Here is a 56909-nt window from a genome sequence, read left to right as displayed (position 1 = left end):
CGTACGCCACGAGCAGCCGCCGCGCGCGGTCGGTGAGCAGCAGGGCGTAGACGATCGCGAGCGTCACCCCGCGCACCGCACTGACCAGCCCGAGGACCAGCGCCTCGGGGCTCACCGCTCGTCCTCGGGCACCGGGCCGAGCCGCAGGGCGACGATCCGCGTCCCGACGAACGTGACGGTCAGCAGCCCCGGGACACCGTCCAGCGTGACCCGCCAGACGACGTCCTCGCCCACCAGCTCCTTGCGCGTGACGTCCCGGACGACGGTGTCGGCGAGGAACGCCGGGAGGTCCGCCGGCGGCCGGACCGGGGCCTCGATCTCGATCGCCGCCCCGCCGAGCAGGGAGCGCAGGGCCGTCGTGTCCCCGCGGGTCCAGGCCTGCTCGAACGCGAGGGCGGCCAGGAAGACGTCGGCCTGGTTGCGGCCCCGGCGACGCAGGTCGCGCAGGAAGGAGACGTCGCGGTTGACCTTGGACGCCGCACCGAGGACGGCGGACGCGGGCGGCCGGGCCAGCTCGAGCACGCGGACCGCGACCTGCCGGTAGCCGGCGGCGGGACCGAGGGCGCCGCTCGCGAGGAGCTGGTCGATCTTCTCGATCGACGCCAGCTCCTGGTAGAGCGAGAGGTTGCCGGCGAGCTCGTTGCGGCGGTCGGCGATGTCGAGGGTGGTGCGGGGCTCGTCGTCGCGCCGCGTCGGGTTGATCTGCACGACCCACAGCTCGTCGGGGTCGTCGTCGAGCAGCGGGGCCACCGGCGGGTTCTGCGAGAACAGCCCGTCCCAGTAGGCGCCGCCGTCGACGTGGACGGCGCGGAACAGCGTGGGGATCGCCGCCGAGGCGAGCACGGTGTCCGGGGTGATCGTGTCGCGGCGGCTGTCGAAGGCCCGGAACGCGCCGCTGCGCACGTCGACCGCCCCGAGCACGAGCCGGGGGTGCCGGGCGTCGAGGTCCGGGGTGTCGAGCGCCAGCGCGTCGAAGTCGGCGTGCCGACGCAGCAGCCGGCGGAACTCCGCGCGGCCGTCGAACGCCGGCGGGACGAGGTAGGGGTTCAGCGGCGGCGCGAGCCCGAGGCTCTGCACGAGACCCGCCCCGACCAGCAGCGCGTTGCCCACGCGCTCGAACAGCCCCGTCGCGGCGTTGTCCTCCCAGAAGGCGTCCAGCACGGCCGGGATCCGGTCGGGGCGCGCCTCCCGCAGCACCGACCAGGTCAGCAGCGCGTTGATCGCCCCGCCGGAGGTCCCGCTGACGGCCACGACGTCGTGCTCGTCGAACGCGCCGCGGTCGACGAGCCGGGCCATGACCCCCGCGGTGAACGCCGTGTGGCTGCCCCCGCCCTGGAAGGCCAGCGCGATCCTCATCCGGCCACGCTAGCGGTGCCCGATCTCGTCGAGAGTGGTTGTCGGGGGTCGGGGGCACCATGGTGTCGTGGACGTCCTGGACCGCTTCTCCCCCGCCACCCGTGACTGGTTCACGGGCGCCTTCGAGGGCGCAACCCCGGCGCAGACCGGGGCGTGGGAGGCGGTCGCCGAGGGGCAGCACGCGCTGGTCGTCGCGCCGACGGGGTCGGGCAAGACGCTCGCCGCCTTCCTCTGGGCGCTCGACCGGTTGGCCACGACGCCGCCGCCCGACGAGCCGACGCGCCGCTGCCGCGTCCTCTACGTCTCGCCGATGAAGGCGCTGACCATCGACGTCCAGCGCAACCTGCGCTCCCCGCTCGCCGGGCTGGGCCAGGCGGCGCAGCGGCTCGGGCTCCCCCGCCCCGACGTCACGGTCGGCTCGCGCACCGGCGACACCCCCGCCGACGAGCGGCGCGCGTTCAACCGCACCCCGCCCGACATCCTCGTCACCACGCCGGAGTCGCTGTTCCTCTTGCTCACCTCCGCGGCGCGCGAGTCGCTGCGCGGCATCGACACGGTGATCGTCGACGAGGTGCACGCCGTGCTCGCCTCCAAGCGCGGGGCGCACCTCGCGCTCAGCCTCGAGCGCCTCGACGACCTGCTCGACGCCCCCGCCCAGCGCATCGGGCTCTCGGCCACCGTCCGCCCGATCGACGAGGTCGCCGCGTTCCTCGGCGGCGGGCGTCCGGTGCGGGTGGTCGCGCCGGAATCGACGAAGACGGTGCAGGTCCGGGTCGAGGTGCCGGTCGAGGACATGGCGGCGCTCGACAGCGGGGGCGACAACAGCTCGGGGCCGGGCGTCGAGGAGGAGGTCGAGGGGTCGGCGGCCGGCGCCGCGCAGCGGGCCTCGATCTGGCCCGCGGTGCAGGAGCGCATCCTCGACCTCGTCGGCGAGCACCGCTCCACCATCGTCTTCGCCAACTCCCGGCGGCTGGCCGAGCGGCTCACCGCGCGGATCAACGAGCTGGCCACCGAGCGGGCGCAGGCCGCCGAGGCCGACCGGCCGCCCGTGGAGCTCGACGGGCCCACCGACGACGAGGCCGACGAGCTCGCGCCCGTCGTCGGGCCGTTCCCGGCCGAGGCCGTGGGCCAGTCCGGGACGGCCGAGCCCGCCGAGGTGATCGTCGCCCGCGCCCACCACGGCTCGATGAGCCGCACCCAGCGCACGCAGGTCGAGGAAGCCCTGAAGTCGGGGCACCTGCCGTGTGTCGTCGCGACGTCGAGCCTGGAGCTGGGCATCGACATGGGCGCGGTCGACCTCGTGGTGCAGGTCGAGGCGCCGCCATCGGTGGCCAGCGGGCTGCAGCGGGTCGGGCGCGCGGGGCACCAGGTCGGCGCGGTGTCCACCGGAGTCGTGATGCCGAAGTACCGGGGCGACCTCGTCTCCTGCGCCGTGGTCGCCGAGCGCATGGCCGGCGGGGCCATCGAGGCGATGCACTTCCCGCGCAATCCCCTCGACGTCCTCGCCCAGCACGTGGTGTCGATGACGGCGATGGAGCCGTGGTCGGTCGACGACCTCACCGCGCTCGTCCGCCGGGCGGCGCCGTTCGCCGGCCTGCCCGATTCGGCGATGCAGGCCGTGCTCGACATGCTGGCCGGGCGCTACCCGAGCGACGACTTCGGCGAGCTGCGTCCGCGCATCACCTGGGACCGCGTCACCGACCAGCTCTCCGGCCGCCCGGGCGCGCAGCGGCTCGCGGTCACCAGCGGCGGCACCATCCCGGACCGCGGGCTCTACACGGTGGTGACGCCCGGGTCCGGCGAGGGCGGGACGGGCGGGTCGCGCGTCGGCGAGCTCGACGAGGAGATGGTCTACGAGTCCCGCGTCGGCGACACCTTCCTGCTCGGCTCCACGAGCTGGCGGGTCCTCGACATCACCCGCGACCGCGTGGTGGCCGAGCCGGCGCCCGGCGTGCCCGCCCGCATGCCGTTCTGGAAGGGCGACGCCCTCGGCCGCCCGCTCGAGCTGGGCCGGGCGCTCGGCGCGTTCGTGCGCGAGCTCTCCGCGGCCGACGACGACGCGGCGCGGGAGCGCGCGCAGGCCGCCGGGCTCGACACCTGGGCGACCGACAACCTGCTGGCGTACCTGCGCGAGCAGAAGGAGTCCACGCGCCACGTCCCGAGCGACCGCACGATCGTCGTCGAACGCTTCCGCGACGAGCTGGGCGACTGGCGGCTGGTCATCCACTCGCCGTTCGGCGCCCAGGTCAACGGGCCGTGGGCACTCGCGATCGCGGCGCGGTTCCGGGAGACCCGCGGGCTCGAGGTGAGCGCCGCGTCCGCCGACGACGGCATCGTCCTGCGCCTGCCCGACGCCCTCGACGACGCCGGCGAGGAGATCCTCCCGACCGCCGAGGACGTCCTGCTCGACCCGGACGAGGTCGAGCAGGTGGTCACCGCGGAGGTCAGCAACTCCGCGCTGTTCGCCTCCCGCTTCCGCGAGTGCGCGGCCCGCTCGCTGCTCCTGCCGCGCCGCGACCCGACGCGGCGCACACCGCTGTGGCAGCAGCGCCAGCGCGCCGCCCAGCTGCTCTCGGTGGCGAGCCGCTTCGAGCAGTTCCCGGTCGTGCTCGAGACGCTGCGCGAGTGCCTCCAGGACGTCTACGACGTGCCTGGCCTCGTCGAGCTCATGCGCGACGTCCGCTCCCGCGGCGTGCAGGTGGTCGACGTCGCCACGACGAGCGCGTCGCCGTTCGCGCGCACGCTGATGTTCGGTTACGTCGGGATGTTCCTCTACGAGCTCGACGCGCCGCTGGCCGAGCGCCGGGCGGCGGCGCTGTCGCTCGACTCCGCGCTGCTCGCCGAGCTGCTGGGCTCGGAGGCGATCCGCGAGCTGCTCGACGGCGAGGTGCTCGCCGAGATCGAGGGCCAGCTGCAGCGCACCGACCCGGAACGCCGGGTGCGGGACGTCGAGGGCGCCGCCGACCTCCTGCGCTTCGTCGGCGACCTCACCACCGCCGAGGCCGCCGCCCGCGGGGTCGCCGAGGAGTGGCTGACCGAGCTCGAGGCCGCGCGGCGGGCGATCCGCGTGCGCGTCGCCGGCGAGCAGCGCTGGATCGCCATCGAGGACGCCGGCCGCTTCCGTGACGCCCTCGGCGCGGGTCTGCCGGTCGGGGTGCCCGAGGCGTTCACCGAGCCGGTCACCGATCCGCTGGGCGACCTCATCGCCCGCTTCGCCCGCACGCGCGGGCCGTTCCCGGTGGCCGCGCCGGCCCACCGCTTCGGCCTGGGCGTCGCCGTGGTCGGCGGCGTCGTCGACCGTCTGGTGTCCTCGGGGCGCCTGGTGCGCGGCGAGCTGCGCCCGGACGGCGCCCCGCCCCTGCCGGGCGTGCCCGCCGACCTCGTCGGCACCGGCCCCGACGTCTGCGACGCCGAGGTCCTGCGCCGGCTCCGCCGGGGCTCGCTGGCGCGGCTGCGCGCCGACGTCGAGCCCGTCGAGCCGGCGGCGCTCGGGCGGTTCCTGCCCGCGTGGCAGGGGGTCGGGCGCCGCATCCGGCGGGCGCCCGGACCCGACGACGTGCTGGGCGTGGTCGAGCAGCTCGCCGGCGCCCCGATCCCGGCGAGCGCGCTCGAGAGCCTGGTGCTCCCGGCACGCCTGCCCGGCTACTCCCCCGCGCTGCTCGACGAGCTGACCAGCGCCGGCGAGGTCACCTGGACCGGTTGTGGCACGCTCGCCGGCGGCGACGGCTGGCTGGCCGTCGCGCCGACCGACCTCGCCGACCTCCTGCTGCCCGACACCGAGCCGGACCTCGTCGACACCCCGCTGCACCGCGCGCTGGCACACACGCTCGACGCCGGCGGGGCGCTGTTCTTCCGCCAGGTCTCCGAGCGGGCCCAGGCCGTGCTGCGTGAGGGCGGCGCGGCGGAGACGGAGCTGCCCGACGACGCCACGCTCGTCGCCGCGCTCTGGGACCTGGTGTGGGCGGGGCTCGCCACCAACGACACGCTCGCGCCGGTCCGGGCGCTCGTGTCCGGGGGCGGGTCACGGGGCTCCGGCTCGCGCGGCTCGTCGGGCGGTGCCCATCGCCAGCGCCGCACGCCGTCGCGGGGTCGCTACGCCCGGCTCGGCCGCGCGCCGATGCCGTCGCGCACCGGGCCGCCGACCGCCGCCGGGCGCTGGTCGGGGGTGCCGGCGCGCGAGGAGGACCCCACCCGCCGCGCCCAGGCCCGCACCGAGGCGTTCCTCGAGCGGCACGGCGTGCTCACCCGCGGCGCGCTGGACACCGAGCGCGCCACCGGGGGCTTCGCCGGCATCTACCCCGTGCTGCGCGCGATGGAGGAGTCGGGGCGTGCCCGGCGGGGCTACGTCATCGAAGGTCTCGGGGCCGCGCAGTTCGCGGTGCCCGGGGCCATCGACCGGCTGCGGGCGGAGTCGCGGGACGAGGACGCCGGCGGCGAGCCCTCGGCCCTCGTGCTCGCGGCCACCGATCCCGCCCAGCCGTGGGGCGCGGCGCTGGAGTGGCCCGCCACCGTGGGCGACAGCGGTCACCGGCCGGGCCGGAAGGCCGGCGCGCTGGTGGTGCTCGCCGACGGCGTGCCCGCGATCTACGTCGAGCGGGGCGGCAAGTCGTTGCTGAGCTTCACCACGGCCCGCGAGCCGCTCGCCGCCGCGGCCTCCGCGCTCACCACGGCCGTGCGCGAGGGCTGGCTGGGCAGCATCGCGGTGGAGAAGGCGGACGGCTCGGGCGCCCTCGACGGCGTGCTGGCCGAGGTGCTCACCGAGGCCGGGTTCCGGCACAGCCCGAAGGGCCTGCGGCTACGGGCCTGACAGGGCCGGCTCACCCGGCGTCGGTCCCGCCCTCGTCCGGCCGGTGCCCCGCACCGTCCCATGGCCGGAGCGCACAGCCCGGGCTGCCGGGGTCGCAGCCGAGGCGCGGGAGCCGGGCCGCAACCCCGCCGGCCCCGCGCTCCACGGCCCGCGCGATCTCGGTGAGGAGGCCGTCCCGGTCGGCGTCCGGCGACGCCGCCAGCCAGCGCTGCCGGACGGTGACCTCCTCCTCCGGCTCCCAGGGCCGCCCGCTCCGGGGCGGGCGCGGTGGCTGGACGGGGTGGCGGTACGGGAACGGCACGACGGTGGGGTCGTGGTACCCGTCGGGGTCGCCGTCGCCGAGGTCCCCGGGCTGCAGTCGCTCGTCGGGGTCCCAGAGTCCGTAGCGCCGGTGGTCGTCGACGTGACGGTCGTACCGCCACGGCTCGGATGCGCCCCGGGGCTCGTGGACGTCGGCCCACGCGGCGCGCAGGGCGGCGACGAGGGCCCGGGCCGGGACCTCCACGGTCACCGGGTCATCGGTGTCGCCGTCGAGGCCGGGCGCGGGCCGGATTTCGAGGTGGGCGGTCTCGCCGAACACCTCCACGATCACCGCGTGGGTGTCGGCGGGGATGTGCAGTGCACGGATCGTCATCAGCGCAGGCTCCGACGCCGGGCGCGAGGCCAGGTGTCGTTCGGCCGACGTTGTGGACGGCCGCGTCCGACCGTCGACCGAACGGCCGGCGACGCTGCCCCGGCCGGACGCGTACGACGTCCACCCGGACACCGGTCCCTCCACAGGGGACCTCCCCGCGCGCGCTCGCGCCGCCCACGGCAGGCTGGAGACGCACCGTTCCGGCCCGATGGACGAGAGCGAAGGACACAGGGAGAGCGATGGCGCTGGCGTGCCCGACGTGTGAGGAAGCCGCCGCCGAGTACCTCGGCATGGCCGACGACGGCCGCAACATGATGCGCTGTACCAGCTGCGGGCACGAGTGGGTGCTCGGCGCCAAGCCGGTCTCGCCGCGGGCGGTCAGCCAGACCACGCGTGCGCGCAGCACCAGCTCGTCGGCGGCGGGCAAGAGCAGGACGAAGAGCACGACGAGCCGTCCCCCGACGCGCTCCTCGGACTCCGTGACGCGCTCGGCCGGCCGCACCGCCGGCACACGCGGACCGGTCCGCGAGCGGGAGCGCCGCCCGCTCGAGGACGTCGACACCGCCCAGGCCCGGTTCACCGCCACCGCGGCCGACGTCCCGGCCGAGCGCTGGCGGGTCATCGAGGCCCTGCGGAGGGAGTTCCTCACCGACTTCCCGCACCCCGACGAGGAAGCGGGCCGCTACCGCGACGTCTACCGGCAGGCGTTCGAGGCCGACGCGCTCCCCTACACCACCCCGCTCGCGCTGAAGGACTTCGCCAACAGCAAGGTCGTCGCCCGGCCCGGCAACATGAGCCGGTTCAACGACGAGTGGCGGGCGCTGGGCAACCAGCGCGCCGCCGAGGCGTTCCGCGGCGTGGTCTCCCACCTCCTGCGCGGCGACGACCCCGCGGCGCCGGAGGACCGGCTCACCGAGCTCATCGTCTCCGACGACGCGCCCGCGATGCCGGGCTTCCGCGAGGCGATGCTGACGCGTGTCCTGTGCATCGCGGAGCCGGAGCGGTTCCTGCCGATCCTGCTCTACACGAGCTCCGCGGGCGGGAAGCGCGAGATCGCGCGCCAGGTGTTCGGCATCGAGCTGCCGGCCCCGGAGACGACGTCGCAGACGATCGGCCGGCTCGCCTACTGGAGCAACGACCTGCTCGTGGAGCTGATCGGCGACCGGTTCGTCGACCTCGACCACGCCCGCCAGTTCCTGTGGTGGGTCAAGGACCATCCTGATCTGGGGTAGCGCGCGCGAGGCGTGAGCGGCGCCGGCCGTACGCCAGGTACACGACGAGGCCGACGAGGAACCACGCGGCGAAGCGCAGCCACGTCACCGGGTCGAGGAACGTGATCAGCCACAGCGAGAAGATCACCCCGATGATCGGGACGACCGGCATCCCCGGGCACCGGAACGAGCGCGGCAGGTCGGGGCGGCGGTAGCGCAGCACGACCACGGCGATGCACACGACGACGAAGGCCAGCAGGATGCCGATGTTGGTCAGCTCGGCGGCCTCCCCGATCGGCAGGAAGCCCGCGATGAGCGCGGCGGCGACGCCGAGGACCCAGGTGATGCGGTTCGGCACCTGGTGCTTCTCGCTGGTGCGCCCGAACCACTCCGGGAGCAGCCCGTCGCGGCTCATGGCGTAGCCGACGCGGGTGGCGCCCATGAGGAAGGTGAACAGCACGGTGAGGATGCCGAGGATCGCCCCGACGGCGACCACGAGCCCGACCAGCGGGAGGCCGATGTCGGCGAACGCGCTGGAGAACGCGGCCTCGCTGTCGATCCGCGTGTAGTCGACCATCCCGGTCAGCACCAGGCAGGCGAGGACGTAGAGCACCATCGAGATCGCCAGCGACCAGAGGATCGCCTTCGGCATGTGCCTCTGGGAGTCCTGCGACTCCTCGGCCGCGGTGCTCATCGCGTCGTAGCCGAAGACCGCGAAGAACACCGTCGCGGCGCCGGTGAAGATCCCGGCGATCCCGAACGGCGCGAACGGGCTGTAGTTGCCGGCGTCGATGTGGAACGCGCCGACCACGACGACCAGCAGCACCACGGCGACCTTGAGGTACACCAGCGCCGTCTCGGTGCGCGCCGCGTTGCGCATGCCGCGGTTGAGGATCCACGCGATGAGCAGGCACAGGAGCATCGCGAACAGGTCGACCTTGTGCGTGCCGGGCGGCACCCCGTCCGACTCGGTGCCCGGCGCGCCGAGCATCCACTCCGGCAGCGAGACGCCGAGGAACCCCAGCAGGTCGTTGAAGTAGCCCGAGATGCCGATCGCGACGACGGCGACGATCGCCGTGTACTCGAGCAGCAGGTCCCAGCCGATCAGCCAGCCCACGAGCTCGCCCAGCACGACGTAGCCGTAGGTGTACGCCGAACCGGCCCGCGGGATGAGGCCGGCGAACTCGGCGTAGGAGAAGGCCGCGGCGGCGCTCGCGACCCCGGCCACGAGGAACGAGATCAGCACCGCGGGCCCGGCGGTCTCGTTGGCGACCTGCCCGGCCAGCGAGAAGATGCCGGCGCCGATGATCCCGCCGACGCCGATCGCGGTGAGCTGGCGCAGGCTCAGCGTCCGCGCGAGACCGCTGCCCGCGTCGGGGGCCTCCTCGATCTGCTCGACGGGCTTGCGCCGGAGCAGGGCGGCCGCGAACCCGGGGCGGGACGGCGTGGACGTCATCGCCCCATCCTGCGGTGCCGGAGCGTCGCGGACCAGACACAGATTTCACACCTGGCCCGCCCGGTCCCCGGAGAAGCGAACGCGCCGTTCGCTGCTTCTAGCGCAGCGAACGGCACGTTCGTTCCGGAGGGGCGAGCCGGTACCCGCGCCCCACTGGGTGATCAACGGGGACTTTCGACGCCTAGAAGCAGCGAACAGCACGTTCGCTGCACCAGCCCGGGCTTAGGACGACCCGACGTACCCCAGGCGGGTCGAGAGGTCCTCGGCGGCCGTGCGGAGGTCGGGGACGATCGCGCGTGCCCGCCGCCGCGGCAGCCGGTACGACGGGCCGGCCGCGCTCAGGGCGGCGACGACGTCGCCCGCGGCGCCCCACACCGGCACGGCCACCGCGTGCAGGCCGACCTCGAGCTCCTCGAACGAGCGCGCGTGCCCCTCGTCGACCACCCGTGCGAGCTCGGTGCGCAGCGCGGCGGGCTCGGTGATCGTCGACTCGGTGTAGCGGGGCAGGCGGCGGCGCAGGAAGGCGCGGCGCTCCGGGTCGCTCATGTAGGCCAGCAGGACCTTGCCGGCGGAGGTCGCGTGCAGCGGGGTGCGCCGGCCGACCCAGTTCTGCGTGGTCACCGACGCGGTGCCGAACTCCTGGGTGACGTTGATGGCCGCCTCGCCGTCGTGGATCGCGAGGTTGACGGTCTCCCCCACCTGCTCGGCGAGCTGCTGGCAGGTCGGCTGGCCGAGGCGCGCGATGTCCATGCGCCCGGTGGCCGACGCGGCGAGACGCACCACCGCGAACCCGAGCGCGACCCGCCCGCGGTCGCCGAGCTGCTCGAGCATCCCGCGCCTCGCGAGCGCCGCGACCAGCCGCGAGGCCGTCGACTTGTGGACCCCGAGCTCCTCGGCGAGCTCGGTGATGCCGACCTCACCGCGCTCGGCGACCACCTCGAGAGCCGTCACGGCCCGGTCGACCGAGCGGACGAGCGACGGCTCGCTCCGCCCGCGACCGGTCCCGTCGGAGTCCTGCGCGGGATCCGGTCCAGAGCCGTCGTCGGTGTCCGTCATCGCCCACCATCCTCTCCGATCGGGCAGGCCCGGCCGAGGAGCGGGGGTCCGGAAAGCGAACGCATTGCCCCTTCTGGTTGCGGAACACGCAACCCTACCGCGTGTCAGCGCGTCTGGCGCTGCTCCCGCGTGGGCACGCCGTTCGGCCCACCGAGATCGACCGCATAGGTGCCGACGCCGACCGCCATCGCGTCGAGCATCCGGTCGAGGGCGACGCGGTCGATGTTGGCGATGGTGTCGCAGGCCTGGTGGTAGCAGCGGTCGTAGGCGACGCCCGCCTGCCCGCCCCAGAGCGTGGCCTCCTCGGGGGTCTTGATCTCCTCCGCGCCGGAGAACAGCCCGCCGGACGGGATGCCGGCCTCGATGAAGGGGCCGTAGTCGGACCGTCCGTCGAAGTCGGTGCCGCGCGGCTGGACGCCGGCCGCGGTCAGGGCCCCGGCGAGGGTGCGCTCGATCCCCTCGGAGCCGCCCGGTCCGGGGGGCGCGCCGACGCGGTCGGAGTCGTCGCCGTCGTAGACGAAGTAGGCGGGGTTCGGCGACCCGAGCATGTCGGCGTTGAGCAGCACGGCGATGTCGCGCCGCGCCTCGGGCGTCAGGCCCTGCACGTAGGCCGTCGACCCGAGCAGCCCGACCTCCTCGGCGCCCCACCACGCGAAGCGCACGGCGTTGGTCACCGGCGGGGCGCCGCCGAGGCGCACGGCGAGCTCGAGCTGCGCCGCGGAGCCCGAGCCGTTGTCGTTGATCCCCGGTCCCTCGGGCACCGAGTCGAGGTGGGCGCCGGCCATGACGACCTCGTCGGTGCGCCCCGTCGTGGTCTGGGCGACGACGTTGCGCGTCGTCACCGTCTCCGACTGCGTCACGAGGGTGACCGTCGCCGGCTGGCCCGCCCGCGCGAGCAGCGCGTCGAAGTCGGGCTGCACGAGCCCGCCGGTCGGCAGGCGACCCTCGGCCACGGATCCCAGGGTGCCGCCGAGCGGGCCGGGGGCGTTGTTGCCGACCAGCACGGCCGCGGCGCCGACCTCGGCGGCGACCTGCTGCTTCTGCGTGAACGTGCAGGCGCCGCGGCGGACCAACAGCACGCCGCCGCGGGCGGGCAGGTTCGCGTAGTCGGTCGCCTCGCAGCCCGGCGTCGGGTCGCCCGGCGCGTCGGGCGCCACGACGAGGGGGCCGGTGACGCCCTGCGGCGGCGTGGTCGGCGAGTACGTCAGCGCCGTGACGGCCGGTCCGGGCGCGCCACCGATCGCGAGCGTCTGCGCCTGGGCGGAGAAGGTGTCGAACGGGAAGCTCGGCGTCTCCACCCGGTAGCCGGCCGCGCGCAGCTGCCCCGCGACGTACTCGACGCTGGCCTCGTAGCCCGGCCGGCCGGCGGCGCGGTTGCCGCCGTTGGCGTCGGCGATCCGCTGCAGCTCCTCGAGCCGGGCGAACGCGCCGTCGCCGGTGACCTGCTCGGCGAGACGCCGGGGCAGGCCGGGGTCACCGGTCGGCGCGGGTCCCGGCGACGACGGCGGAGGCGCGGTCTGCTCCCCGCCGCTGCCGGTGCTCCCCCCGCAGGCCGCCAGCACGAGCAGCGCGCTCAGGCCAAGGGCCGCCACCAACCGACGACCGCCCCGCCGCGTCCCGATCATGCTCACGGACCGTAGCGGATGGCACCACGGCGGCGCGCACCGCTCAGGCCGGGTCGAGCGTCGTCGACCAGAGGCCGACGCCGTCGGCGTCGCGGAGGTCGACGCGCAGGCGCCCGCCGGAGATCGTCACCTCCCCGAAGTGCTGGAACCCCTCGGCCGGGGAGACGTCGGCGCGGTCCGGCGCCCGCACGAACACCTGCTGCGGGGCGAGCGTCGGGTCGAGGGGGCTCGCCGGGAACGCACCCGCGTGCGCCGGTCCCGAGACGAACTCCCAGAACGGGTCGGCGGCGATGCCGGCCTGCTCAGGGGTGTAGAGGTTCGCCGCGGTGTAGTGCACGTCGGCGGTCAGCCAGACGGTGTTGCGGACGCCGCGCTCCCGCATCCCGGCGAGCAGGCCGGCGATCTCGCCCTCCCGTCCGCCCGGGGCCCCCGGCGCGCCGTTCGCGACCGCCTCGATCCCGGTGCCGCCGTCGCGCACGACGATCCCGAGGGGCATGTCGGCGGCGATGACCTTCCACGTGGCGCGCGACGCCGCGAGGCCGTCGAGCAGCCAGCGCACCTGCTCCGCGCCGAGGATCGGCGACGGCCCGGGCGCGGCCGCCGCGGGGTTGGGGCCGCGGTGGCTGCGCATGTCCAGCACGAACACGTCGAGCTGCGGGCCGTACGGGACGCGCCGGTAGACGCGGCCCGCGGGGTCGGCGGACCGCCCCGGCTCCAGCGGCATCCACTCCGCGAACGCCTGCGCGGCGTGGCCGGCGAGCACGTCGACCCGCCGCTCCCGGTCGTACTCCGGGTCGGTGAGGACCTCGCCCGGGTACCAGTTGTTGGTGACCTCGTGGTCGTCCCACGACGCGATCGTCGGGACGGCCGCGGCGAACGTCCGGTACGGCACGTCGAGCAGGTTGTAGGCCCACTGGCCCCGGAAGCCGTCGAGGTCCTGGGCGACCGCGGCCTTCGCCGGCGTCACCACGTTGCGCCAGGTGCTCACGTCGGGCAGGACGATGGTCTCCTCCAGCGGGCCGTCGGCGTACACCGTGTCCCCGGAGTGCAGCAGGAAACCGGGCTCGCGGGCCCGCATCGCGTCGAACAGCCGCATCCCCCCGCGGGCGGTGTCGATGCCCCAGCCCTGGCCGACGACGTCCCCGGTCCAGACGAACCGCACCTCCCGTCCGTCGGTGGGCGCGGGCCGGAAGCTGCCGACGACCGGCTCCGACGAGGCCCGTCCGTCGTCGGCGCGCACGCGGTAGAAGGTGACCGGGCCGGGGGCGGCGGGGATCCGCACGCGCCCGGTGCCGTCGGCGGACGGGACGAGGTCGGGCCCGGTGATCGTCCGGGCGTCCCGGAACGAGGGGTCGGAGGCGACCTCGACGACCATGCGCGCGGGGCGGTCCGCCCGGGTCCACACCAGGCCGGAGTCGGCGGTGACCTCGCCGGACTGCACGCCGTGCGTCAGGACGGGGCGGTCGCTGCGCACCAGGGCCGCCGATCCGGGGGCGCCGGAGGAACAGGCCGACAGGGCCGCGACCCCACCCGCGGCGGTGGCGAGCGACAGGACGCGGCGCCGGCTGAGCGAGGGCGACATGACGGGCAGGGTCGACGACCCGCCGTACACGGCGGTGAACGCGCGGTGAGCGGGAGGAGGATCCGGGCCCGGAGCGACCGGTTTCACGTCGCGAGGGCCTCTTCCCCGGGAATCACCCCGGGCTACTGTTGGTTGGCACAGCCAACGATCGCCGTCGTCCCGAGGAGGGTGCGTGCCCCACGCCGAGGTGCGAGTGGCACAGCAGGCTCAGCTGGACCGCACCGGGCCCAGCCCGGCGCTCGTGGTCACGGTCCTGTCCTCGGTGGGCCTGGTCGCGTCGCTGTGCATGACGCTGGTCGTCCCGCTCGTGCCCCGGCTCCCCCAGCTGCTGTCGACGTCGTCGGCCACCGCGTCCTGGGTGATCACGGCGACGCTGCTCGCCGGCGCGGTCGCGACCCCGATCGCCGGCCGCCTCGGCGACATGGTCGGCAAGCGTCGGGTCCTCGTCGCTACGCTCGGGCTGCTCGTCGTCGGGTCGGTGCTCTGCGCGGTGACGTCGGACCTGGTGCCGGTGCTCGTCGGGCGCGCGCTGCAGGGCGTCGCGGTCAGCGCGGTCCCACTCGGCATCAGCCTCATGCGCGACACGCTCCCGCCCGCGCGCCTCGGGTCGGGGATCGCGCTGATGAGCGCGACGCTCGGCATCGGCGGCGGGCTCGGGCTCCCGCTCGCCGCGGTGATCGTCGAGATCGCCGACTGGCACGCCCTGTTCTGGGTCGCCGGCGCTCTCGGCCTCGCGGGCCTCGTGCTCGTGGCCGTCGTGATCCCGGAGTCGTCCACGCGCTCGGGCGGGCGCTTCGACGCCGGCGGGGCGGTGGGCCTCTCGATCGGCCTCATCGGCCTGCTGCTCGCCGTGTCCAAGGGCGGCGAGTGGGGCTGGGGCAGCGCGGCGACGCTGACCTCGGCCGGTGTCGCGGTGGTCGCGCTCGTCGTGTGGGCCCTCTACGAGCTGCGGGTCCGCGATCCCCTCGTCGACCTGCGCCTCAACGTCCGCCGCGCGGTGCTGCTGCCCAACCTGATCTCGATCCCCGTGGGCGTCGCCATGTTCACGGGCATGGTCGTGTTCCCCCAGCTGCTCTCGGCGCCGCTCGCGTCGGGCCACGGGCTGGGGCTGAGCCTGCTCGTCGCCGGGCTGACGCTCGCGCCGAACGGGCTGGTCATGATGCTCATGTCGCCGGTCACCGCGCGGGTGTCGGCGGCCTGGGGCCCGCGGGCGTCGCTGCGGATCGGCCTCGTCGTCATCGCCGTCGCCTACGCCGCGGGCACGATGCTGCTCTCGGCGGCCTGGCAGGTCTCGGTGGTCATCTCCGTGATCGGCGCCGGCGTCGCCCTGGCCTACGGCGCGCTCCCCGCACTGATCATGCGGGCGGTCCCGACCACCCGGACCGCCGCCGCCAACGGCCTCAACACCCTCATGCGCTCGATCGGCACGTCGACGGCGTCCGCGGTGGCCGCCGTGGTCCTGGCCGCGTCGACCGTGCCGGTGGAGGGCACGCTCGTCCCGTCGCTCGGCGCGCTGCGCACGACGCTGCTCATCGCCGCCGGGTGCGCGGTGCTCGCGCTGCTGGTCAGCCTGGCGGTGCCGAACCTGCCCGAGCCGACCGAGCACACCGAGCAGGTCGGGCACACCGAGCAGGTCGGGCACACCGAGCACACCGGCCGGATCGAGCACGTCGAACGGATCGGCCCCGCGGAGACCGCGACGTCGCTGGTCCGCGGACAGGTGCTCCACGACGACGGCGGGCCCGCGGCGGGGGCGCGGGTCACCCTGGTCGGGCACGACGGCCGGCAGGTCGCCGTCGCCCCGGTCGACGGCGACGGGGCGTTCGCCGCCGACCCGGGGACGGACCGCCCCGTCCTGCTCATCGCCGGCCTCGCCGGGGCGCGGCCCACCGCCGTGCACCTCACCCCGGGCCAGGACACCCTCGACCGCCCGCTCGTGCTCGCCCGCACCCCCGACCCGCTCGCCGACGTCGCCGGCTACACCCCCGCCGCGGGATGCGGCCCGCGCGGCTGACGCGACCCGTCCGGGGTTTGTGTGGCCCCCGACACGTGGCACTCCCCGGACGTCCCCGACGACGGAGCCGGAGGAGCCCTTGTCCACCGACGACACCCCTGTCGTGGCCGTCCGCCAGGCCACCTCGGCGCTGCGGGCCGGCACCGTCGCGCGCGAGCTCGACGCCCAGGACCTCGCGCTGCTCGGCGTCGAGGCCCGCGGCCTCGTCGAGCAGCTCGTCGACGTGCTGCAGAGCGTCGACCGCGCCACGACCGACCCGCGCGACCCCCACACCCGCGACCTCGGCACCCTGCGCGAACGCCTCGCGTCGGCCCTCGCGCCCGTCGACGTCGCCGCCGGCGACCCGCGCGACGGCGTCGGGCCGGCCGTCCCCCACGACTGATCCGCTGATCCGCACGCCGCGGCCCGCGGTGGGACGATGACCGGGTGCCGGAGGGTGACACCGTCTTCCTCGCCGGCCGGCGGATGCACGACGCCCTCGCCGGCCGGGAGCTGACGCGCGGGGAGCTGCGGCACCCGCGGCTGGTCGAGCACGACCTCGCCGGCCGCACGGTGCTCGAGGTGATCAGCGTCGGCAAGCACCTGTTCACCCGCTTCGACGACGCCACGAGCCTGCACAGCCACTTCCGCATGGACGGCACCTGGCACCTGTACCGGCCCGGCCGGCCGTGGCGCGGCGGCCCCGAGCACTCGATCCGCGCCATCCTCGAGGTGCCCGACCGGGTCGCCGTCGGCTACCGCCTGCACGACCTCGAGCTGCTGCCCACCGACCGGGAGGGCGACCTCGTCGGGCACCTCGGACCCGACCTGCTCGGCGACGACTGGGGACCGGAGGCCGAGGCGGAGGTGGAGCGCCGGCTGCGCGCCGACCCCGCCCGCGAGCTCGGCGCCGCCCTGCTCGACCAGCGCGTGGCCTGCGGGGTCGGCAACCTCTACAAGGCCGAGGTCTGCTTCCTGGTCGGCGTCTCCCCGTGGACCCGCGTCGGCGACCTGTCCGACAAGCAGGTGCACGACGCCGTCGCGTGGTCCCGCAAGCTGCTCCTGCGCAACGCCTGGCGTCCCGAGCAGTCGACCACCGGCGACCTCGGGGGCAACGCGCAGCACTGGGTGTTCGAGCGCGGGGGCCGCGGCTGCCGGCGCTGCCGCGACGTCGTGCGCACCGCCGGGCAGGACGACGGTTCGCCGGACCGCGAGGACCGGATCGCCTACTTCTGCCCGACCTGCCAGCCCGGCCCGCACCCGCAGCTCCCGCCCCGGCGCGCCGGACGGCGCCCCCAGCAGCAGTCCGGTCGCCAGGCGCGCTACGGCTGAAACCGGGCGGGTCCACACTCGCGCGATGGCCCCCGCTCCGCCCGGTCGCGAGCACGAGACGGCCCTGCTCGTCTCCGCGCTCGACGACGCCTGCGCGGGCCGCGGCACCGCGGTGCTCGTGGTGGGCGAGGCCGGGATCGGCAAGTCGACCCTCCTGTCCGCGCTCCTCGACACCGCCGAGCACCGCGGGGTGCCCGCGCTCCTCGGCCGCGCCGGCGGGGACCTCGGCACCCCGGCGTTCTGGCCCTGGCTGCGCCTGCTCGGCAGCCCCGCCGCCCGGGCGCACGGCCTCGACCCGGCCCTGCTCGACCTCGCCGCCGGCGACGACGACCCGGAGGGCAGCGACGCGCGGGCCCGCTTCCGGGCGATGGCCGACGCAGCGGACGCCCTCGCCGCGGCCGCGGCGCACGGGCTGGTGGTGGCCCTGGAGGACGTGCACGCCGCCGATCCGGCCTCGCTCGCCCTCCTGCACCACCTGGTCGGCGAGGTCGTGGCCACCCGCGGGCCGCCGCTGGTGCTGGTGGCGACGTCGCGAGAGCCGGTCCCCGCGGGGCTCGACGGGGGCGCGTCGCTCGTGCTGCGCCCGGGACGGCTCGGGCGCGCCACGGTCCGCGACCTGCTGCGCCGGCGTGACGGCGGCGAGCCCGCCGACGCCGTCGTCGACACCCTGCTGCACGTGAGCGCGGGCCACCCCCTGCACCTGCGCGAGCTCCTGCGCGCCCCCGAGCTGCACGCGGAGGCGGTCGCACCCCTCGTGCGGCGCCGTGTCGCCGCGCTCTCGACCGGCGCGCGGGACCTGCTCGCCACGGCGGCCGTCGCCGGCGAGGACGTCGAGCTCGACCTCCTCGGCGACCACCCCGCCGCCCTCGCCGAGGTGCTCGCGGCGACCCTGCTCGTTGAGGACCCCCGGGACGCCGGACGGGTGCGCTGGTCCCACGCCCTGGTCCGCGCCGCGTGCCACGACGGGCTCGCCCCGGCGCGTCGCCGCGACGAGCACCGCCGGCTCGCCGACGCCCTGCCGCCGGCCCGTGCGGGCGAGGTGGCGGGCCACCGGCTCGCGGCCGCCGACTCCCCCGCGGGACGCGCGGCCGCGGCGATCGCCTGCCGCGCCGCCGCCGCGGCCGCCACCGCGAGGCGGGCCCCCGACGACGCCGCCGCCTGGTACCGGCGGGGCCTGGAGGTCACCGACGACACCGTGGCGCGCGCCGAGGTGCGGCTGGCGCTGGCCCGGGCGCTGGTGCGCGCGGACCGGACCGTCGACGCCCTCGACGAGGGGGTCGCGGTGCTCGATGTCGCCGAGGACGCCGGGCGCACCGACCTCGCCGCCGCCGCGGCCGTCGTGGTGCGCGGGGTCGGTCCGGACCTGGTCGCCGGACGGGTCGAGGGGCTCGTGGCGCGCGCCGGCGTCCTGCTCGACGGCGAGGACTCGGCCCGGCGGGCACGGGTGCTGGCGCAGGAGGCCATGGTCGCGGGGGTCCGCGGGCGCACCGAGGAGGCCGCCGAGATCTCGGGGCGGGCCCTCGCGATGGCCGACCGGCACGCCGACGACCCCGACGGCGCCGACGCGGTCCTGCACGCCCTGCACGCCCGCTACGAGGTGTGCGGGGGTCCGGGGCTCGTCGAGGAGCGGCTCGCCGTCGGCCGCCGCACCATCGCCCTCGGCACGGCGACGCGACGTCCGGAGGCCCTGGTGTGGGGCCACGTCTGGCGCGTCGACGACGCCTTCGAGCTCGGGGCGCTCGACGTCGTCGACGCGGGGATCGACGCCCTCGCCGGCGTGGCCGAGCGGCTCGGCGGCACCCTCGCGCGCTGGCACGAGCTCCGTGCCCGCGCCGCGCGCGCCCACCTCGTGGGCCGTTACGACGACGCGTTCGCGCTGGCGCACCGGTTCCGGGAGGTCGGCCGACGTGGCCAGGACCCGACGGCGTCGTCCCTCTACGAGGCCTTCGTGAGCCTCCTGCACCGCGACCTCGGCACCCTCGCGTCGTGGCGGCCCGACGAGGAGGCCATGGCGCTGATGCGTCACGTCCCCGTCTTCTGGGCGACCGGCGGCATCGCCTTCCTCGAGCGCGGCGACCACGACCTGGCCCGCACCCTGTACGACGAGCTCCGCGCGCACCTGTTCGCCGTTCCGCTCACGAACCGCTGGAAGCCGATCATCTGTGCCGGGAGCGAGCTCGCCGTCGCGTTCGGCGACACCGAGGTGCTGCGGTCCGTGCACCACCAGCTGCAGCCGTTCACCGCGCTGCGCGGCGACAGCAGCACGGGCGCGCCCGGGCCGGTCGCCCGCTTCGCCGCGCCCGTCGCCCGGGTGATCGGCGAGCACGACGACGCCGTCCGGCTGGCCGAGCAGGCCGTGACGTCGGACCGCCGGCTCGGCGCCGTGCCGGGACTGGCGCGCTCGGAGCTGGAGCTGGGCCGGGCCCTGGTGGCGCGGGGCGCCGCCGGTGACCGCGAGCGCGCCCGCCGGCCCCTCGAGGACTCCCGGACCGCGGCGCGCCGCCTGGGCCTGCGCCCGACCCTGGACGGCGCGTCGACGCTGCTCGGCGAGCTCACCGGGCTGGGGCCGGGTGCGGGGTCCCTCACGGCGCGCGAGCGCGAGACCGTCGCCCTCGTCGTCACCGGCCTGGCCAACCGGGAGGTCGCCGCCCGCCTCGTGGTCAGCGAGCGCACCGTCGAGAGCCACGTCCGCAACGCCCTGGCCAAGCTCGGGCTGCACAACCGCACCCAGCTCGCGGCGTGGGCGGCCGACGCGCTGCCCTGAGCACTCCGTACCGCGATCTGCGTGCCAGCACGCAGGCCCAGCGCGGTACCGCGGCGCCACGCTCGACGGCATCCACCCAGCACACCGAGAGGACGTGGACGCCGTGTTCGCCCGACTCCAGACCGTCAAGAGCCTGCCCCCGACCGACGACCCCGACGTGCACCGCCGCGCGCTCACCGACATCCTGCGCCGCCACGCCGGCTACAGCGGGGCCTACTTCATGGTCTCCGGCCCCACCGCGATGCGGGCGCTCGTCACCCTGTGGGCCACCGAGGAGGACGCCCGCGCCGCCTCGGAGCGCACCCGCGCCGCCGCCGGGGAGACCGCACCGCCGGTCACCATCGACGAGGACACCGTCTACGAGGTCGTCGACGACGAGCCCGGCGCCTCGGCGGACGCCGCGCCGGCCGTGGCGGGCCTCGCGACGTTCGACGGGCCGTTCAGCGACGCCGCGCGGGCCACGATCGACCGCGTCCACCGCCGCGACATCATCCCGGCGGCGCGAGCGGTGCCCGGCACCGTGCGTCTCATGGTGCTGTGGGACCGCCTGTCCCGCTCGATGCGGGCGCTGCTCCTGGCCACCGAGCGTCCGGTGCTCGACGCGGCGCGGGTCGCGATCGACGCCACCGACCCCGGCGCCGGGGAGGACCCGGCCCTCGTCTCGCCGCCGGACCGGATGGACACCTGGGAGGTCGCGGGCGCCGACGTCCCCGTCACGGGTGCATCCGCGCGCCCTTGACGACCTGCGCCGACCCCGGACGAACGAACGGCGCTCTCGCTGCTTCCGATGCAGCGAGAACGCCGTTCGTTTCTCAGATGGGGCGGGCGCGCACTCCCCGCCCACCGCTCAGTTCTGGCGCGGCACCTGCTGCTGCGTGGGCTGCTGCTGGGGCTGCGCGGGCTGCGCCGGCTGGACCTGCGGCTGGGCGGGCTGCCCGGCGCCGACCTGACCCTGACCCTGGCCCATCGAGGCACGGATCTGGTCGAGACGGCTCTTGCCGGCGTAGTCGCGCGAGGCCGCCTCGACCTCGAGCATGCGGCCCTGCACGCTGTTCTGCGCGAGCTCGGCCTGCCCGAGGGCGGTGGAGTAGCGGCGCTCGATCTTGTCGCGCACCTCGTCGAGCGACGGGGTGTTGCCCGGCGCCGCGACCTCGCTCATCGAGCGCAGCGACGCGGAGACCTGCTCCTGCATCTTGGCCTGCTCGAGCTGGCTGAGGAGCTTGGTGCGCTCCGCGATCTTGGTCTGCAGCGTCTGGGCGTTGCGCTCCACGGCCTGCTTGGCCTGCTGGGCGGCGCCGATCGACTGGTCGTGCAGCGTCTTGAGGTCCTCGACGTTCTGCTCGGCCGTGACGAGCTGCGAGGCGAACTGCTCGGCGCTCTGCTCGTAGCGCTGAGCACCCTCCTCGTCGCCCTTGGCCCGGGCGTCGTCGGCCATGACGAGGGCCTGGCGTGCCGAGGCCTGCAGCTTCTCGATGTCGGCGAGCTGGCGGTTCAGCTTCATCTCCAGCTGGCGCTGGTTGCCGATCACCGACGCGGCCTGCTGCGACAGCGCCTGGTGCTGACGCTGCGCGTCCTCGATGGCCTGCTGGATCTGGACCTTCGGGTCGGCGTGCTCATCGATCTTCGATGAGAACGCCGCCAGGAAGTACCGCCAGGCCTTGACGAAGGGGTTGGCCATCTGCTCCCGCCCAACTCATGATGTCGATCCGGCTCAGGCGGCCACATCCGCGCCTGGTCTCTCCGACCATCGTCTCACCTCCCCGCGGAGGCTTCCACCGACCCGCCGGACCCGACGATCACGCCGTCCACCGCGCGCACCAGGGGTTCACACCGAGCACACGGGATCAGGCGGCGAGGCACACCACGGTCGCCGCGCGCGGTCCGCCGATGCTCCCCGCGAGCCCCACGAGGCGCACGGTCGTCGCTCCCTCGACGGGCGCCACGACCTCCTCGGTGTCGTCGCGGACCGGGGTGCCCTCCGGCTCGGGCAGCGCCACCGTGCGCGGCGCGGCCGGCTCCGCGGGCTCCGGCGGCGTCGGGATGCGCGCCGACATGCTGGCCCCCGCGCCGTCCCCGGCGTCCGGCTCGAACGCCTCCTCCACCGCCGAGCGCAGCTCGGGATCGACACCGGCGTCGACACCGGCGTCCCCCTCGAACGCGCTGCGCCCGCCGGTCCCGGCACCCACGGGCACCCGGCGCGGCGTCGGCCGCATGGTGTCGGCGACCTCGTCGAGCAGCTCGGGCAGCGGCAGGCCGAGCGCATCACAGATCGCGGCCAGCAGCTCGCTCGAGGGCTCCTTGCGGCCCCGCTCGATCTCCGAGAGGTACCCCAGGCTGACCCGCGCCTCTCGCGAGACGTCCCGCAGCGTGCGGCGTCGCTCGGTCCGGGCGCGCCGGATGGTCCCGCCGATGGCCTCGCGCAACAGCAGCGACATGCCACACCTCCCAGCCGGTCATCCGTCTCGACGACCGTGTCCGTCCACCGTACCGAGATCGACGCGGTGGCGACGGCGCGTCGGGTCCGGGGCTGTTCGTCCTGAGCGAACAGCCGCGGACCTGCTCAGGACGCGCGTGCCCGCGCCCGCAGGCGCAGCGCCCGGACCAGGTAGTCGACGCCGGTGACGACGGTGACGACGACCGCGGCCACCATCAGCACGGCGACGGCCGGGGCGACGACGTCGGGCAGCGGCATGATCGCGAGCCCGAGGGCCAGCGTCTGCACCACGGTCTTGATCTTCCCGCCGCGGCTGGCCGGGATGACGCCGTGGCGCAGCACCCAGAACCGCAGCAGCGTCACGCCCAGCTCGCGGACGGCGATGGTGATCGTCACCCACCACGCGAGCTCACCGAGCATCGACAGCCCGACCAGCGCGGCACCGGTGAGGGCCTTGTCGGCGATCGGGTCGGCGATCTTGCCGAAGTCGGTGACCAGCCCCCAGCGCCGGGCGAGGTCGCCGTCGAAGGTGTCGGTGAGCGACGCGATCGCGAACACCGCGAAGGCGGCCCAGCGCCACGTCGCGCTCTGCCCGTGGTCGACGAACAGCACGACGAGGAAGACCGGCACCAGCACCAGGCGCACGACGGTCAGCGCGTTCGCGATGTTGACCAGCGGCACGGGGGTCGCGACGACCCCGGTCGGCCCGGTCGAGGCGGCGGACGCGGCCGGCTGCCCGCCCGGCCCCCGCGTGGTCACCGGGCTCCCGCCGCGACGGGCGCGCCGGGTGCGACGGGCGACCCGCCGTCGCTCCCGAGGACGCCCAGGGCCTCGACCACCAGGTCGATGCCCTCCGCGTCGACCACCCGGCCCGTCACCACGACGCCCGGGGCCAGCCCGTCGAGCACCTCGTCGTCTCCGAGGAGGGTGCACTCGCCGTCGACGTCGGGCCCCTGGTGGGCGGCGCGGCCGACCCAGACCGGCTCGTTCCCGTCGTCCCCGTCCTCGCCGTCCTCCTGACGCTCGACCAGCACCTCGACGGTGGTCCCGACCCGGCGGGCGGCCCGGTCCTCCGCGACGTGCTCGGCGAGGCTCGTGATCCGTTCCACGCGGGCGGCGATCTCGGTGGCGTCGATCTTGCCGGGCAGCCCGAGGGCCTCCGTGCCGTCCTCGTCGGAGTAGCCGAACACCCCGACGGCGTCGAGCTCGGCCTCGGCGAGGAACGCCTCGAGCTCGGCGAGCTCCTCCTCGGTCTCCCCGGGGAAGCCGACGATGACGTTGGAGCGGATGCCGGCCTCGGGGTCGAGCGCGCGGATCTCGCGGCAGAGGGCGAGGAACGTCTCGCGGGAGCCGAAGCGCTTCATGCGGCGCAGCACCGTCGCGCTGGCGTGCTGGAAGGACAGGTCGTAGTACGCCGCGACCCGGGGCGTCTCCGCGATCGCGCGCAGCAGCGGCGGGCGCACCTCCGCGGGCTGCAGGTACGACACGCGCACCCGGCGCATCCCCGGCACCGCGGCCAGCTCGCCCAGCAGCCGCTCGAGCGCCCCGCCGGCCGCGCCGCGGGCGTCGATGTCCTTGCCGTAGGAGGTGGAGTTCTCGCTGACCAGCAGCACCTCGGCGACGCCGTGGTCGGCGAGCCAGGCGGCCTCGGCGACGACGTCGGCCGGGTCGCGGGAGACGAAGGCCCCGCGGAACGAGGGGATCGCGCAGAAGGTGCAGCGCCGGTCGCACCCCGAGGCCAGCTTGAGCGGGGCGACCGGGGCGTCGTCGAGGCGCCGGCGCGGCACCGTCGGCACCCACTCGTGGCCGGGGATCGAGCCGTCCCGGACCGCCTCGGGGCGCTTCACCGGGCTGATCGGCAGCAGCGTGCGCCGGTCGGTCGGCGTGTGGGAGGCGAGCGGGCGTCCGGCGAGGACGTCGTCGAGCCGGGAGGGCAGGTCGCCGTAGTGGTCGAAGCCGAGCACCGCGGCCGCCTCGGGCAGCGCCTCGGCCAGCTCGGCGCCGTAGCGCTCGGCCATGCACCCGACCGCGACGACCTTGGCCGTGCCGCCGCCGGCGGCCAGCACCGCGTCGACGGAGTCCTTCTTGGCCTGCTCGACGAACGTGCAGGTGTTGACGACGACGACGTCGGCGTCACCATCAGCGCCGTCGGGGGACGCCGCGACGTCCCAGCCCTCGGCCGCGAGACGGCCCGCCAGCTCCTCGGAGTCGACGTCGTTGCGGGCGCACCCGAGGGTCACGAGCGCGACACGCGGGTGCTCGGGGGCACGGGGGGAGCGCTCGACCACCTCCCCAGCCTATCGGCCCGGTCGCTGGCCTACCCTCCGCTGGTGGTGAGCGCCCGGTGACCCAGACGCCCGAGAAGGCTGCTCCCGTCCTCCTGCGGCGGGCCCGCACCGCCGACGTGCGCGGCATCAAGACCCTGGTCGACTCGTTCGCCGACGACAACATCCTGCTGCGCAAGCCCCTCGTGACCCTCTACGAGACCGTCCAGGAGTTCCGCGTGGCCGTCCGGGGGCGCGACGTCGTGGGCTGCGGGGCCCTGCACGTGCTGTGGGAGGACCTCGCCGAGATCCGCACGATCGCGGTGGCCCCCGGGATGCAGGGCGCGGGGATCGGGAACGGCCTGGTCCACGAGCTGGTGGCCCAGGCGCGGTCGCTGGGCCTGCGCAGCGTGTTCGTGCTCACCTTCGAGACGGCGTTCTTCGAGCGCCACGGCTTCCGGGAGATCGAGGGCTCGCCGGTCAGCCCGGACGTCTACGCCGAGATGATGCAGTCGGCCGACGAGGGCGTCGCGGAGTTCCTCGACCTCGCGTACGTGAAGCCGAACACCCTCGGCAACAGCCGCATGCTGATGGATCTCTAGAGGAAGATCGCGGCGACGCCGAACACCAGCGCGTTGTTCACGCCGTGGGCGACGACGCCGGGCCACACCGAGCCGCTGCGGCGCAGCATCACCGCGTTGAGGACGCCCAGGACGAACGCGGCGGGCAGCACGATCGAGACGCCGTGCGCGAGCGCGAAGACCAGCGAGCTCGCGATCACCGCGACCCACGCGCCGTAGCGGCCCAGCGCGGTGGTCAGCACACCGCGGAAGAGCAGCTCCTCGGCGATCGGCACGGCGACCGCCCCGAGCAGCATCATCAGCGCGAGCGTGCCGGCACCGTCGGTCACGCCGGGCACGAGCCCGGCCTGCGGGTTCGACGTGTCGCCGCTGAGCAGGACGTACGACACGACGATCACGCGGTTGACGAGCCACGCCCCCACCCCGCCCGCGACGCCGACGAGCAGCCAGCGCCCGGACACCGTGCGCACGCCGATCGCGGCCCACGACCGCACGCGCACCCCGAGCGCGAGCAGGGCCGCGCCGAACGCGGCGATCCCGGAGACCGCGACGGTGACGAGGGCGAGCACCGGGGCCGGCGGCGCCTCGGCGAGCAGGACGAAGGCCACGAGGCCGAACCCCGTGGCCAGCACGAGGTACGCGACCGCGCCCACGGCGATCTCGGTCCAGCCGGGGCGGGGGCGCTCCGGCGGGTCGGTGGCGACCGTGACGAGGGGTTCCGGCTCCTGCGACGTGGGCTCCTGTGACGTCGGCTCCTGTGACGTGGGCTCCTGGGACGTGCTCATGGCGTCTCCTCCTCGGCGGGTCGGACGCCGACGACGCTAGGGAGCGGCCGGGGCCGTGATCGTCCCTCGCGCAGGCGATCCCTCCCCGCCGGTCTCCTCCTCGGGGAGGAGGCCGGCCTCCCGCCGCGGGAGGTGGGCCGCGACCCGCCAGCCGCCGCCGCTCGGCCCGGCCGCGACCGACCCGCCGACCAGGGCGGCGCGCTCCCGCATCCCGACGAGGCCGAGCCCCGAGCCCTCCCGGACGGGCCGGTGACCGGGCCGCTCGCCGTCGTCGACCACCTCGACGGCCACGGCGTCCGGTGCGTGGCGCACGGTCACGCGCGTCGGCGCGGGCCCCGCGTGGCGCAGGGTGTTGGTCAGGGCCTCGGTGACGATGCGGGCCGCGATCACGTCGGTCTCGGGGCGGTCGGCGGGGGCGGTGCCGACGACGTCGACGACGACCGGCAGCCCGGCCTCCCGCACCGGGGCGACCAGGGCCTCGAGCGCTGCGGCGTCGAGCTCGAGGTGCTCGGCCGCGTGGCCCGAGGCCGGCGGATCCAGGCCCTCGATCAGCGTCGGCAGCGCGGCGGCGATCCGCTCGCCCGCCTCGGTGATCGTCGCGAGCGTCGCGGGCTCCGGGGCCACCCGCGCGGCGTGGACGGTCACGACCAGCGCCGAGAGCTCGTGGGCCAGGACGTCGTGCAGCTCGCGGGCGAGGCCGAGGCGCTGGGCGGTCACGGCTCGCGCGGCGTCCGCGTCCGCGCGGCGTGCGGCACGGTCGGCCGCGGTGGTCGCCGCGCGGCGCTGCAGGACGCCGAGGCCCCAGATCGCGGGCACGATCAGGTAGGACAGCACGACGCCCGACCGGTTGCCCGCGAGCGCGTCCGGCAGGCCGAGGGTCAGCGTCGTCACCGCGATCGCCACCGTGCACACGAGGACCGTGACCCCCGAGGCGACGAGGCCGGCGCCGAGCCCCGCCCCGAACACCAGCACGCTCCAGGCCGCCTCGGTGACGAGGTGGGTCGTGCCCAGCCACGACGCGACGCTCGACGCGGCGGTCGCCACGACGAGCGCCGCCAGCGGGGCCCGACGCCACCAGCCCAGCGCCAGCGCCTCGACCGCGACGGGCAGGAGGGCGAGCGGGCGCGCCGTGTCCAGGTCGAGCAGGGCCACGACGTCCCGCGCCTGGCCCGGCTCCAGGTGCGGCGCCGCGACCGCCGCCAGCGCCCCGAGGAGCACGACGAGCAGCGCCGTCCCGGCGGCGAGCACGAGGCCCCCGCGCGTCGGGCGCCACCAGGGTGCCGGGGCGGCCTCGGGCGCCGGGGCCGGATCCGGTGACTCCGCCGGGTCGCGCAGGACGCTCAGCGCGCGGCGCATGCCCGCGAGGGCCGCGCGGGCCTCGGTGGCGATGGCCGAGAGCCGGGGCCCCGGGTCGGCGGGCGCCGCGAGGGCGCGGGTACGCGTCACGACCCGCTCCACCCGGACCGCCACCAGCTCCCGCAGGTCGCCGGCGATCCGGTCGCGCTGGGCCGCGAGCGCCTCGGTGAGGCGGTGCTGCTCCTCCTGGCGACGCCGGGCGGCCTCGCGGGCCGCGCGCAGCCGCGCGACGGCGCCGAGGAGCGCGGCGCCGAGCAGCGGCGGGACCAGCGAGACCGACAGCCCGACCCCGAAGCCGACCGCGGTGGCGAGGTCGTCCGGGCGCGCCACGAACCCCGCCAGCACCAGCGCCGCCGGCGTGGACGCCACGAGCGTGACCGCACCCGGCGCCGGACGCGAGCGCCGGACGACCCCGAAGACCAGCACCGTCCACGTCCAGGTCGGCAGGCCCTCCACCAGCGCCCAGCCGATCGGCACCGACGCCGCGAAGACGAGGAGCGCGCCGATCGGCCGTTCCCGCCGCCACAGGACCGGCAGCGTCTGGACCGACCCCGTGACGGCGAGTGCCGCGGTCCGGGTGCCGCTCGTCCCCGGTGCCCACGTGCCGACCGTGAGCGCGGTGATCACCACCATGACGACGAGCAGGCCGACCACGACCCCGTCCGCCGCCCGCAGCTCCGGCAGGAGGGCGGACCAGCGCCGGGTCACGACGGCCGCGCAGGGACCAGACCGCACTCGAAGGCGTGCACGACGAGCTGGACGCGGTCGCGCCGGTCGAGCTTGCGCAGCAGGTGCGCCACGTGCGTCTTCACCGTCGACTCGGCCACGACCATCTCGGCGGCGATCTCGGCGTTCGACAGCCCGCGCGCGACGAGCACGAGCACGTCGTGCTCCCGGGCGGTGAGCCCCTCGGGCGGGCCCGCGGGCGGCTCGGGCGCCGGCTCGTGGGCGACCCAGTCGCGGACCAGCCGGGTCGTCACCGACGGCGCGAGCAGCGACTCCCCCGCGTGCACCGTGCGGACGGCCCGGACCAGGTCCTCGGGGTCGGAGTCCTTGAGCACGAAGCCGCTGGCGCCCCCGCGCAGCGCGCGGCGCACGTAGTCGTCGACGTCGAAGGTGGTGACCACCAGCACGCGGGTGTCCGGGTGCGTCGCGGTGATCTGCTCGGTGGCGGTCAGCCCGTCGCCGCCCGGCATGCGCACGTCCATGAGGACGACGTCGGGCCGGTACGAGGCCACCGCGGTGACGGCGGCGGGCCCGTCCCCCGCCTCGCCGACGACGTCGATCCCGCCCGCGGCGGTGAGCACGGTGCGGAAGCCGGTGCGCACGATCGGCTGGTCGTCGACGAGCAGCACCCGGATCCCCACGCGCCGCATCGTGCCGCATCGCGCGGGTAACCGCTCCGGTGTCCGCATCGCCCGTCATCACCCGCCCCTCCCCCCCGGACCGACCACCTGACGGTCGCCGTCACCGGCGCGACCGGCACCTTCGGCAGCAGCCTGGTGCCCCTCCTCCACGACGACACGCGCGTTGACGGGGTCGTCGGGGTGTCCCGCCACCCCGACAGCGGGACCGGCCTCGACGACCGCGTGGAGTTCCGCCGCGGCGACGTCGGGGACCCCGGGTCGCTGGCGACAACGTTCCGCGGCGCGGACGTCGTCGTGCACCTCGCCTACGACGTCTCCGGCACGACGAACCCGGGCGCCACGCGGACGGTCAACGAGGACGGCGTGCGGAACGCCTTCCGCGCCGCCGTCGACGCCGGCGCGCGGCGATTCGTCTACGCCTCGTCGCTGGCCGCGTACGGCTTCTCCGCCGACCACCCGCCCCACATCCCCGAGAGCCACCCGCTCGCCGTCGACGACCCCTTCTTCTACGCGCGCGACAAGGCCCGCAGCGAGCAGCTGCTGGCCGCCGAGTCCGCGGACCACCTCGACGTCGAGGTCCACGTGCTGCGCCCGTGCGGTGTGGTCGGGCCCGCGCTCGCGGGCGCGAAGCTGCCGCTGCCGGGCCCGCTCGCCGCGCTCGGCCGCGGGCTCCTGGCCGGGGCACGGCAGTACGCCCGTCTCGGGCTGCCGCTGGCGGTCCCGGCGTTCCCGCTGCAGCTGGTCCACCAGGACGACGTCGGCCACGCGCTGGCGCGCTGCGCCCTCGGCGAGGGCCCGGCCGGTCCGTACAACATCGCCGGTGACGGGTCCGTCACCCTGGCCGATCTCGTCCGCGAGCTCGGTGCCACCGTGCTGGAGCTGCCCGCCGAGGTCGCCGAGATCCCGTCCCGGGCGGCGATGGCCCTGCCGCTCCCCCAGCCGGCGCAGTGGGTCGCGGCGACCACCCACCCGGCGATCATGGACACCACCCGGGCGAAGGAGGAGCTCGGCTGGCGGCCCCGCTTCACCGGCACCGGGGCGTGGCGGGACACGGTGCGTTCCTGAGCCACGCGCCCTGAGCATCTCGTCGCACGCCCCGACGAGGACGACGCAGGCCTCTCCTGTTTGATCGCTCGAGAGTGTCGCCACGGCGGACGACCCTCGTGACACTCCCGGGAGATCGCACCGGCGAGCTGCCACCCACCGGCCCGGCCGCCACCCCGGTCCGCGCGAGCACGGAGGTCACGGCTCCTCGCGCACGAACGGGCCGTGCTCGACGACCGGGACGCTCCAGCCCTGGCGCCACGAGTTCGCGGCGACGGCGGCGTCGGCGAGCCCCGCCAGCAGGTGGCAGCGCAGACCCTCGCCCGCGCACGCCGCCGACAGGTCCCGCGCCAGCTGCTCGTCGACCGCCCGCCGCGCCCACGGCCCGAGGGGCCCGCCCTGCGCGGCCGCGTGGCGCAGGAGGTCGTAGCCCAGGTCGTGGGCGCGGCACGCGTCCTCGAATGCCTCGGGCAGGTCGATCGGCGACGAGCACGAGCCCTGCGGGTCCAGCAGCTTCCCGCCGACGACGACCGGGCGGTAGGCGAAGCCCGCCGGGACGCCGACGACGGAGCGCTGCGGCCCCGTGAGCTCCGCGACGGCCCGAGCGGAGCCGGCGTCCTCGGAACCCCGTTGAGGCACCGTCGCCCGCCCGATGCCGGAGGCGAGGAGCAGAACGGCGAGCACGACGGCGGTCGGCACGAGGACCCTGGTCACACCCCGGAACGATCATCATCGCGGGCCTCGTCGGGCGTCGTCCCGCGGAGCCGTCCCGTGGGCGCTACGCGGGCGGTGCATCGGGCCGCACGTCATACCCAGGGGCGAGGACCCAGGAGTGACGACACGGCGCGCGCCGCCTCCTCACCTCGGGCCATGGCCCCGAGGACGCGCTGGTCATGGACGGGCCGCATCGTCCTCGCGGGCATCCTCCTGGCGATCGCGTGGCCGACCTCCCTGAACGAGCTCGCCGTGACCCCGGCGACGGCGCTCGCGGTCGCCCTCGTCGTCGCCCTCCCCGTGCTCGTCGCGCCGGAGCACCCGTGGCGGGCGTGGGGGGCGTCGGCGCTCGGCGGGGTGCTCATCGCGCTGCTCGTCGGGTCCGCGCCCGGCTACGCGCTGAGCGTGCAGGCCGTGCACCTCGTGGTGCTCTGCAGCCTCACCGCGCTCGTGGTCGCGCGGTGCGAGCCGTGGGCGGCCGCGGTCGCGACGGTCGGGCTGGTCGGCCTGTTCGTCCTCGCGACGCGCACCACGGAGGGCGTCGGGCTCGGGATCTTCTTCACCGTGGTCGTGCTCGCGGTGGGCCTCCTGGCGCGGCGGGTGCTCACCCAGCGGCGCCAGATCGCCGAGGCCGAGGAGCTGCGCGCCGACGAGGAGTCACGCCGCGCGGTGCTGCAGGAACGCGCGCGGGTGGCCCGCGACCTGCACGACGTCGTCGCCCACTCGATGTCGATGGTCGTGGTCCGCGCCGAGACCGCCCGCTACCGGCTGCCCGGGGTCGACCCCGCGTCCGCGCAGGAGTTCACGGCCATCGGCGCGGCGGCCCGCGCGGCGCTCACCGAGCTGCGCGGGGTCCTCACCGTCCTGCGCGCCGACGACGACGACGCCGAGCTCGCGCCCCAGCCCGGTGCCGACGACGTCGACGAGCTGCTCGCCGCGACCTCCGCCGCGGGCGTCGACCTCACGGTGACCACCACCGGCGACCCCGCCGGGCTCGGTCCGGCGGCGTCGGTCTCGCTCTACCGGATCCTCGCCGAGGCGCTCGCCAACGCCTCGCGGCACGCGGCGGACGCGCCGGTCGCGGTGACCATCGACCACACCCCGGAGGCCGTGCGGCTGCGGGTGGTCAACGGCCCGGGCCGCGACGCCACCGGCCCGGGCTCCGGGCTCGGCCTGCCGGGCATGCGCGAGCGCGCTGCCGCGGTCGACGGCGCCCTCACCGTCGGGCCCCACCGCCGACGGCGAGGAGGCCGTGGTGGCGGTCGACCGCGACGCCCCCGACGTCGTGCTCATGGACGTCCGCATGCCGCGCCTCGACGGGCTCGCCGCCACCCGCCGCATCCTCGCCCGCCACGCGGGGGTCCGGGTCCTGGTGCTGACCACGTTCGACGTCGACGAGTACGTCTACGAGGCCCTGCGTGCCGGGGCGAGCGGCTTCCTGCTCAAGGACGCCCCGGCCGACGAGCTGGTGCGGGCGGTCCGCGTCGTGGCCGGCGGCGACGCGCTGCTCGCCCCCTCGATCACGCGGCGGCTGGTCGCCGAGTTCGCCTCGCGCGCCGTGCCCGCCCGCGCCGTCTCCACCCGCCTCGACGCGTTGACGGCCCGCGAGCGCGAGGTGCTCGTCCTCGTCGCCCGCGGGCTGTCGAACGCCGAGATCGCCGCGCACCTCGTGCTGGCGGAGCAGACGGTGAAGACCCACGTCGGCCGGATCCTCACCAAGCTCGACCTGCGCGACCGCGTGCAGGCGGTCGTCCTCGCCTACGAGACGGGCGTCGTCACCGCGCGGCTCGACCGCTGAGCCGCCGAGCGGACGATCACCGGGGCCAGGACCGCGACGACGGCGGTGAGGACGCCGAGCGCCAGGATCGCCAGGGACAGGCTCCCGAGCGGGCCGGCGACGGCGAGCAGCACGAGCGGGCAGAAGAACTGGCCGATGAACATGGCGGCCGTCCAGAAGCCGGTGCCCCGGCCGCGCTCGGCGAAGCCCAGCCCCGACAGCGCCCAGGTCAGCAGCGTCGGCAGCAGCAGGCCGGTGCCGGCGCTGGCGATCACGGCGCCGACGGCGATCACCGGCACCGACGAGGAGATCCCGACGACCACGAGACCGACGGCCGCGAGCCCGAGGGCGACCGGGAGCAGGACCCGCGTGCCCCGCCGGGCGACCCGGCCGAACGTGTAGCCGCCCGCCGCCGTCGCGAGCGAGGCGACCGCGCTGAGCAGGCCGATCGTGGCCGTCGACGTCACACCGACCGAGGCCAGCACCAGGGAGAGCTCGGCGATCGGGGTGTAGAAGACGATCCCGCCGAACAACGTGACCAGGCACGGCACGGCGATGAGCCGCCACGGCACGGGGGGCAGCTCGGCGGCCGGTGTCCGACCGGTGGAGCGCACGAACACCGCGACGAGCACCGCGACCAGGAGGCTGGAGAAGTACAGGACGAACGGCGCGCGCCAGCTGACCGCGCCGAGCGCGCCGCCGAGCCCGAAGAACACGGTGGCCGCGAGCGTCGTCGCGATCGTCTGCCGGCCGAACCAGCGGTCGCGCGCCGTGCCGTCGAACAGGTCGGCGAGCAGCGTCGTGCAGGCGGTCATGATCGCGGCCTCGCAGACCCCGACCCCGACCCGGCTGGCGACGATCGCGCCGAGCGAGTCCAGGTAGAGCGGCGCGGTGCCGAACAGGGCGTAGACCACGAGGGCGGCGACGAGCACGCGCTTGCGCCCGGCCGCGTCGACGATGCGACCGGCGACCGGCGCGAGCAGGCCGATCACGAGCGCGGGCGCGGTGAGCACGATGGGAACGAGCACCGCGACGCCCGCCGTGCTCGCGAAGGCCTCCATCATCCGCGGCAGCACCGGTGCGAGGAGCACCGAGCCGAGGATCGGCAGGCAGCTGCCCGCCAACAGGATCGCGCCCTGCCCGGTCGCGCCCCGGGACCGGGCCGCTCTGCCCTGGTCCGCTTCCTCGCCGGTCACCGTCACGATCTCCTCCGCACTCTGCTCCCGGGGCCGTGATCGGCACCACACGTGGGGCGAAGTGTCGGGGCGGGCGAGGCGTGATCGGAAATCACTCCTGTTGGGGGTCACCATCCGCCGCGCTGATGGCGGGCAGGCCGGCGCACACGTCGGTGACGACCGCCCGCAGCCAGCGGTGGGCCGGGTCGGCGTCGTACATCGGGTGCCACCACAGCGCCTCGAGCAACGGGGCCACCTCGAACGGCGGGTCGAGCACGCGCACCCCGGCGGCCGGGCCGAGCCGCGCGGCCAGCCGGGCCTGGACGAGCGCGACGCGGTCGGTCCCCGCGACCAGATCGGGCACCGGCAGGAACGACTCGACGACGACCTGGGCCCGCGGCTCGATGCCCAGGGTGCGCAGCTGCAGCGCGGCCGGGGTGAACGCCGTCGGGCGGTGGTAGATCGTCACCCACGGCAGCGCGGCGAGGTCGTCGAGCGTCGCCGAGGCACCGACGCGGGGGTTGTCGACGGACGCGAGCAGCACCCAGCGGTCGTCGTAGAGGTCGAGGTAGGGCAGGTCGTCGACGAAGCCGTGGGGCATGACCAGCCCGTCGACCCCGCGCAGCCGGGCCGCCCCGCCCACCACGTCCTCCGGGCTGTGGGGGCGCAGCGAGAGCCGGGCGCAGGGGGCGCGCTCGGCGAGCACCGCGGCCAGGGGCACCCCGAGAACCGTGGTCGCGTAGTCCGAGACCAGCAGCGTGAACTCGCGGGTGGTCGACGCCGGGTCGAAGTCCGGCGCCGCCGAGAAGACGCCCTCGATCCCCGCGACCGCGCTCTCCGTGCGCTCGACCAGGCGCAGCGCGAGCGGGGTGAGCTCGTAGCGGTTGCCGACGCGCACCAGCAGGTCGTCGCCGTAGTGGCGGCGCAGCCGGGCGAGCGCGGCGCTGACCGCGGGCTGCGAGAGACCCAGCGTCGCGGCCGCCCGCGTCACGTTCCGCTCGGTGAGCAGGGCGCGCAGCGAGAGCAGCAGGTTGAGGTCGAGGTTCGCCAGCCGCAGCGGCTTCGGCGGCGCGACCTCGTCCATCACGTAGACGTACCAGACCGCAGAGCGGTGTCCAGGGCGCGCATCAGCGCCCGGGCGGGCGCGTCGTCTCCGCGTGGCGGGCGGCCTTCTCCGGCTCCGGGGTGGTGCGGTTGTCGACGGCCTGCTGCTTCGTGGCGTCGTCCCCCCCGACGACGTGGTCGTCGCCCGCGAACAGCGCGTCGATGCCCTGGCGGGCGACGAGCGTCCGGTCGTTCTTCCAGCTGTTGTCGCCGTAGACGGTGTCGCCCATGCCGGCGTTGTGGTGGAACGCGGAGTCGGTGGCGCCGGGCAGCAGGGCGGTGACCGTGATGCCGTGCTCGCGCAGCTCCTCGCGCAGGGACTCGGCGAACGAGAACCCGAAGGCCTTGGTGGGGCCGTAGACGGTCTCGTAGGGCGTCGGCGTGGTGGCCGAGACCGACGAGACGACGAGGATGCGCCGGTCACCCTGCTCCGGTCCCTGGGCGAGCATCGCGTGGGTGACGCGCTTGGCCGTGTGGACCAGGCCGGTGCAGTTGATGGCGATCATGCGCAGCTCGTCGTCGAGGTCGGTGTCGGCGAACGCGCCGCCGATGCCGATGCCGACGTTGAGGCAGGCGACGTTGAGCGGGCGGTCGAGGTCGGCGACGAAGCGCCAGAAGCCCTCCACGCCGTCGGGGGTCGCGGCGTCGGCCCGGTACGGGAAGGCCGCGACGCCGTGGTCGGCCTCGAGCCGCCGGGCCGCGTCGTGGACCCGGTCGCTCTGCCCCGAGATCGCGACGTCGTGGTCGCGCACGGCGAGCTGCGCGGCGAGCTCGTAGCCGATGCCCGAGGACCCGCCGGTGACCATGGCGAGGGGACGCGTGCTGGACAAGGGATCTCCTGATCGTTGCTCGTGCGGACCGGTCGGTGCTACCCGCTCATCAGCGGGGCCGATGCCCGGCATCAGCGGTTCGGCCTTCCGGGCCTGCGCACACCGGCCGCATCGTGGGCGGGACCACACCGAGGACGTTGCGGAGGAGCGCTGGATGGGCGCGATCAGGCTGGGGACGTTCGCCGACCCCGCGAGCGGGCACCGGTTCCCCGGACTCGTGACGGGCGCGGGGACCGTCGTCGACGTCAGCGAGGCCGGGGCGAGCACGCGGGCGCTGCTCGCCGACTGGGACCGGGTGCTGCCGGCGCTCGACGCGATGGTCGAGGCCGAGGGCGTCCCCCTCGACGGTCTGGCGGTGCTGCCGCCCGTCGAGCCCGGACAGATCCTCCAGTCCGGCGCCAACTACCGCACCCACGTGATCGACCTGGCGGCCGCGCACCACGCCGAGCGCGGCACCCGGCCGGACGCGGAGATCCGGGCCGAGGTCGCGGAGATGATGGACCGGCGGGCCGCCGAGGGTACGCCGTACCTGTTCATCGGTCTCCCGTCGGCGGTCACCGGCCCGACCGACGACGTCGTCATCCCGCCGTGGACCCGGAAGTTCGACTGGGAGCTCGAGCTGGCCGCGGTGATCGGCCGCGAGGCGTTCCGGGTCTCCCGTCAGGACGCCATCGGCCACATTGCGGCCTACACGATCGCCAACGACCTCACGGCGCGCGACCAGGTCTTCCGCCGCGACATGCCCGAGATCGGCACCGACTGGTTCCGCGCCAAGAACGGCCCCGGCTTCACCCCGCTCGGCCCGTGGCTCGTGCCCGCCCGGGACGTCGACCCGTCCGACCTGCGCCTGCGCCTCGAGCTGGACGGCCCCGACGGCGGAGTCATGCAGGACGAGACCACCAAGGACATGCTCTTCGACGTCGCGGCCCTGGTCGCCGCGGCCTCCGAGATCACGCCGCTGCGCCCCGGCGACCTGGTGCTCACCGGCAGCCCGGCGGGCAACGGGATGGCGCTCGGCCGGCTGCTGCGCGACGGCGACGTCATGACCGGCTCGATCACCGGGCCCGGCGTCGACCTCGGCACCCAGCGCACCCGCGTGGTGGCCGAGCGATGACCGACACGAGCGCGATCGTCGCCGCCGGGCACGACCCGGCGAAGCCCGAGGAGGCCGTCGCCGCCGTCGCCGCCCGGATCTCGCGGTGGGGCCGCTGGGGTCCCGACGACGTCCTGGGCTCGCTGAACCTGCTCACCCCCGACAAGCGTGTCGAGGGGGCGGCGTGCGTGCGGACCGGCGTGGCGTTCTCCCTCTCCCAGCCGTTCGACGAGACCGGCCCCCAGAACGGCTGGAAGAAGCGCACCAACCCGGTGCACACCATGCTCGGCACCGGGCACGAGGCCCTCGACGGCGAGTTCCCGCACGGCATCGGCGGCGCCGACGACGTCATCGCGATGCCCCTGCAGTGCTCGACGCAGTGGGACGGCCTGGGCCACATCTTCGACCACGGCAAGGCGTGGAACGGCCGCGAGGCCGCGGAGGTCGTGCGGGTCGAGGGTGACCGGCTCACCGGCATCGAGACCGCCGCCGCGCACCTCGCCGGGCGCGGGGTCCTGCTCGACGTGGGCCGCGTGATCGGCGGGGGCGAGCTCCCCGACGCCTACCCGATCACCGCCGACGAGCTCGACGAGGTCGCCCGGGTCCAGGGCGTCGAGGTCCGTCCCGGCGACATCGTCTGCGTGCGCACCGGGCAGTACGCCCGGACCCGCCGGGAGGGCTGGGGCGGGTACGCGGGCGGTCCGGCGCCCGGACTGTCGTTCACCACGCTGGACTGGCTGCACGACCGCGACATCGCCGCGGTCGCCACCGACACGTGGGGCGTCGAGGTGCGGCCCAACGAGTTCGAGGTCGCCTTCCAGCCGCTGCACCAGGTCGCCATCCCGCACCTGGGGCTGTTCCTCGGCGAGATGTGGGACCTCGACGGTCTCGCCGCCGACTGCGCGGCCGACGGCCGCTACGCCTTCTTCCTGACCGCGGCGCCCCTGCGGATCACCGGTGCCGTCGGTTCCCCCGTCAACCCGATCGCGGTGAAGTGATGATCCAGAACGCACTGGTGGTGGGCGGGGGTGCCGCCGGCACCGCCGCCGCCATCCTGCTCGCCCGCGCCGGCGTGGCCGTCGACCTCGTCGAGACGACCCCCGAGATCGGCACCTCGGGGTCCGGGATCACCCTGCAGGGCAACGCCCTCCGCGTCCTCCGCGACCTCGGGGTCCTCGACGACGTCCTCGCCCACGGCTACGCCTTCGACGAGGTCGGCCTGCGCACCCCGGACGGCGGCGTCGTCGCCGTCATCCCCGACGCGCGCACCGGAGGCGACGACCTCCCGGCCACCGTGGGGATGCCCCGCGGGGACATGGCCCGGCTCCTGGCCGAGCGGGCCGCCCAGGTCGGCGTGGAGGTCCGGACCGGCACCCGCGTGGAGAGCGTCACCGCGGCCGGGGAGGTCGCCTGCAGCGACGGCACCCGCGCGGTCCACGACCTCGTCATCGGTGCCGACGGCCTCAACTCCGGGGTCCGGGCGCAGATCGGGATCGACATCCGCCCCGAACCGGTCGGCATGGGCATCTGGCGGGTCTTCACCACGCGGCCCTCGTCGATCACCCGCACCGACCTGACCTACGGCGGCGCCGCCTACATCGCGGGCTGGTGCCCGACCGGCGAGGACTCGCTCTACGCCTACCTCGTCGAGGACGCGGCCGACCGGACCGGCCTGTCCCCCGGCGAGCAGCTCGCCACCATGCAGGGGCTGGCCGACCACTACGGCGGGCCGTGGGCCGAGATCCGCGAGCGGATGACGGACCCGTCGCGGGTGAACTACACCTGGTTCACCCACCACCTGGTCGACGGGCCCTGGCACCGCGGCCGCGTCGTCCTCGCCGGCGACGCCGCGCACTCCTGCCCCCCGACCCTGGCCCAGGGCGCGGCCATGGCCCTCGAGGACGCGTGGGTGCTGGTCGAGGAGCTGACCGGCCACGACGACCTCGACACCGCCCTGACCACCTACACCGCCCGGCGGCGGGAACGGGCCGGCGCGGTGGTCGCCGACTCGGTGCAGCTCGCCCGCTGGCTGCTCGACCACGAGCCCCCGCCGCAGGCCGGCGGCGCCGCCGACGTCCCCGGGCTCATGGCCCGCACCTCCGCGCTGCTCGCGCAGCGGCCCTGAAGGAGCCGTCTCATGGACCGACTGATCACCCACCTCCGGCACGTCGACCTCGCCGTGCCCGACTTCGACACCCAGCTCGCCTTCTACCGGGACCTCTGGAAGCTCTCGCCCGAGACCACCGACACCGGCATCGCGTTCCTCGCCGCCGAGGGCTCGCCCGAGCAGTACCAGGTGCGGCTGCGCGCCGATGCCGAGAAGCGCGTCGACCTCATCGCGTTCGGCGCCGAGACGCCCGCCGACGTCGACGCCCTGGCCGAGAAGCTGGGCCGCGACGGCGTGACGCTCGTCAGCACGCCGGACAAGATGCAGACGCCGGGCGGCGGCTACGGCTTCCGCTTCTTCGACCTCGAGGGCCGCACGATCGAGGTCTCGGCCGACGTCGAGGTGCGCGCGCACCGGCGCGTCGAGGAGGGCGAGTCGGTGCCGGTGAAGCTCTCCCACGTCGTCATCAACTCGCCGCAGCCCGAGGCGCTGGTCGCCTGGTACGACCGCCACCTCGACTTCACGCTCTCCGACACCCTGTTCTCCCCGCACATGGGCGAGATGATGTGGTTCCTGCGCTGCAACCCCCAGCACCACTCGCTCGCGATCGCGCGCTGCCCGCACGTGTCGCTGCACCACGCGTCGTTCGAGCTGCGGGGCATCGACGAGTACATGCGCGGCACCGGGCGGCTGCTGCGGGCGGGCGTCGAGAAGGTGTGGGGCCCGGGCCGGCACATGGCCGGCAACAACACGTTCTCCTACTTCCTCGACCCGCAGGGCAACACCGTGGAGTACACGACCGAGCTCGAGTGCCTCGACGAGGACACCTGGCACCCGTCGCTGTACGACTTCACGAACCCCGAGGTCTCCGACCGGTGGGGCACCGCGAACCCGATGAGCGAGTTCGTCGCGAAGAAGTCGTTCAACGACCCCGACCGCGGCGTCTTCGTCGCGCCCCCGGTCTGATGAAGATCGCTTCGGTCCGCCACGAGGGATCGCACCGGGTGGGGGTGGTCGTCGACGAGGCCGTCCACCTGCTCGACCGTCCCGTGACGGTGCTGTCGCTGGTGCAGGCGGGGACGCTGCTCGACGCGGGCCGCGACGCCCTGCGCGCCCGCCCGGTGGCGCTCTCCGACGTCCGCCTGCTCGCCCCGCTCGAGCCCCCGAGCGTGCGGGACTTCGTGACGTTCGAGGAGCACGTCGAGGGCATGCGGGCCCCCGCCGGGCTCCCCGACGCCTGGTACGACGCGCCGACCTTCTACTTCTCCAACCCCGCCGCGACGCTCGGCCCCGCCGACGACGTCCCGGTGCCGCCGGGGTGCTCGGTGCTCGACTTCGAGCTCGAGGTCGCCGCGGTGATCGGGCGCACGGGCCGCGACGTCGCGCCCGCCGACGGGTGGGGCCACGTCGCCGGGCTGACGATCCTCAACGACTGGTCGGCGCGCGACCTGCAGTCGCGCGAGATGCAGGTCGGTCTCGGTCCGGCGAAGGGCAAGGACACGGCGACGACGCTGGGGCCGTGGCTCGTCACCGCCGACGAGTTCGCGCCCGACGGCGAGGGCTTCCTGGACCTGGCGCTGCGGGCGTCGGTCAACGGCACGGTCGTGGGCGAGGACCTGCTCTCGAACATGGGCTGGCCCTTCGGCGACCTCGTCGCCTACGCCTCGCGCGGCACCGAGCTCCGCCCCGGCGACGTCCTCGGCTCCGGGACCTGCGGCCACGGCGGCTGCCTCGGCGAGCTGTGGGGCCGCGGCGCGTCCCGCACCGACCTGCCCCCGCTCACCCCGGGCGACGTGGTGACGCTGGACGTGGAGGGCATCGGCACGCTGACCTCGCGCGTCGTCCCCGGCGCCGACCCCGTCCCGATCCCCCGCGCCCGGACCCGACCCCGCACCCGACCCGCGCACCGGGAGCACGCATGAGCCCGACCACGGACGTCCACGCGCACCTCCTCGTCCCCGCCGCCGAGGCCCTCGTCGCCGACGAGCCCGCCCTCGCCGAGGCCCGCGCCGCCGAGGCGCGGGCGGCCGGACCGGCATCGTCGCGGGTCAACCGGGAGCAGATCGGGGGCCTGGGCCCGGCGCTCACCGACCGCGCCGTCCGGCTCGCGGCGATGGACGCCGTGGGTATCGAGGTGCAGCTGGTCAGCCCGATGCCGATCCATCACACCTGGGCCGACCGGGACCTCGCCGCCCGCTACGCGGCGACCGTCAACGACGGCGTGGCGGCGCACTGCGCCGGCGCCCCGGACCGGCTCGTCGGCCTCGGCACGGCGCCCTTGCAGCACCCCGACCTCGCCGTCTCCGTGCTGCGCTCGGCCGTCGCGGACGGGCTGCGCGGGGTCGAGATCGGCACCCACGTGACCGGCCCCGACGGGGTGCGCCGGGAGCTCGACGACCCGGCACTGAGCACCTTCTGGGCCCTCGCCGCCGAGCTCGAGGCCGTCGTCTTCATCCACCCCTGGGGCTGCACCCTCGGCGAGCGCCTCGACGTCGGCTACCTGTCCAACAGCGTCGGCAACCCCGTCGAGACGACCGTCGCGCTCTCGCGGCTGGTCGCGTCGGACGCCCTGCCCGACGGGGTCCGCGTCCTCGCGGCGCACGGCGGCGGCTTCTTCCCGCAGGGCACCGCCCGCCAGGACCACGCCTGGCACGCCCGCCCCGGCGACCGCGCGGCCCCGGCCCCGCCGAGCGCGGCGCTGCGTCGTCTGTGGTTCGACGCGCTCGTCTACACCCCCGAGGCGCTGCGGCACCTCGTCGCCGTCGCGGGCGCCGACCGGGTCGCCCTCGGCACCGACTTCCCCTTCGACATGGGCGTCCCCGACCCGCTCGACCGCCTCGCCGCGGCCGGTCTCGACGCCGCCGACGCCGAGCTGGTCCGTGCCGGGAGCGCCGCCGCCCTCCTCGCCCCGACCCGGGACCACGCCGCGCCACGGTGAGGCGCTCGCCGGTGTTCACTGCGGTGTGCTCGAACTGATCCCGCGCGAGCGGCGCACCCTCGCGCCGGGCGTCGTCCACGTCCCGGACTGGCTGTCCCTCGACGCCCAGCGGGACCTCGTCGCCGCGGCCCAGGGGTGGGCCCGCGAGGGGCCCGGTGCCCGCCGCGCCACGCTCCCGGGCGGGGCGCGCATGAGCGTCGAGACCGTGTGCCTGGGCTGGCACTGGATCCCCTACCGCTACAGCCGCACCCGCGACGACCAGGACGGATCGCCGGTGCAGCCCTTCCCGGGGTGGCTGGCCGCGCTCGGGGCCGCGGCCGTCGCCGACGCCTACGACGAGTCCGGCGTCGACTACCGCCCCGACGTCGCGTTGATCAACTCCTACCGCGGCGACGCCCGCCTCGGTCTGCACCAGGACCGCGAGGAGCTCGCGCCCGACCCGGTCGTCTCGCTGAGCCTCGGCGCGGCGTGCGTGTTTCGGATCGGCAGCCCCGAGCACCGCCGCGGCCCGTTCCACGACGTGGAGCTGCACTCGGGCGACCTCGTCGTCTTCGGCGGCGAGCACCGGCTGGCGTACCACGGCGTCCCGAAGCTGCTCCCCGATCGCGACGTGTCCGACATCGGGACCGCGCCCGGCGAGCGGATCAACGTCACCCTGCGCGTCTCGGGCCTGCCGTGACGTACCGCCTCGTCGGCGCGGACGGCCGCCCGTACGACGCGGCGACGCCGGCCACGCTCGGCGGCCACCGCCGGTTGCGGATCTACGGTCGGCTCGACTGCCCGAGCGCCCTGCGCTGGCTCGCCCGCGGCCACTACGCCCGGCACCGCGTCTTCTTCGCCGACGCGGCCACCGCTCGCGCCGCGGGCTACCGGCCGTGTCGCGTCTGCAGGCCGGACGGCGAGAACAGCTAGGGGTCGCTCTCCTCCGTCGGCGGCGGGATGTCGGAGTCCGGGTCGGCCGCGGGCGCCGGGGCGGGCTCGCCGCGCAGGGACGCCAGGAGGTCGGGCAGCTCGTCGGGCTTGAACAGCACGTCGCGGGCCTTCGAGCCCTCCGACGGCCCGACGACACCGCGGGTCTCGAGGAGGTCCATCAGACGTCCGGCCTTGGCGAACCCGACGCGCAGCTTGCGCTGCAGCATCGAGGTCGACCCGAACTGGCTGGTGACGATCAGCTCGGCCGCCGCGACGACGAGCTCGAGGTCGTCGCCGATGTCCGGGTCGATCTCCTTCTTCTCGCCCGCGGCCTCGGTGGTGACGCCCTCGGTGTACTGCGGGTCGGCCTGCTCCTTGCAGTGGTCGACCACCGCGGCGATCTCGTCGTCGGCGATGAACGCGCCCTGCAGGCGGTTGGTCTTCCCGGCGCCCATGGGCAGGAAGAGTGCGTCGCCCATGCCGATCAGCTTCTCGGCACCGGGCTGGTCGAGGATGACCCGCGAGTCCGTCAGCGACGACGTCGCGAACGCGAGCCGCGACGGGACGTTGGTCTTGATCAGGCCGGTGACGACGTCGACCGAGGGCCGCTGCGTGGCGAGCACCAGGTGGATGCCGGCGGCGCGGGCCTTCTGGGTGATGCGGACGATCGCGTCCTCGACGTCGCGGGGCGCGGTCATCATGAGGTCGGCGAGCTCGTCGACGATGCACATGATGTACGGGTAGGGCCGGTAGACGCGCTCGGAGCCGAGCGGCGCCTGGATCTCCCCGGACCGCACCTTGCGGTTGAAGTCGTCGATGTGCCGCACGCGGTTGGCCTGCATGTCCGCGTAGCGCTGCTCCATCTCCTCGACCAGCCAGGCCAGCGCCGTGGCCGCCTTCTTCGGCGAGGTGATGATCGGCGTGATGAGGTGCGGGATGCCCTCGTAGGGCGTCAGCTCGACCATCTTCGGGTCGATGAGGATCATCCGGACCTCGTCCGGCGTCGAGCGCGAGAGCAGTGACACCAGCATCGAGTTGACGAAGCTCGACTTGCCGGAGCCGGTGGAGCCCGCGACCAGAAGGTGGGGCATCTTCGCGAGGTTGGCCGTGACCATCCGGCCCTCGATGTCCTTGCCGAGCCCGATGACCATCGGGTGGGTCTCGGCGCGCGCCGTCGGCGAGTTCAGGACGTCGGCGAGGCGCACCATCTCGCGGTCGGAGTTGGGCACCTCGATGCCCACCGCCGACTTGCCCGGGATCGGCGCGAGCAGCAGCACCCGGTCGGTGGCCGCGGCGTAGGCGAGGTTGCGGTGCAGGGCGGTGATCTTCTCGACCTTCACGCCGTGCCCGAGCTCGACCTCGTAGCGCGTGACGGTCGGGCCGCGGGTGAAGCCGGTGACCTCGGCGTCCACCTTGAACTGCTCGAGCACCCCGGTGATCGCCTCGATCATGGCGTCGTTCGCGGCGCTGCGGGCCTTCGGCGGCTCGCCCGGGGTGAGCAGGTCGGGCGGCGGGAGCCGGTAGTCGCTGTCGGGGTCCTCGCGGTGGGAGCTGAACGAGGCCGCCGCCTGCGGGTCGGGCTCGGTCTCCTCCGGGGCCGCGGGAGCGGGCGCGGGAGCCGGCGCGGCGGCGCGGGCCGGCGCAGCGGCCTTCGCGCGTCCCTTCGACGGCGCGGGGGCCGGGTCGACGGCGGCCGCGCCGTCGGGCGGCGTCGTCAGGTCGGGCACCGCGGCGGCGGTGCGGTCGCGGTGGCGCGCGGGGTGCCCGGCCGCGTCGGCGTCGCCGGAGGACTCCCCGTCGTCCTCGGAGAAGACGTCGGCGACCTTGCGTCGCCCGCGGCGCGGGATCGCCGTGGTGGGCGCGGTGCCGTCGGCGTCGTCGAGCCCCTCCTCGACGTCGACGTCCTCCGGCCCGCCCCACTCGTCGTCCGGGTGCTCGCCGGTGACCAGGGCGCGCAGCCGCACCCCGACCTCGCGGACCGGTGTGCCGGTGAGCACGAGCAGCCCGTACAGCCCGACGAGCACCAGCACGACACCCGCGAGCCAGACGGTGACGCCGCGCGTGAGCGGGTCGGCGACGACCGCCCCGAGCACACCGCCCCCGGCGCGGCGGCCGTCGAGGTCGCCCGGCGAGCCGGCGACGAGGTGCCAGACGGAGAGCACGGCGAGACCGAGCAGGAGCGCGCCGACGACGGTGCGCGGCCGGGTCTCCGGGTCCGGGTCGGTGCGCAGCAGGAGGACCGCGACGCCGACGAGCACGAGGGGCAGCACGAGCGCGGCGGCACCCACGACCGTGCGCAGCGCGATGTCGAGACCCGCGCCGACGGGGCCGCCCGCGCGCCACCACACCCCCGCGGCGGTGAGGACCGCGAGGACGACGAGCCCGAGGGCGATGCCGTCGCGCTGGTGGGCGGCGTCGACGTCGCGGGCTCGCCCGAGCGTCCGCACGAGCGAGCCGAGGCCGCGGGCGGCGAGCACCCAGCCGCCCCGCAGCGTGCGCACGATCGGCCCGGGGCCGGTGCGCCGCGCGGGGGCACGACCCTTGCCGGTCGCGCGGCCGGTGGACCGGCCTCCCGACCGTCCGCCCTGCGCAGGGCGACGCTGCTGCGGCGACCGGGTGGTGCCGTCGGCGCCGGCACCCTTCTGGCGCGGGGTCCGCCCGCCCGTGATCGGGCGGCTGCGGGACCCGCGCTTGTCAGGTGTCTCGGTCCGCCCGGCCATGGGCCCACGGTAGCCCGGGCGCCCCACGAGCCCCGGTAACCACACGCGTCCCGGCGGGTGAGGCTCCGGCCACCGCCGCCGGGATCACCGTCAGGGCCGCCGCCGGCCGACGATCTCGTCGTGCCAGACGGCGGTCTTCGTCTCGTATCCCGGCGCGACGGTGACGTCCCGCTCGGCGAGCAGCTGCTCGAACCCGGCGGCGGTGACCGGCACCTCCTGCGGGCAGCAGCGCGTCGAGAGCTCCACGAGCTCCCGGCCGCTCGGGAACCGGAAGTGCTCGAGGTCGACGCGGCGCAGCCCCAGGCCGCTCGCCGCGACCTTGACCCGGCGCACGACCATCGGCCCGTGCACGCGCAGCTCGCTCAGGCGGGCGTCGTCGACGGTCTCGCTCCCGCCGGTCAGCGCCCACTGACTCTGCGTCGACGAGAGCAGCTCGCGCGCCTTGGCCGAGCCGGCGATGACCGACGCGGCGATCGCCGAGTCGATGTCCCGGCGCACCTCGATGTCCTTCCAGACCCCTTCGGGCACGAGGTCGTACTCGACGCGCGCGCCGCGGGGCCGGTAGCACCCGAGCTCGGTGCCGCGGCGTCGCGCGGAGACCGCGAGGTCGAACTTCCCGCGGGCACGGCGACGCAGCCGCACCTCGACCCCCGCGCGGAGGAGGTCCAGCTCCGCGGTGTCGAGCAGATAGCCCTGGCGCACGCTCCAGGTCGGGGCGTGACGCCCGGTCAGGGCCTCGGCCGCGGCTCCGGCGGGCGGCACGAGCAGCGTCTTCATCTCCACGCTGTCCGCGTGGACCCCGTGCGTGCTCAGCCATCGGAGCGCCTCGGCCGACCCGAACCTGCCCACCAGATGGTCCTCCCGTCCGGCGCCGTCCGCCCCCGCCGGCGGCGTCGCCCCGCGCTCGACCATAGCCGTCCCGCGGTGACCCAGGACACCTCGCCGCAGGGATCCCGGCCGGTCGGACAGGTGCCCTCCGCACCCGGAGGATCGGCGACCCTTTCCGGAGACCGGAACGGCGGCGAAACTACCGACCGTGATCACCCCAGGCCGAGCGAGTGATCATGCTCGGAGATCCATGATCGACATCAGATGACCCCCGCATGCCTCTTGCCGACGTCGGACCGGCTCCCTACTGTCGCCTGTGGCTCAGCACACACCGCTCGGCGCCCAAGATCAACCGGCCGCCGTGGAGCGCGTGTGTCCTGCCGCCCAGTGGTCGACGTCGTCGGCCGGACGGTCGGGTGACCGGTGGCAGCAGCGAGAGCCCTCCTCCGCTCGGCATCGCCCGTCGACGCGCCACACCCCCGACGCCCGGACGCGATCCGCGCCCGGCTCCGTCGGCGGAGAAGACAAGGGCATCCATGAGGAGGTACGTCGGATGACGTCCACAGATCGAGACGCCGAGCTGAGCGCAGCCGGCCTGGACGGGCAGAACAGGACAGCCCTGGGACGGCTGCTCGGCACGGGGTCCATCGGGCACGCCGAGAAGGGGTCCGACGGCGTCATGCGGGCCACGGTCCGGATCCCGGAGGACGAGCTCATCTGGGAGCCCTCGATCCTCGTCTTCCCCGAGGGCGGCGAGGTCGAGCTCACGCTCATCAACGACGACAAGAACACGCACTGCGCGGTGCTCCCGCACAACGGTGACCCCAAGATCATCTGGCTGGTCAACCACTCCAAGGGCACGGCACGGCTCTCGCTGTCCGGCCCGGGCACCTACTACTACGGCTCCACGACCGGCAACGACGAGGGCCGCGGCCTGACCGGCGCGCTCGTCTTCGGTGGCGAGGTGCCGGACTCGGCCAAGCAGGACCGTCCCCCGCAGCCGCGCCCGTAGACCCCGTAGAGCCCGAGAGAGGAAGTTCGTCGATGACCGACTACGTGGACGCCGGCGAGGCCGTCCCCCACAAGACACTCAGCGCGACCAAGGGCCAGGCCCCGGCCACCGGGAACGTCGACTTCGAGCGCATCAAGAACGCCAAGTCGGAGCCGGCCAACTGGCTGACCTACTACGGCAGCTACGACGGTCAGCGGCACAGCCCCCTGGACCAGATCAACAAGGACACCGTCAAGCGCCTCAGCCCGGCGTGGGTGTTCCAGGCCGGCATGAACGGCCTGCACTCCGGCGCGTCGACCTACTCGTTCGAGGCCTCGCCGCTGGTCGTCGAGGGTGTCATGTACATCTCCGGCCCCGACGGCAAGGTGTGGGCGATCGACGCCGCCACCGGCGAGGAGCTGTGGCGCTACAAGTGGGCGTCGCCGTACGACGTCTCGCTGTGCTGCGGCAACGTCAACCGCGGTGTCGCGGTGGGCCACGGCAAGGTCTACCTCTACACGCTGAACGCCCACCTCATCGCGCTCGACGCGCAGACCGGCGACCTCGTCTGGGACACGGTCAACGGTGACGTCCGCGCCGGCGAGTCCGGCTCGGTCGCCCCGCTGATCGTCAAGGACAAGGTCGTCGTCGGCAGCGCCGGTGGCGAGTTCGGCCTCCGCGGCCACATCGACGCCTTCGACGCCCAGACCGGCGAGCGCCAGTGGCGCTGCTACACGGTGCCGAAGCCCGGCGAGCCCGGCTCGGAGACCTGGGGCGACGAGAACGCCGAGGCGTGGCAGCGCGGCGGGGCCAACTGCTGGGTGACGCCCACCTACGACCCCGAGCTCGAGCTGCTGTACCACGGCACCGGCAACCCGGCGCCCGACTTCGACGGCGGCGTCCGCCCCGGTGACAACCTCTACACCGACAGCGTCGTCGCGGTGGACGTCAACTCCGGGACGATCCAGTGGCACTACCAGTTCACGCCCCACGACCTGTGGGACTACGACTCGACGATGGAGAACCTGCTCTTCGACGCACCGGACGGGCGCAAGCTGCTCGCCCACGCGGACAAGAACGGCTACTTCTTCGTCCTCGACCGCACCAACGGCGAGCTGGTGCGCGTCTTCCCCTTCGTCGACCGCATCACCTGGGGCGAGATCGAGCCGGACGGCAAGGTCACGCCGAAGGTGTACCCGGAGGAGGAGGGTGTGCCCGTCCACTTCTGGCCCGGCCCGGCCGGCGGCAAGGAGTGGACGCACATGTCCTACAACCCCGCCACGGGGTTGATCTACGTGCCCGTCCAGGAGGTCGGGGCGACGGCGACCCGCCGCCGCCGCGAGTTCAAGGAGAGCATCCCCTACTGGGGCGCCGGTGTGGCCGTCGACCTCGACGACTTCTACGGCTACGTCGCGGCCATCGACCCGGTGACGGGCGAGGAGAAGTGGCGCTGGAACAACGAGTACCCGATGTGCGCCTCGACGCTCACCACCGCGGGTGGCCTGGTCTTCCAGGGCACGCCGACCGGTGAGTTCGTCGCCCTGGACGCGGAGACCGGCGAGAAGCTCTGGTCGTTCCAGTGCGGCAGCGGGCACCACTCGAGCCCCTCGACGTACGAGGTCGACGGGCGCCAGTACATCGCGGTGCCGACCGGCTGGGGCGGATGGGTCGAGGGCTTCCTGCCCGGCCTGCTCGGCGCCGCCGCGGGTGACGCGCTGTTCTGCTTCGCGCTGCCCCAGTAATCCACCGCAGAATCGTCGCCGGCATCGGCCGGCGGGAAGGAGACACGACATGGAGCTCCACGTGTGGGAGGCCCCGGAGTTCGAGGAGATCGGGGTCGCTCCCGAGGTGACGATGTACGTCGCCCAGATGGACGACTGATCCACGACTGATCGCGAAGGGGCGCCGGATCGATTCCGGCGCCCCTTTGCGGCGTTTCGGTGCCCCGGGGTCGGCCAACCCGTCAGGAGAACGCATGACCGTCGAGCAGACCGAGGCGCGGCCCGCGGCCAAGCGCTGGCTCTGCGAAATGTGTGGCTTCATCTATGATCCGGAGGAGGGTGACCCCGACAGCGGCATCCCGCCCGGGACGCCCTTCGAGGACATCCCCGACGACTGGATGTGCCCGATCTGCGGCGCCGAGAAGGCGGACTTCCGCGAGGTGGAACCGGGCGAGTTCCCGGAGATGTGAGGATGCTGCACAAATGATCACCGGGTACGGCCACTTCGCCCAGCTCGCGGAATCGCTGCAGTGGGACGAGACGGCCATCGACCTCACCGCCGACGCCGAGGCCTTCCCGCAGCTCGACCAGGACGAGTACGACCAGGTCCTCGGCCTGCTCGCGGGCTTCTGCATCGGCGAGACATCCGTCGCCACCCACCTCACGTCGTTCAACGCCGCGGCCAGCAGCGACGACATGATGGCGGAGGTCTTCACGGCCCAGGCGCGCGACGAGGCCCGCCACGCCCGCTTCTTCGACCGGGTGGTGCGGGAGGTCTGCGGCGTCCCCGGCACGAACATGACCGAGCGGGTCGACGCCCTGCGCGACCGCGTGAGCCCGGACCTCGTCGAGCTGTTCGAGGAGCGTCTCCCGGCGATCGCCGCCTCGGTGGCCGAGGACCACGAGAACCTCACGGCCGCCGTCGGGCTCTACCACATGATCCTCGAGGGCGTCGTCCTCACGGCGGGTCAGCACGCGCTGCTCCAGACGCTCAAGGGCCTGTCGGTCAAGATGCCGGGGGTCGTCAAGGGCATGGAGCTGGTGCTGCGCGACGAGCGCTGGCACATCGGTTTCGGCTCGCGGATCATCCAGAGCGCCGACGTCGTGGACGACCAGATGGAGGAACTGCTGACGCAGGGGACGAAAGCGGCGTCGGCGTGGGGCGATCTCATCGCCCAGGACGACATCGCCCATGTGGAGCACCTCCACCAGCGTCGTCTCAAGTCCGTCGGGATCAAATTCTGGTGATCTCGCGCGCTGCCCCGGCGGCGCGCGGACGGTAATGTCGATCGAGATCGATGAGAGGAGGTGGCAGCAATCATGGAGTCGCTCTCCGTCTGGGAGACCCCGGAGTTCGAGGAGTTCGGTGTCGCCCCCGAGGTGACGATGTACGTCGCACAGCTCGATGACTGACAGCTGACCGACGACAAGCGCGACAGGGGCGCCGGAATCTGTCTTTCCGGCGCCCCTGTCGCCGTCGGGCGGAAAGGTCGCGGAGGAGGACGAACGGCGATGTGGCTGCGGGTGCTCGGCGCCGGCGCGGGCGGCGGCTTCCCCCAGTGGAACTGCGCATGCCCCGGCTGCCGCGCGGTCCGCGAGGGCTCCCGGCCCGCCACCCCGCGCACCCAGTCGTCGATCGCCGTGAGCGCCGACCGCCGGTCCTGGTACCTCGTCAACGCCTCCCCCGACCTGCGGGCCCAGATCGAGGCGTTCCCCCGGCTCCGCCCCCGCTCGAAGCGCGACAGCCCGATCGCCGCCGTCCTGCTCACCGACGCCGAGCTCGACCACACGATGGGCCTGCTCCTGCTGCGCGAGGGCCCGGGCGTCGAGCTGCACGCCACCGACGCGTCGCTCGAGACGTTGCGCGGCGGCACGGGCTTCCTGACGACCCTCGAGCGCTACACCTCGGTCGCCGCCCACCGGGTCGTGCCCGGCGACGCCGTGGCGCTCGGGGAGGGCCTGAGCTACACGGCGTTCGACGTGCCGACGGTGAAGAAGGCCCGGTTCGGTGGCACCGAGGACGTCGGCCGCGTGGTGGGGTACCGGTTCACCGACACCGCGTCCGGGCGGAGCGCGGTGTACCTGCCCGGCGTCCAGGAGGTGACCCCCGCGGTGCACGAGGAGCTGGCGGGCGCGGACGTCGTCCTGGTCGACGGCACGACGTGGACCGACGACGAGATGATCCGCCTGGGCCTGGCCTCCAAGACCGCCCACGACATGGGCCACATGGCCGTCGACGGTCCGGACGGGAGCCTCGCGGTGCTGGCCGGGCTCCCGGCCGAACGCAAGATCTACGTGCACATCAACAACACGAACCCGATGCTGCTCGAGGACTCCCCCGAGTACGCGACGGTCGCGACCCGCGGGGTGGAGATCGCCGTCGACGGGCTCGAGGTGGAGGTCTGAGGAGCGGCATGACGGTCACCCACGCGTCCAACGGCACCGGTACCGACACCGGCACGGCGGTCGGCCCCGACGCCCTGGTGGAGCGGCTGCGCTCGCAGGCCACGCGCTACCACAGCGAGCACGACTTCCACGTACGCATGAACGCCGGCGAGCTCTCGCCCGAGCAGATCCGGGGCTGGGTGGCCAACCGCTTCTGCTACCAGGAGGCGATCCCGGTCAAGGACGCCGCGATCCTGGGCAGCTGCCCCGACCGCGAGATCCGCCGGCGCTGGATCCGCCGGATCACCGACCACGACGGCACCGAGGACACCGAGGGCGGCATCGAGGCCTGGCTGCGTCTCGGCGAGGCCTGCGGCGTCCCGCGCCACGAGATGGAGGACGGGCGGCACATCGTGCCGGGCGTCCGCTTCGCGGTCGGCGCCTACGTGACGTTCGCCCGGACGAGGCCGTGGGTCGAGGCCGTCGCGTCGTCGCTCACCGAGCTGTTCGCGCCGGGCCTCATGGCCGAACGCCTCGCGGCGTTCGAGAAGCACTACACCTGGATCGACCAGGACGGCCTCGACTACTTCCGCAACCGGCTCCACCAGGCGCCGCGCGACTCCGAGCACGCGCTGGAGATCGTCAAGGAGCACTGCCGCACCGCCGAGTCGCAGGACGCCGCGGTCGCCGCGCTCGCGTTCAAGAACGACGTGCTGTGGAGCATGATGGACGCCATCGACACTGCCTACCCGGCCGACACGGCGTACCCGTCGTGACCACGACGGTCCCGCGCACCGGGCGTCCCCGCCTCGCCCGGTTCGTCAAGACGCGCTACGACAAGGCCCGGGACCGCCAGGTGCTGCTCGGGCCCGAGACGGTCGTGACGCTCAACCCCACCGGCGCCGACATCCTCGCGCTCTGCGACAGCACGCGCACCGTCGACGAGATCGTCGACGAGCTCGGCCGCCGGTACGACCGCGTCGTCGACGACGAGGTGGAGGCGTTCCTCGCCAAGCTCGTCGCCCGGCGCTGGGTGGAGATCCCCGATGAGTGACCAGCTGCTCGACGGCCCCCTCGGTGTCCTCGCCGAGCTGACCCACGCGTGCCCGCTGTCGTGCTCCTACTGCTCGAACCCCCTGGAGCTGACCAAGCGCTCCGCCGAGCTCACCACCGACGACTGGCGCCGCGTGCTCGACGAGGCCGCCGATCTCGGCGTGCTGCAGAGCCACTTCTCCGGCGGCGAGCCGCTGCTGCGCCGCGACCTCGCCGACCTGGTCGGTCACGCGAGCGGCCTCGGGATGTACACGAACCTCGTCACCAGCGCGATCGGGCTCTCCCGGCCGCGCGCCGAGGCGCTGCGCGACGCGGGCCTCGACCACGTGCAGGTCAGCATCCAGGCCGACGAGCCGGTGCTGTCCGACCGCCTGGCCGGCATCTCGTCGTTCGAGAAGAAGATCGAGGCCGCCCGCCTGGTCAAGGAGCTGGGCTGGCCGCTGACCCTCAACGTCGTGCTGCACCGGCAGAACATCGACCGGATCGCCGCGATCCTCGGCTGGGTCGAGGAGCTGGGGGCCGACCGCGTCGAGCTCGCGAACACCCAGTACTACGGCTGGGCGCTGCGCAACCGCGAGGCCCTGCTGCCGAGCCGCGAGCAGCTCGAGCACGCCGAGAAGATCGCCCGCGAGACCCGCGAGCGCCTGCGGGGGCGCACCGACGTCATCTACGTCATCCCGGACTACTACGCCGAGTACCCCAAGCCGTGCATGGGCGGGTGGGGCTCCCGGCAGCTCGTCGTCGGGCCCGAGGGCAACGCGTGGCCGTGCCTGTCGGCCCACGAGCTGCCGCTGCCGCGCGCGAACGTCGCCGAGCACGACCTCGCCTGGATCTGGCGCGAGTCGCCCCTGTTCACCGCGTTCCGCGGCACCGACTGGATGCCCGACCCGTGCCGCAGCTGCGACCGTCGCGAGGTCGACCTCGGCGGCTGTCGGTGCCAGGCCTTCCAGCTGACCGGCGACATGACCCGCACCGACCCGGTCTGCGTGCTGTCGCCGGACCGCCATCTCGTCGACGAGGCGGTGGCGGCGGCCAACGACCCGGCGGCGGCGCCGGCGGCCGGGGCCACGTCCGGACCCGAGCCCGTCCTGGTGCCGATGCCGGCGGTCCGCCCCCACCGCGCGGACTGAGGCCTCTGTCGCGGACCGCCCACCGGACGGATCACAGCGGCTACCCTCCTCGCGCCCGGCAACCGTCGGGGCGTCGACGAGGAGGTGTTCCGCGATGTCCGGTGGCGGAGGAAAGATCGAGCAGCGGGTCGTCCTGACGCGGCAGGAGGCCGCGAAGTGGCTGCACCAGCTGGCGACGGCGCTGGAGAGCGGCGGGACGGCCGACGTCGCGCTGGTCGGGCCGACCGTCGCGCTGAACCTCCCCGAGGAGTTCGAGGTCGAGCTGGAGCTCGAGCCCTACGGCGAGAAGATCGAGCTCGAGTTCGAGCTCGTCTGGCCGAACTCCGGCAACGAGCCGTCCTCGGACCGGCCGCGCACGACGGTCGGGGCACCGCAGGCCCTGCGCTGACCCGCCCCGGCTCCCGTCCTTGCGGACGGGGGCCGGGTGCAGTACTCAGGTCCCGTGTCCGTGGTCGCGATCACCTTCGTCATCGTCGCGCTGGCGGAGGTGGCGGACACCAGCGGGCTCGTGACGCTCGTCCTGGCCACCCGGTTCCCGGCGCGCTGGGTGCTGCTCGGCGTCTGCGCCGGGATGCTCGTGCACGTCGGCATCGCCGTCGCCGCGGGGAGCCTCGTCGGCCTGCTCCCCGAGCGGCCCCTCGAGGCGATCCTCGCGGTCATGTTCCTGCTCGGCGCCGTCCTCACGATCCGCGAAGGGATGGAGGACGACGACGATGACGACGATGACGACGAGGAGCGGGAGGCGCCGCGCACCCGGTGGGCCGTGGTCGCGACGGCGTTCGGGATCACGGCGCTCTCGGAGCTCGCGGACCCGTCCCAGATCCTCACCGCGACGCTGACCGCCCAGTACGACGACCCGCTGCTCGTCGGGATCGGGGCGCTCCTCGGGCTGTGGGCCGTGTCCGCCCTCGCCGTGTACGGCGGCAACCGGCTGCGCCAGGTGGTCCCCGTGAAGTGGGTGGCGTGGGTGGCCGGTGGGATCATGGTGGTGCTCGCCGTGATCAGCGCGGTCGAGGCGATCCGGGGCTGAGCAGCAGGAGACACCGTGATCCCCATCGTCGAGTTCGTGCTCGGCGTCGCCGTCCTCGTGTACTGCGCCGAGAAGCTCATCGGCCACCTCGTCGGGGTGGCGAGCCGGTGGGCGGTGTCGCTCTTCCTCGTCGCGGTGGTCTTCACCGGGATCGAGTTCGACGACCTCGCGTTCGGCCTCGCGCTGGGCGTCGAGGACCTGCACGACGTCGCCCTCGGCACCGTCATCGGGACGACGATCGCGATGCCGGGGCTCGTCCTGGCGCTCGCCGCGATCATCGCGCCGACCGCCGTCTCCGTGCCCCGTGACTACCTCGGCCTCTACATGGCCGCCCCGCTGGTGATGTACGCGCTCGCCCTCACCGGCACCCTGACCCCGGTGGCCGGGGTCGTCCTGCTGGTCCTCTTCGCCGCGTTCGTCGCCTGGATCGGGCTGCGGGAGTACGCCGCGCGCCGCCCGGTCTGGCGCGACGCCGCCCTCTACGAGCAGATCGACCGCGTGACCCTCGGCGGCGGGATCGCGTCGCGCCGGGGGCGGGCCGACGGTCCCGCGGTCGGGTCCGGACCACCGCCCGGGGTGCGCGTCGACCGGGGCTTCCTCCGCGCACGCCAGCACTCCCCGACCGGCACCGTCGCGCTCGCGGTCCTCGCGCTCGCCGGCCTCGTCGCCGGTGCCGCCGTGGCCGGTGCGGGCACCGAGGGCATCCTCGAGCAGTACGCCGTCGAGGGCACGGTCTTCGGCGTCACCGTCGCGACGCTGGCCCTGTCGCTGGAGGACCTGCTGCTCACCGTCGAGCCGGCCCGCCGCGGGGCCCCGGAGATCGGAGTCGCCAACGTCATGGGCAGCGTCGTGTTCTCGGTGACGGGCAAGCTCGGCGTCATCCTGCTCGCCGGCGGCGCGATCGTCGTGACCCCCGAGGTCGTGCGCTGGCACCTGCCGGTGCTGGTGCTGATGACCGCGGCGTCGGCGGTCGTCCTCGCGACCGGGCGGCTCCGCCGCCGGCACGGCGTGGTCCTGCTCGCCGCCTACGTCGCGTACTTCGTGGTCAGCCTGACATTCTTCGGTGGGGTCCCGGTCGGGGACTGAGGCCCCTCAGGAGGCCCAGACGTGGTCGCCGAGGTGCGCCCGCTCCCCCGGCAGCTCGACGTAATGGTCGAGGGCCGCGAGCAGCTGCGCCGGGTCGGCCTCGAGCCCTGCCGTGGGCAGCACGAGCGTCCGGCGCTGCCGCGGACGCCCCGGCGGCCCCACGGTGAGACGGTCGAGCAGGCCGCCCGGCGCGTCGAGGCCGTCGACGTCGAGCGCGATCTGCCGCGGCCGGCCGTCGGGGCGCTCGGGGCCGTGGGACCGGACGGCCGTCACGTGCTCCCACGGGAGCACCAGCCGCGTGGCCCCGTCGGTGATCTCGATTGCGTGGGCGGTGAGGGCGACCTCGCGGAACCCGCGCGGCCAGCTCGCCACCTGCGCGGGCCCGTCGGCGCGCTCGACCCGCCGCAGCCCGGCACCGACGCTCACGGCACCCCGGCGAGCAGCAGCACGGCCGTCGTCACCCCGGCCCCGACGACGAGCCCCGCGAGCACCTGCGCCGCCGTGTGCGCGCGGAGCACCAGGCGGGCCCAGCCCACGAGCGGGACCGCCAGCCACGACAGCGCCCACCACCCGCCGCCGAGCAGGGTGAGGACCGCGGCCGCGGCGGCCACCACCGCGGTGTGGAAGCTGACCTTCCAGACCAGGGTGATCGCGGTCGCAACGGCGACGGTCACGAGCACCGCGATCTGCAGTGCGCTGATGGCGCGCGGGGCGCCGGCCACGAGCAGCACGACCACCCCGAGCGCGACCGACGCCGCGGCCAGCCCGAGGGGCACCGCCCGCTGCTCGCGCTCGCGCAGGTGGTGGTCGGTGTAGCGCCCGGACCGGACGCCGCGGTCGACGATGAACGCCGGGATCGCCACGGAGAACAGCATCCCGACCAGCGACCACGCGACCCCGACCGGCCCCACCGCGAGCGCACCCACCACGGGGTAGAGGACGGCGAGCAGCAGGGTGGGCGAGGTGGCCGTCGTGACGCGGGCCGCGGCGCGCTGTGCGGGCGTGGTCACCTCGGGAGCCTCGGCGGCTGTCACGCGCCGTAGCCTAGGCCTCCCGTGACGGAGAGGAGGACCCGTGAGTCGGCAGGTGCACCTCGTGCTGGCCGTGGTGACCGCGCCACCGGGTCGCCTCCTGCTCGTCCACCGTCCCGGCGAGATGCCCCCGGCGGTCCTGCCCGGGGGACGTCCCCAGGACAAGGAGTCGCCCGGCGCGACCGCCGAGCGCGGCTGCCGCGAGGAGACCGGGGTCGAGATCCGCGCGGGCCGGCAGCTCGGGCGCTTCAACCACGAGGGCATCGTCACGATCTACGTCGCCGCGCGCCCGGTGCACGACGTCGATCCCGAGGAGATCCCGGACAGCGTGCGTGCCGGCTGGTACCTGCACGACCAGGTCGACATGGTGCTGCCGGACCTGTGGGCGCCGGTGCGCCTCCACCTGGAGAAGACGATCCGGCGCCGCTGAGGGCCGGGGAGGGCCGCGGAGGGCCTATGCCGCGGTGGGGAGGGGTGGTGCCGGGCCGCCGGGTCGTGGCTGTTGGGTGGGGTCGATCCAGGGTGGCGGGGTGAACCAGGGCCGGTGGTCGATCATCTCGATCTGCCAGCCGGCGTGGTGGATCTGCTGGTGGTGATGGGTGCAGAGCAGTACGAGGTTGTCGATCTGAAGCGCACC

Annotated in this window: 52 protein-coding genes and 3 pseudogenes (1 of these 55 running past the window's edge); 33 read left to right on the top strand and 22 right to left on the bottom strand. The window is 74.9% G+C overall.

Features of this window, described 5'->3' with window-relative positions:
• Both WCD41_RS28550 and WCD41_RS28545 read right to left on the bottom strand, forming a co-directional pair.
• Positions 1–115 carry the 5' end (the start) of a GAP family protein gene (locus WCD41_RS28550; RefSeq protein ID WP_337718636.1) on the bottom strand. It extends 581 nt beyond the left edge of the window, so only the first 115 of its 696 coding nucleotides appear in the window; its start codon is at positions 113–115; its stop codon lies beyond the left edge, outside the window.
• The gene (locus WCD41_RS28545) at positions 112–1356 is read right to left on the bottom strand and encodes a patatin-like phospholipase family protein (RefSeq protein WP_337718635.1); all 1245 of its coding nucleotides are present in this window, start codon (positions 1354–1356) and stop codon (positions 112–114) included. Before WCD41_RS28545 ends, WCD41_RS28550 begins: the two co-directional genes overlap by 4 nt.
• 67 nt (positions 1357–1423) lie before the next feature.
• Between WCD41_RS28545 and WCD41_RS28540 the strand changes: the two genes are divergently transcribed.
• Entirely contained in the window at positions 1424–6163 is a 4740-nt protein-coding gene (locus WCD41_RS28540; protein ID WP_337718634.1) for an ATP-dependent helicase, read from the top strand.
• 10 nt (positions 6164–6173) lie between these two features.
• On the opposite strand, the gene WCD41_RS28535 is transcribed toward WCD41_RS28540, so the two are convergent.
• On the bottom strand, positions 6174–6797 hold the full coding sequence (locus tag WCD41_RS28535) for a hypothetical protein (protein ID WP_337718633.1): 624 nt from the start codon (positions 6795–6797) through the stop codon (positions 6174–6176).
• Between the two features lie 239 nt (positions 6798–7036).
• On the opposite strand from WCD41_RS28535, the gene WCD41_RS28530 reads away from it, so the two are divergent.
• On the top strand, positions 7037–8029 hold the full coding sequence (locus WCD41_RS28530; RefSeq protein WP_337718632.1) for a hypothetical protein: 993 nt from the start codon (positions 7037–7039) through the stop codon (positions 8027–8029).
• On the opposite strand, the gene WCD41_RS28525 is transcribed toward WCD41_RS28530, so the two are convergent.
• The 4 genes from WCD41_RS28525 to WCD41_RS28510 all read right to left on the bottom strand — a co-directional run bounded on the left by WCD41_RS28525 (position 8004) and on the right by WCD41_RS28510 (position 13727).
• The gene (locus WCD41_RS28525; RefSeq protein ID WP_337718631.1) at positions 8004–9464 is read right to left on the bottom strand and encodes an amino acid permease; all 1461 of its coding nucleotides are present in this window, start codon (positions 9462–9464) and stop codon (positions 8004–8006) included. The genes WCD41_RS28530 and WCD41_RS28525 overlap by 26 nt on opposite strands.
• A 222-nt stretch (positions 9465–9686) precedes the next feature.
• Complete coding sequence (locus WCD41_RS28520) at positions 9687–10520, bottom strand: IclR family transcriptional regulator (protein ID WP_337718630.1); 834 nt, start codon at positions 10518–10520, stop codon at positions 9687–9689.
• 104 nt (positions 10521–10624) lie between these two features.
• A complete protein-coding gene (locus WCD41_RS28515) occupies positions 10625–12145 on the bottom strand; it encodes a M28 family metallopeptidase (protein ID WP_337718629.1) in 1521 nt (506 codons plus the stop codon).
• A 43-nt stretch (positions 12146–12188) separates the two neighbouring features.
• On the bottom strand, positions 12189–13727 hold the full coding sequence (locus WCD41_RS28510) for an alkaline phosphatase D family protein (protein WP_337718628.1): 1539 nt from the start codon (positions 13725–13727) through the stop codon (positions 12189–12191).
• A gap of 193 nt (positions 13728–13920) precedes the next feature.
• Here WCD41_RS28510 and WCD41_RS28505 point away from each other — a divergent pair, with 193 nt between their 5' ends.
• The 5 genes from WCD41_RS28505 to WCD41_RS28485 all read left to right on the top strand — a co-directional run bounded on the left by WCD41_RS28505 (position 13921) and on the right by WCD41_RS28485 (position 20555).
• A complete protein-coding gene (locus WCD41_RS28505; RefSeq protein ID WP_337718627.1) occupies positions 13921–15741 on the top strand; it encodes an MFS transporter in 1821 nt (606 codons plus the stop codon).
• Positions 15742–15820: 79 nt separating this feature from the next.
• Positions 15821–16123, top strand: coding sequence for a hypothetical protein (locus WCD41_RS28500; RefSeq protein ID WP_337718626.1), 303 nt, complete (start codon positions 15821–15823; stop codon positions 16121–16123).
• A gap of 44 nt (positions 16124–16167) precedes the next feature.
• Positions 16168–17052 carry a DNA-formamidopyrimidine glycosylase family protein gene (locus tag WCD41_RS28495; RefSeq protein WP_337718625.1) on the top strand — a complete coding sequence of 295 codons (885 nt, stop codon included), beginning with the start codon at positions 16168–16170 and terminating at the stop codon, positions 17050–17052.
• 25 nt (positions 17053–17077) lie between these two features.
• Positions 17078–19816: an ATP-binding protein gene (locus WCD41_RS28490; RefSeq protein ID WP_337718624.1), complete on the top strand. Its 2739-nt coding sequence runs from the start codon at positions 17078–17080 to the stop codon at positions 19814–19816.
• Between the two features lie 94 nt (positions 19817–19910).
• Complete coding sequence (locus WCD41_RS28485) at positions 19911–20555, top strand: hypothetical protein (protein WP_337718623.1); 645 nt, start codon at positions 19911–19913, stop codon at positions 20553–20555.
• Positions 20556–20663: 108 nt separating this feature from the next.
• Here the strand turns inward: WCD41_RS28485 and WCD41_RS28480 are convergent, their stop codons facing one another.
• The 4 genes and pseudogenes from WCD41_RS28480 to rimO all read right to left on the bottom strand — a co-directional run bounded on the left by WCD41_RS28480 (position 20664) and on the right by rimO (position 24538).
• The gene (locus WCD41_RS28480) at positions 20664–21494 is read right to left on the bottom strand and encodes a PspA/IM30 family protein (RefSeq protein ID WP_337718622.1); all 831 of its coding nucleotides are present in this window, start codon (positions 21492–21494) and stop codon (positions 20664–20666) included.
• A 541-nt stretch (positions 21495–22035) separates the two neighbouring features.
• Positions 22036–22251: pseudogene (locus WCD41_RS28475) on the bottom strand (helix-turn-helix domain-containing protein); the annotation flags it as partial.
• A 125-nt stretch (positions 22252–22376) separates the two neighbouring features.
• Positions 22377–22931: a CDP-diacylglycerol--glycerol-3-phosphate 3-phosphatidyltransferase gene (pgsA, locus tag WCD41_RS28470; protein ID WP_337718685.1), complete on the bottom strand. Its 555-nt coding sequence runs from the start codon at positions 22929–22931 to the stop codon at positions 22377–22379.
• Positions 22932–23005: 74 nt separating this feature from the next.
• Positions 23006–24538 carry a 30S ribosomal protein S12 methylthiotransferase RimO gene (gene rimO / locus WCD41_RS28465; protein WP_337718621.1) on the bottom strand — a complete coding sequence of 511 codons (1533 nt, stop codon included), beginning with the start codon at positions 24536–24538 and terminating at the stop codon, positions 23006–23008.
• A 56-nt stretch (positions 24539–24594) separates the two neighbouring features.
• Here rimO and WCD41_RS28460 point away from each other — a divergent pair, with 56 nt between their 5' ends.
• Positions 24595–25116: an amino-acid N-acetyltransferase gene (locus WCD41_RS28460; protein WP_337718620.1), complete on the top strand. Its 522-nt coding sequence runs from the start codon at positions 24595–24597 to the stop codon at positions 25114–25116.
• On the opposite strand, the gene WCD41_RS28455 is transcribed toward WCD41_RS28460, so the two are convergent.
• The 3 genes from WCD41_RS28455 to WCD41_RS28445 are packed head-to-tail and all read right to left on the bottom strand — an operon-like array spanning position 25113 to position 28612.
• Positions 25113–25880 (bottom strand): CPBP family intramembrane glutamic endopeptidase, encoded by a 768-nt coding sequence (locus WCD41_RS28455; protein ID WP_337718619.1) that lies wholly within the window; start codon positions 25878–25880, stop codon positions 25113–25115. The genes WCD41_RS28460 and WCD41_RS28455 overlap by 4 nt on opposite strands.
• A 36-nt stretch (positions 25881–25916) precedes the next feature.
• Positions 25917–27944 (bottom strand): sensor histidine kinase, encoded by a 2028-nt coding sequence (locus WCD41_RS28450; RefSeq protein ID WP_337718618.1) that lies wholly within the window; start codon positions 27942–27944, stop codon positions 25917–25919.
• Positions 27941–28612 (bottom strand): response regulator, encoded by a 672-nt coding sequence (locus WCD41_RS28445; protein ID WP_337718617.1) that lies wholly within the window; start codon positions 28610–28612, stop codon positions 27941–27943. Before WCD41_RS28445 ends, WCD41_RS28450 begins: the two co-directional genes overlap by 4 nt.
• A 78-nt stretch (positions 28613–28690) precedes the next feature.
• Between WCD41_RS28445 and WCD41_RS28440 the strand changes: the two genes are divergently transcribed.
• Positions 28691–29668: an NAD-dependent epimerase/dehydratase family protein gene (locus tag WCD41_RS28440; protein WP_337718684.1), complete on the top strand. Its 978-nt coding sequence runs from the start codon at positions 28691–28693 to the stop codon at positions 29666–29668.
• A 177-nt stretch (positions 29669–29845) separates the two neighbouring features.
• On the opposite strand, the gene WCD41_RS28435 is transcribed toward WCD41_RS28440, so the two are convergent.
• Positions 29846–30361, bottom strand: a complete 516-nt coding sequence (locus WCD41_RS28435; protein ID WP_337718616.1) for a phospholipase A2 family protein — start codon at positions 30359–30361, stop codon at positions 29846–29848.
• Between the two features lie 156 nt (positions 30362–30517).
• Here WCD41_RS28435 and WCD41_RS31220 point away from each other — a divergent pair.
• Positions 30518–31534: pseudogene (locus WCD41_RS31220) on the top strand (sensor histidine kinase); the annotation flags it as partial.
• A gap of 52 nt (positions 31535–31586) precedes the next feature.
• A pseudogene (locus WCD41_RS28425) lies at positions 31587–32159 on the top strand (response regulator); the annotation flags it as partial.
• Here the strand turns inward: WCD41_RS28425 and WCD41_RS28420 are convergent.
• From WCD41_RS28420 to WCD41_RS28410, 3 genes are all read right to left on the bottom strand, one after another.
• Positions 32120–33334: an MFS transporter gene (locus WCD41_RS28420; RefSeq protein ID WP_337718613.1), complete on the bottom strand. Its 1215-nt coding sequence runs from the start codon at positions 33332–33334 to the stop codon at positions 32120–32122. The pseudogene WCD41_RS28425 and the gene WCD41_RS28420 overlap by 40 nt on opposite strands.
• Positions 33335–33425: 91 nt before the next feature.
• On the bottom strand, positions 33426–34397 hold the full coding sequence (locus WCD41_RS28415; protein WP_337718612.1) for a LysR family transcriptional regulator: 972 nt from the start codon (positions 34395–34397) through the stop codon (positions 33426–33428).
• 43 nt (positions 34398–34440) lie between these two features.
• Complete coding sequence (locus WCD41_RS28410; RefSeq protein ID WP_337718611.1) at positions 34441–35247, bottom strand: SDR family NAD(P)-dependent oxidoreductase; 807 nt, start codon at positions 35245–35247, stop codon at positions 34441–34443.
• A gap of 154 nt (positions 35248–35401) precedes the next feature.
• On the opposite strand from WCD41_RS28410, the gene WCD41_RS28405 reads away from it, so the two are divergent.
• The 8 genes from WCD41_RS28405 to WCD41_RS28370 are packed head-to-tail and all read left to right on the top strand — an operon-like array spanning position 35402 to position 42297.
• Positions 35402–36361: a fumarylacetoacetate hydrolase family protein gene (locus WCD41_RS28405; RefSeq protein WP_337718610.1), complete on the top strand. Its 960-nt coding sequence runs from the start codon at positions 35402–35404 to the stop codon at positions 36359–36361.
• Positions 36358–37338 (top strand): cyclase family protein, encoded by a 981-nt coding sequence (locus WCD41_RS28400; RefSeq protein ID WP_337718609.1) that lies wholly within the window; start codon positions 36358–36360, stop codon positions 37336–37338. The genes WCD41_RS28405 and WCD41_RS28400 overlap by 4 nt, the downstream gene beginning before the upstream one ends.
• Entirely contained in the window at positions 37338–38465 is a 1128-nt protein-coding gene (locus tag WCD41_RS28395; protein WP_337718608.1) for an FAD-dependent monooxygenase, read from the top strand. Before WCD41_RS28400 ends, WCD41_RS28395 begins: the two co-directional genes overlap by 1 nt.
• Before the next feature lie 12 nt (positions 38466–38477).
• Positions 38478–39413: a VOC family protein gene (locus tag WCD41_RS28390; protein ID WP_337718607.1), complete on the top strand. Its 936-nt coding sequence runs from the start codon at positions 38478–38480 to the stop codon at positions 39411–39413.
• Positions 39413–40369: a fumarylacetoacetate hydrolase family protein gene (locus WCD41_RS28385; protein WP_337718606.1), complete on the top strand. Its 957-nt coding sequence runs from the start codon at positions 39413–39415 to the stop codon at positions 40367–40369. Before WCD41_RS28390 ends, WCD41_RS28385 begins: the two co-directional genes overlap by 1 nt.
• Positions 40366–41385 (top strand): amidohydrolase family protein, encoded by a 1020-nt coding sequence (locus WCD41_RS28380; protein WP_337718605.1) that lies wholly within the window; start codon positions 40366–40368, stop codon positions 41383–41385. The genes WCD41_RS28385 and WCD41_RS28380 overlap by 4 nt, the downstream gene beginning before the upstream one ends.
• Positions 41386–41410: 25 nt before the next feature.
• Positions 41411–42064 (top strand): alpha-ketoglutarate-dependent dioxygenase AlkB family protein, encoded by a 654-nt coding sequence (locus tag WCD41_RS28375; protein WP_337718604.1) that lies wholly within the window; start codon positions 41411–41413, stop codon positions 42062–42064.
• Positions 42061–42297: an Ada metal-binding domain-containing protein gene (locus tag WCD41_RS28370; protein WP_337718603.1), complete on the top strand. Its 237-nt coding sequence runs from the start codon at positions 42061–42063 to the stop codon at positions 42295–42297. Before WCD41_RS28375 ends, WCD41_RS28370 begins: the two co-directional genes overlap by 4 nt.
• On the opposite strand, the gene WCD41_RS28365 is transcribed toward WCD41_RS28370, so the two are convergent.
• Together WCD41_RS28365 and WCD41_RS28360 are read right to left on the bottom strand one after the other, a co-directional pair.
• Positions 42294–45017: a DNA translocase FtsK gene (locus tag WCD41_RS28365; protein WP_337718602.1), complete on the bottom strand. Its 2724-nt coding sequence runs from the start codon at positions 45015–45017 to the stop codon at positions 42294–42296. The genes WCD41_RS28370 and WCD41_RS28365 overlap by 4 nt on opposite strands.
• A gap of 90 nt (positions 45018–45107) precedes the next feature.
• Entirely contained in the window at positions 45108–45866 is a 759-nt protein-coding gene (locus tag WCD41_RS28360) for a hypothetical protein (RefSeq protein WP_337718601.1), read from the bottom strand.
• A 532-nt stretch (positions 45867–46398) separates the two neighbouring features.
• On the opposite strand from WCD41_RS28360, the gene WCD41_RS28355 reads away from it, so the two are divergent.
• From WCD41_RS28355 to WCD41_RS28295, 13 genes are all read left to right on the top strand, one after another.
• Entirely contained in the window at positions 46399–46857 is a 459-nt protein-coding gene (locus tag WCD41_RS28355) for an MSMEG_3727 family PQQ-associated protein (protein ID WP_337718600.1), read from the top strand.
• 32 nt (positions 46858–46889) lie between these two features.
• Entirely contained in the window at positions 46890–48578 is a 1689-nt protein-coding gene (locus WCD41_RS28350) for a PQQ-dependent dehydrogenase, methanol/ethanol family (protein WP_337718599.1), read from the top strand.
• Between the two features lie 49 nt (positions 48579–48627).
• On the top strand, positions 48628–48717 hold the full coding sequence (gene pqqA / locus WCD41_RS28345; RefSeq protein WP_133825024.1) for a pyrroloquinoline quinone precursor peptide PqqA: 90 nt from the start codon (positions 48628–48630) through the stop codon (positions 48715–48717).
• Between the two features lie 94 nt (positions 48718–48811).
• Positions 48812–49027, top strand: a complete 216-nt coding sequence (rd, locus tag WCD41_RS28340) for a rubredoxin (RefSeq protein WP_274281002.1) — start codon at positions 48812–48814, stop codon at positions 49025–49027.
• A 13-nt stretch (positions 49028–49040) separates the two neighbouring features.
• Entirely contained in the window at positions 49041–49805 is a 765-nt protein-coding gene (locus tag WCD41_RS28335; RefSeq protein WP_337718598.1) for a ribonucleotide-diphosphate reductase subunit beta, read from the top strand.
• 72 nt (positions 49806–49877) lie between these two features.
• Positions 49878–49970 (top strand): pyrroloquinoline quinone precursor peptide PqqA, encoded by a 93-nt coding sequence (pqqA, locus tag WCD41_RS28330; protein ID WP_337718597.1) that lies wholly within the window; start codon positions 49878–49880, stop codon positions 49968–49970.
• Positions 49971–50069: 99 nt separating this feature from the next.
• Positions 50070–50963, top strand: coding sequence for a pyrroloquinoline quinone biosynthesis protein PqqB (pqqB, locus tag WCD41_RS28325; RefSeq protein WP_337718596.1), 894 nt, complete (start codon positions 50070–50072; stop codon positions 50961–50963).
• Positions 50964–50971: 8 nt separating this feature from the next.
• Positions 50972–51718: a pyrroloquinoline-quinone synthase PqqC gene (gene pqqC / locus WCD41_RS28320; RefSeq protein WP_337718595.1), complete on the top strand. Its 747-nt coding sequence runs from the start codon at positions 50972–50974 to the stop codon at positions 51716–51718.
• Entirely contained in the window at positions 51715–51996 is a 282-nt protein-coding gene (pqqD, locus tag WCD41_RS28315; RefSeq protein ID WP_337718594.1) for a pyrroloquinoline quinone biosynthesis peptide chaperone PqqD, read from the top strand. The genes pqqC and pqqD overlap by 4 nt, the downstream gene beginning before the upstream one ends.
• Positions 51989–53125 carry a pyrroloquinoline quinone biosynthesis protein PqqE gene (gene pqqE, locus WCD41_RS28310; RefSeq protein WP_337718593.1) on the top strand — a complete coding sequence of 379 codons (1137 nt, stop codon included), beginning with the start codon at positions 51989–51991 and terminating at the stop codon, positions 53123–53125. Before pqqD ends, pqqE begins: the two co-directional genes overlap by 8 nt.
• A gap of 94 nt (positions 53126–53219) precedes the next feature.
• On the top strand, positions 53220–53513 hold the full coding sequence (locus WCD41_RS28305) for an amphi-Trp domain-containing protein (protein WP_337718592.1): 294 nt from the start codon (positions 53220–53222) through the stop codon (positions 53511–53513).
• 60 nt (positions 53514–53573) lie between these two features.
• Positions 53574–54155 carry a TMEM165/GDT1 family protein gene (locus WCD41_RS28300; protein ID WP_337718591.1) on the top strand — a complete coding sequence of 194 codons (582 nt, stop codon included), beginning with the start codon at positions 53574–53576 and terminating at the stop codon, positions 54153–54155.
• Between the two features lie 15 nt (positions 54156–54170).
• On the top strand, positions 54171–55241 hold the full coding sequence (locus tag WCD41_RS28295; RefSeq protein ID WP_337718590.1) for a sodium:calcium antiporter: 1071 nt from the start codon (positions 54171–54173) through the stop codon (positions 55239–55241).
• A 6-nt stretch (positions 55242–55247) separates the two neighbouring features.
• Here the strand turns inward: WCD41_RS28295 and WCD41_RS28290 are convergent, their stop codons facing one another.
• Both WCD41_RS28290 and WCD41_RS28285 read right to left on the bottom strand, forming a co-directional pair.
• Positions 55248–55667, bottom strand: a complete 420-nt coding sequence (locus tag WCD41_RS28290; protein ID WP_337718589.1) for a hypothetical protein — start codon at positions 55665–55667, stop codon at positions 55248–55250.
• Complete coding sequence (locus WCD41_RS28285; protein WP_337718588.1) at positions 55664–56275, bottom strand: hypothetical protein; 612 nt, start codon at positions 56273–56275, stop codon at positions 55664–55666. The genes WCD41_RS28290 and WCD41_RS28285 overlap by 4 nt, the downstream gene beginning before the upstream one ends.
• A 40-nt stretch (positions 56276–56315) precedes the next feature.
• Here WCD41_RS28285 and WCD41_RS28280 point away from each other — a divergent pair, with 40 nt between their 5' ends.
• The gene (locus WCD41_RS28280; protein ID WP_337718587.1) at positions 56316–56702 is read left to right on the top strand and encodes an NUDIX hydrolase; all 387 of its coding nucleotides are present in this window, start codon (positions 56316–56318) and stop codon (positions 56700–56702) included.
• Positions 56703–56909: the final 207 nt, after the last annotated feature.

Origin of the sequence: Actinomycetospora aeridis (assembly GCF_037400275.1) — a bacterium.
In the GTDB taxonomy this organism is placed as follows: domain Bacteria; phylum Actinomycetota; class Actinomycetes; order Mycobacteriales; family Pseudonocardiaceae; genus Actinomycetospora; species Actinomycetospora aeridis.
The sequence above is the reverse complement of the archived record's forward strand: the minus strand, read 5'-3'. Positions and strand labels throughout refer to the sequence as shown.

Bases quoted from the DNA above. Each gene is read 5' to 3' on its own strand.
- pqqB (WP_337718596.1), top strand. From the start codon at position 50,070: ATGTGGCTGCGGGTGCTCGGCGCCGGCGCGGGCGGCGGCTTCCCCCAG.
- WCD41_RS28415 (WP_337718612.1), bottom strand. From the start codon at position 34,397: ATGGACGAGGTCGCGCCGCCGAAGCCGCTGCGGCTGGCGAACCTCGAC.
- pqqC (WP_337718595.1), top strand. From the start codon at position 50,972: ATGACGGTCACCCACGCGTCCAACGGCACCGGTACCGACACCGGCACG.
- WCD41_RS28390 (WP_337718607.1), top strand. From the start codon at position 38,478: ATGGACCGACTGATCACCCACCTCCGGCACGTCGACCTCGCCGTGCCC.
- WCD41_RS28355 (WP_337718600.1), top strand. From the start codon at position 46,399: ATGACGTCCACAGATCGAGACGCCGAGCTGAGCGCAGCCGGCCTGGAC.
- WCD41_RS28530 (WP_337718632.1), top strand. From the start codon at position 7,037: ATGGCGCTGGCGTGCCCGACGTGTGAGGAAGCCGCCGCCGAGTACCTC.
- WCD41_RS28395 (WP_337718608.1), top strand. From the start codon at position 37,338: ATGATCCAGAACGCACTGGTGGTGGGCGGGGGTGCCGCCGGCACCGCC.
- WCD41_RS28510 (WP_337718628.1), bottom strand. From the start codon at position 13,727: ATGTCGCCCTCGCTCAGCCGGCGCCGCGTCCTGTCGCTCGCCACCGCC.
- pqqA (WP_337718597.1), top strand. From the start codon at position 49,878: ATGGAGTCGCTCTCCGTCTGGGAGACCCCGGAGTTCGAGGAGTTCGGT.
- WCD41_RS28380 (WP_337718605.1), top strand. From the start codon at position 40,366: ATGAGCCCGACCACGGACGTCCACGCGCACCTCCTCGTCCCCGCCGCC.
- WCD41_RS28445 (WP_337718617.1), bottom strand. From the start codon at position 28,612: ATGCGGCGCGTGGGGATCCGGGTGCTGCTCGTCGACGACCAGCCGATC.
- WCD41_RS28520 (WP_337718630.1), bottom strand. From the start codon at position 10,520: ATGACGGACACCGACGACGGCTCTGGACCGGATCCCGCGCAGGACTCC.
- WCD41_RS28405 (WP_337718610.1), top strand. From the start codon at position 35,402: ATGGGCGCGATCAGGCTGGGGACGTTCGCCGACCCCGCGAGCGGGCAC.
- WCD41_RS28525 (WP_337718631.1), bottom strand. From the start codon at position 9,464: ATGACGTCCACGCCGTCCCGCCCCGGGTTCGCGGCCGCCCTGCTCCGG.
- pqqE (WP_337718593.1), top strand. From the start codon at position 51,989: ATGAGTGACCAGCTGCTCGACGGCCCCCTCGGTGTCCTCGCCGAGCTG.
- rd (WP_274281002.1), top strand. From the start codon at position 48,812: ATGACCGTCGAGCAGACCGAGGCGCGGCCCGCGGCCAAGCGCTGGCTC.
- WCD41_RS28350 (WP_337718599.1), top strand. From the start codon at position 46,890: ATGACCGACTACGTGGACGCCGGCGAGGCCGTCCCCCACAAGACACTC.
- WCD41_RS28400 (WP_337718609.1), top strand. From the start codon at position 36,358: ATGACCGACACGAGCGCGATCGTCGCCGCCGGGCACGACCCGGCGAAG.
- WCD41_RS28385 (WP_337718606.1), top strand. From the start codon at position 39,413: ATGAAGATCGCTTCGGTCCGCCACGAGGGATCGCACCGGGTGGGGGTG.
- WCD41_RS28535 (WP_337718633.1), bottom strand. From the start codon at position 6,797: ATGACGATCCGTGCACTGCACATCCCCGCCGACACCCACGCGGTGATC.
- WCD41_RS28455 (WP_337718619.1), bottom strand. From the start codon at position 25,880: ATGAGCACGTCCCAGGAGCCCACGTCACAGGAGCCGACGTCACAGGAG.
- WCD41_RS28335 (WP_337718598.1), top strand. From the start codon at position 49,041: ATGATCACCGGGTACGGCCACTTCGCCCAGCTCGCGGAATCGCTGCAG.
- WCD41_RS28480 (WP_337718622.1), bottom strand. From the start codon at position 21,494: ATGGCCAACCCCTTCGTCAAGGCCTGGCGGTACTTCCTGGCGGCGTTC.
- WCD41_RS28490 (WP_337718624.1), top strand. From the start codon at position 17,078: ATGGCCCCCGCTCCGCCCGGTCGCGAGCACGAGACGGCCCTGCTCGTC.
- pqqA (WP_133825024.1), top strand. From the start codon at position 48,628: ATGGAGCTCCACGTGTGGGAGGCCCCGGAGTTCGAGGAGATCGGGGTC.
- WCD41_RS28545 (WP_337718635.1), bottom strand. From the start codon at position 1,356: ATGAGGATCGCGCTGGCCTTCCAGGGCGGGGGCAGCCACACGGCGTTC.
- WCD41_RS28365 (WP_337718602.1), bottom strand. From the start codon at position 45,017: ATGGCCGGGCGGACCGAGACACCTGACAAGCGCGGGTCCCGCAGCCGC.
- WCD41_RS28305 (WP_337718592.1), top strand. From the start codon at position 53,220: ATGTCCGGTGGCGGAGGAAAGATCGAGCAGCGGGTCGTCCTGACGCGG.
- WCD41_RS28515 (WP_337718629.1), bottom strand. From the start codon at position 12,145: ATGATCGGGACGCGGCGGGGCGGTCGTCGGTTGGTGGCGGCCCTTGGC.